This is a genomic window from Candidatus Baltobacteraceae bacterium (assembly GCA_036488875.1).
GTDB lineage: Bacteria > Vulcanimicrobiota > Vulcanimicrobiia > Vulcanimicrobiales > Vulcanimicrobiaceae > JAFAHZ01.
Genome location: DASXGW010000004.1, coordinates 227,109 through 283,891, shown reverse-complemented (window position 1 = coordinate 283,891; position 56,783 = coordinate 227,109). Strand labels below are relative to the sequence as shown.

Here is a 56,783-nt window from a genome sequence, read left to right as displayed (position 1 = left end):
ACGAGTCAGCGCCTTGCCGCCATCGATCTGCGTTTCGATGCCATCGACCGCAGATTTGACGCCGTCGACCGCAAGATCGACGATTTACGTACCGCCGTCTATGACCGGATCGATTCCCTCAGGCTCGATCTCAATGGCAAGATCGATCAACGCTTTATGTGGACGGTAGGCATCATTGCCGGCACTTGGCTTACGACGATCCTCTCGATCTTCTTACACCATTAACGCGTGAAGTTCATGGCGCGGCTCGCGCCGGACGCCGCCGCCGAACGAACGTGCCGGCTTCCTGATCGGGCATCGCTTGGATGCTCGGGACCGCGGGCGGCGGCAAGGATACGACCCGCTGCTCGACGATGCGCAGCGCATCGGCCGTAGGCGGCAGGGAGGGAGTGCTCGCGTCGCCGGGCTCGCCGAAGCCGAAGGCCGCGGTGAGATCGCCGCAGGTGTCGCGCCGCCATTGTGTGAGGTTGGCCACTTCTACGCCGAAGCGGGCTTCGATCAGTCGCAAGGTCGAGGTATGGTCGAACGTCGTGCCGCAAACGTAACCGCCGCGCGAAAACGGCGAGACGACCAGACACGGAACGCGAAAGCCCAAGCCAATCGGTGCGCCGCCCACATATTCGCCCGCAGTGCCCGCCGGCGGCGTGGGCGGCGCGACGTGATCGAAGAGCCCGTCATTTTCATCGTAGACGAGGACGAACGCCGTGCGCGACCACAGCCTCGGATTCGACCAGAACGCTTCGAGAATCTGACGTACGTAGTTTTCGCCGGCCGCCGGAAGCATGTCGGGGTGTTCGCATGCGTCGTAGGGCGGAACGATCCAAGTGACCGACGGAAGATTGCCGGTTGCGATGTCGGAGAGCAGCGTCTGCACCGAGCGCTGCCTGACGGCGTTCTCGTAAAGCCCCGAGGTCTTCGGCGCGTCTTGAAACGCCGCGAAGTTCATGATGACGTCGAGACCGACCGGGAATGCGACGCTGACCTCCGGGCGATAGATCTTCCACGAGACGCCGGCGCGCTCCAAGCGCTGCGCGTAGGTTTCCCACGAGTAACGCGTGCCTCGATTATTCATCGCCGGGCCGCCGTAGGCGCCGTCGGGATCGATCGTGCCGGTCATCCACATGTAGCGATTTGGGTTTGTCGGCCCCAACACCGAGCTGTGGTAGCCGTCGCAGATCGTAAACGCGTCGGCTAGCGCGTAGTGGAACGGCAGATCGGAACGACGATAGTAGCCCATCGTGAGCGGAGCGCTGCTGCCGTCGGTCTTGCGGTGTGCCGGAACCCAGGCATCCATGCGTCCGCCGTTCCACGAGGCGTGCAGCGCGTTCCACGCGTGGCTGAGATCGTGCAGGCGCTGCGCACTGGTGGTGAGCGTGTCGAGATGGAAAGGGAGAACGTAGCCCGCGGTGGAGTGTGGGTCGGGCTGGTAGAAGACGGGGCGCCCGTTTGGAAGCAGCGCAGCTTTCGCATCGGCGAAACCGCGCACGCCCGAGAGCGTACCGAAGTAGTGATCGAACGAACGGTTCTCTTGCATCAAAATCACGATATGATCGATATCGGTGAGTTTCGACGGCAGCGTCTGCGCGAGCGCGGGGCGCGCCCACTCGACGTATGGCGCCAGCGTTGCCGCGGCGACGGTTGAGAGAAAGCGAAGTCGTGAGGGCGCGCTCATGGGGCGCGCTATTATTTATGTTGTCCTAGAGGGACGCGCAAGGTCGTGTTGGCCGGCCAGTGGTGGCCCCAACCCGAGCTCATAACCGAGGCACCGCCGATGAAGAATATGCCGATGATGCCCACGATCGCCACGTAGTATACCATCGTCGGAACGCCGCGGCTTTCGGGAACTTTACTGAAGTCGAGACGCTCATCATCGCGAACGATCATCGTCCTTACGCCTTTCCGAACGTGCCGATGACGCCGGCACCGGCCAACAGTGCGACGATCGCACCGACGCCGAGCAGGAGCAGCATAAGCTTGAAAACGTGATTTTCAACGCCAGGCGTCTTCCAATCTTTCCACAGCGCGTAGAACGCGACGATGCCGACGATGACGCCGCCGGCGATGGCTCCGACCTTTTCCAAGATCACGATGTTCATGCGGCGGTCCTTATAACAAGTAGAAGATCGAGAAGAGTACAACCCAAATAACGTCGACGAAATGCCAGTACAGTGTCCCGGCGGTGATACCGAAATACTTTTGGTACGTGTAGGTGCCGCCGGCAGACTGCAGCAGCAAGACCGTGAGATAGCACACGCCCATGAAGACGTGGAAACCGTGCATGCCGGTCAGCGTAAAGAACGATGCGCCGAAGATGCCGCTGCCCGCCCACGTCACGTGCTCGCTGAAGATCAAGTGATTGTACTCGTATCCCTGACCGCCCAGGAACATCGCGCCGAGAATGATGGTCGCGATCAGGCACCACATGTACTTCATGAAGTTGCCGTGCTTCCAGTTCTCGAGCGCGTAGTGCATCGTCGCGCCGGATCCGAACAGCACCACCGAGTTCCACGCCGCAAAGGCGACGTCGAGACGCTGTATCCCCGGCGGCGGCCACCCTTGCCCGCTGTTACGCAAGTAAAGATACGCAAAGATGAACGACGAGAACAGCACGCAGTCGCTGATCAGGAACAGCAAGAACCCCTGCAGACGCAGCTCGCGCGTTTCGATGTAGAGCTGATCGGCTTCGCCGTGCCCGTCGTGGGGAATCGCCGCTACTGCCATTAGTGGTGCGCTCCCGCGAGTTGCGCCGGCGGCGCGTCGGTAAGCTCGTCTTCAAGTCCCGTGTACGGCAGCGGCTGCGAGAAGTCGTACGGCAGACCGTAGACCGTCGGCACGCGCTTGAAGTTGTAGTAGTTGGGCGGCGACGGGATCTGCCACTCGAGGGTGCGCGCACCCCAGGGATTGGGCCCGGACTTCTTGCCGGCGCGAGCGCTGTAGATCACGTTGATGAAGAAGCACAGGATTCCCAAGGTCATGATGTACGAGCCGACGGATTCGAAGCGGTTCCAGAACTGGAACTGCGGATCGTAGGTCGCCACCCAGCGCGGCATGCCCTCGAAGCCGAGCCAGTGCATCGGCAAGAACGTCATGTTGAAACCGACGAAGAACAGCCAGAAGTGAACCTTGCCCCACGTCTCGTTGAGCAAACGTCCGGCCATCTTCGGGAACCAGTAGTACATACCGGCGAAAACGCCCATCAAGCTCCCGCCGACGAGCACGTAGTGAAAGTGACCCACGACGAAATACGTACCGTGCAGATCGAGATCCGTCGGCACCGCCGCGAGAAAGACGCCGGTGATACCGCCGAACGTGAACAGCGCGAGGAAACCCATCGCAAAGAGCATCGCGGTCGTGTAATGGATCTTGCCGCCCCACAAGGTCGCGATCCAGGAGAAGATCTTCACGCCGGTCGGAATGGCGATCGTGAACGTCATGATCATGAAGAGCACTTGCAAGAACGGCGCCAGGCCCGACGTGAACATGTGGTGCGCCCAGACCATGAAGCCGAGCAGTGCGATCGCCATCGACGAGAAGGCGATGAGCTTGTAGCCGAAGATCGGTTTGCGCGAGAACGTCGGCAGCACTTCGGAGATGATGCCGAAGAGCGGCAGAATCATGATGTAGACGGCCGGGTGCGAGTAGAACCAGAACATGTGCTGCCAGAGCACCGGACTGCCGCCTTTGGTCGGGTCGTAGAAGGGCACGCCGAAGACGCGCTCCATGAAGAGCGCCGCGAGCGCGGCCGCCAGTGCCGTCGTCGCGATCATGAGCAGCGGCGCGGTGGCGAACTGTCCCCAGCAGAATAGCGGCATACGCGTAAACGTCATTCCGGGCGCACGCATCTTGAGGATCGTCACGACGAAGTTGATACCGGTCAAGGTCGAACTGACGCCGACTAAAAAGATCGCCGCACACCACATCGTCGTTCCTGGAGCGCCTTGCAGCGACACCGGCGGATACTCCGTCCAGCCTGCCGAGGGCGCGCCTATGAGGAACGACGAGAACAACATCAAGCCGGCAACCGGGAAGATCCAGAAGCTGAGCATGTTCAGCCACGGGAACGCCACGTCGCGAGCGCCGATCTGGATCGGAAAGACCAGATTGCCGAACCCGCCGGTCGCCAGCGGAATGATGACTAGCCACACCATTGCGCTGCCGTGCACGCTGTAGACTTCGTTATACGTATCCGGCGAAACGAAGCCGCCGTTGGCATTGAGGAGCTGCGTTCGAATCGTCTCGGCCAGCAGACCCGCCAGCATCATGAAGACGAAGCCGGTGATCAGGTACTGAATGCCGATGATCTTGTGATCGATCGAGAAGACGTATCGCTTGATGAATCCCTGCGGCTCGGGATGGATGTGATCGGCGATTCCGCCTGGATGTGCAGCTGCTACTGACATAACCCTTTGTGTGTCCCCCGGTTACTTCAATGAATCCAAGAATGCGACGAGATTGGCGATATCTTTGTCTGAGAGCCCGTTGGTGGTAGCGTTGGGCATCGTTCCCATGCTGCCCGTAAACCCTTGCTGCAAAATCTTCGCAACGTTGTCCGGTGTCGCCGGATCGCCGTTGACGAGATTGGGATGCGACGGATCGTGCAGCACGCCCTTGAGGCCCGGTCCGACGAGCTTCTGATCGAACGGCGCGAGCGCGTGACACGCCGTGCATTTCTGCGAGAACAAGGCCTTGCCCGCGGCGGCGTCGCCGCCCGTCAACGCAATCGTGCCGCTGGTCGACGGCAGCGCGTTGCTCACGTGCGCGTTCTTCTCTTGCCAATCGTGATACCACTTTTGGTACGACGCCATGTCTTCGACGACGACCCACTGTCCTTGACCCGAACCCGGTCCCGGCTGGGAAACGAGCGCGTTCATCCTGGCGTGGAGCGGCCCGCAGAACTGCGCGCAAACGATGGGGAAGCGGCCGAGCGTATTCGGCGTTAATTTGATTTCCGTCACCATTCCGGGAATGGTGTCCTGCTTGAGGCGCATCGCCGGTATCCAGAACGAGTGAATAACGTCGGACGAGGTGAGGTTCAGCGTCACCGGCACGTTGATCGGCAGATGCATCTCGCTGGTGACTTCGCCGTTGATCTCGGGATAGCGGAACGTGAACTCGAATTGATGCCCGATTGCCTCTATGACGAGGGCGCCTCCCGCGTTGTTGCTTGGCAAGATGATCTGCGCCCAAATGATCCAGCTGACGATCGCAATGATGGCCACAAACACAGTGGGGCCAACCGTCCACCAGAACTCGAGCTTATGGTTGTCGTGAATCTGCACGCCGATGGCGTCGGGCGGATCGTCCTTCCGCGCACGGAACTCGATTGCAAAGTAGAGGATGTAGCCGCAGACGAAGATGTACAGCGCGCTTCCCGTGGCAGCCAAGAACCGAAAGAAGACGTCGACTTGGTACGCGGTGACGATGATCGAAGGAACCCAGCTCTCGATCGGCGCGTAAATCCAGTAGATGATCGACGCGATTGCCGCGACGCCCAGGACGGCCGTGACAAGCCAAAAGCTACGCCCGAGACTTATCGGTGGCGATTTGTGCTCAACCAAGGATCGCTCTCTCCTCTTTAAAGGACGCTAACGGTAGCGGTTTCGCGCCGTATCGGTAGACCCTGCAAACTCTCTTACTAGCCAGTCTACGTTAGTAATGGCGGTTCCGACTACGACTGCATCGGCACCGGCGTCGAGCGCAGCCCGTACCTGATCCGGCGAGTGCACGCCGCCTTCGCAGACCACGAACCCGGTGTCGCCCAGAGCTTGTCGAAGGGCGGCGACCAACTCCAGCGCCGGTAACGGGGTTCCGGCCGTCTCGGAAGTGTAGCCGCAGAGGGTTGTGGCTACCACGTCGGCGCCCAGCCGCGCGGCGGTCCTTCCTTCCTCTAGGGTGGCGCAGTCGGCTACTGCGAGTCGCCCGGCCGCGTGAATCGCCGCGACGAGCGTTTCGAGCCGCGCATCGCCCGGTCGCTTCCGGCCGGTCGCGTCGAACGCGATGAGGTCGGCGCCCGCACCGGCGATCGCGGTCACTTCTTCCAGCGTCGGCGTAATGTACGGCTCGTAGCCGGGATACTCGCGTTTGATCAATCCGACGATCGGAACTTGAACCCGCCCTCGCACCGCGCGGAGATTTGCTACGCCTTGCACGCGCACGCCGACGGCGTCACCTTCTTGAGCTGCGCGCGCCATCGCGGCGATGACGTGCGGGTCGTCGAGCGCCGAGCCAGGCCACGCCTGAACCGAGACGATCAATCCGCCCCGCAGCTCGTCGAGCAGACTCAGCTCGCTCACGAAGCGATCTCGATGCCGGAAATGCCGGCTTCTCGGTAGGCCAAGAGCAGCGCCCCGGCAGCCGGATCGTACTTGGGGTCCACGATTTGGGCGGCGGGGAGCCATCGCTTCACGTGGGCTCGAACCTCTTGCGTAAACTCCGCGCTGGAAAACATTCCGCCGACCAGGGCGACGCGGGCAGGCGCGCCGCGAACGACCGATTCGCGGACGAGCATCGCAAGGGCGTTCGCCCCTCCCAGCACGTCGGCTTTATCGGGTTCCGATGCAAACGACGCGATGCGAGCGCGCGAGATTTCGCCGGCATAAAACGCACGCGCCAGCGCGCGCAGCGACGGAACGCCGAAGTACGTGCAGATCTTGTCGCGCGCGTGGTTGGGATCGACGCCATGATCCTCTCCATACATCGCTGCGCGAATCGCGTTAGATGCGAACCAGAACGCGCTGCCCTCATCGCCGAAAAGATATCCCCAACCGCCGAGCGTCCAGCCCTGCTTGCCGTCGGTTGCGTAGACGACCGAACCGGTGCCGGCGATCACGACGATGCCCGGACGTCCGGCGAGCGCGCCGGCGTGCGCGATCGGCGCGTCGTGCATCAGGACGAAACGCGTTCCCCGAAGCTGCGGAACTTTTCCGTACACGCGTCCTTCGTAGCCGCTGACGCCGGCAACGATCGCCTCGAAGTGCGTATCGGCGTCCAGGCCCGCGTCTTTGCACGCCGCGCGCAGGGCATTCGATAACGCGTCGCGCATGCGCGTCGACCCGGCATCTTGACCCACTTCATCGGCGGGACCGGCGATGCCGCGACCGAGAATGCGTCCGCGCTCGTCGCCGACGGCTGCGGCCGTCGTCGTTTGTCCGCCGTCGATGCCCGCAACGTATTTCACGGCTCTAAAAACTTTCGCGCGTAGTCGTTGGCGGCGTGCTCGCGTGCGATGCGGTCCGGGATGACGACGATTTCGCCGATACGCTCGCGGTGATGGTAGAGCTCGTGACCGATCGCCAAGGTCACGAACTCGCCCAGCTCTTGCGGCGTCAGCTGCTCGGCGATGCGAACGTTGAGCCGGATCTCGGGAACACCGGGATCGTACTCCGAGCGCAGCTCGTCGAGACCCCAGTCGCCTAAATCGGCAAAACACATGGAAACGCCGTACGTGCGCGCTAGCGCGATCGCCTTATTCACGGCGCCGTTCCTTCGCGTTGAAGATAGACGCCGTCGGCGATGAGCTGCGCGCGCAACTCTTTAGTGTCGACGTCGCCGACGCGAACGCGCCGTTTACGCGCGAGTGCGGCGGCCGTGCCGGCGGCTTGTCCCAACGTCATGACGGTCGGCGTCAAACGCGTCGACGCCAGCGCTTCGTGCGTGGTGGAGATGCAGCGTCCGGCGACGAGCAGCTGCTCGCGATTGACGGGCACCAGGCAGCGATACGGAATGTCGTAGCTTTGGCCGGGAGCGAGGCGCTGCGTCGTCGTTCCAGTACCTGCCGGGTTGTGAATGTCGATCGGATACGCGCTGCACGCCACCGCGTCGTCGAAGTGCCGGCCTTGCAGCACGTCGTCGCGCGTCAGCGTGTAACGCCCGACGATGCGCCGCGATTCGCGAATGCCGACCTGCGTGCCCGTGGCGGCGATGCGCGCGTTTTCGAAACCCGGAACGCGCGACCGAAAGAACTCGAGCAGCTGCATCGTTTGGAGACGCGCTTCGATCTCCGCGCGCGTCAAGTCGCCGGGATCGAGCGGATCGATGTTGACCACGCGCGTCATGTTTACCGTGACTTCGTCCGGATAGGGCGAGATGAAGAACGAGACGAGCTCGCGCGGAAGGTCCACGACGCCGTCGCGGCGCGCTTCTTCCCACAACTGATACAGCCCGGCGATGGCCGTCAACGCGCCCGGAGTGCGCTCGTGCGTCTTGAGCGAAGTGCGCATTTGATCCGGATGCATGCGAACGTAGGTCGACAGCTTCGAAAGATCGACGTGACTCAGACGGAACATCAAAGTCGCCGGCTGAACGCGGCCGCGCTCGTCGCCCTGCTGCGTCGGCACCCCCGCCGACGCCGCCACGAACGCGTCGGCGGTCGAGTCGATGACAACGCGCCCGAAGTACTCGCGCGTTCCCCCGACCGTCGCGAACGTCGCGCCACGGACGATATCGCCGTCGAGCTTGGCGTCGAGCACGTAGGCGTGTAACATCAGGCTCACGCCCGCCTCGCGCATCATCTCGAAGAGCAGCGCTTTGTGAATCTCGGGATCGAAAGGCGTAATGGTAGCGACGTAATCGGACGAATCGTGCAGATGGCCGGGCGACGCGCCTTTACGCACCAAGCGCTCCACGATCTCCTGTGCGATGCCGCCGACGATGCGTTGGTCGCCCGAGTGGAACGTCATCCATGGCCCGACCATCGCGGCTGTCGCCGTTCCACCTAAGAAACCATAACGCTCGACCAAAAGCGTGCGCGCGCCGTGGCGCGCCGCCGCGAGCGCGGCCGCGCACCCGGCGTTACCGCCGCCGACGACCAGCACGTCGAATTCCACCACGGTCGACCTTCGCCGCAGGCGGTCACCGCCTTTCTCTCCAAGTGGACCGGCGTGCAAACCGAACAGAGCGCCGAAGAGCGCAACTGGGCGATGGCGGCGCACTTGTCGGCCCTTATCGCAGTGGCGGGTTTGCCGTTTGGCCACGTGATCGGACCGCTGGTCGTTTACCTGATCAAAGGACACGAGTCGCCGTTCGTCGCCGAGCACGCGCGAGCGTCGCTGAACTACCAGCTCACGATATCGCTGTTTGGACTCGTGGCAATCCTGGTCGGCGTCTTTGGCTTCTTCGGCTTCATCTTCGCCGCAGCGTCGCAGCCCGCACACTCGACGGGCTCCGCGGCAATGGGAATCGGGTTCGTCGGAGCCTGGGTCTTGGTCGGCGCGATCGTCGTCGCGCTCTTGCTGCTCTCGCTCGTCTTCATCATCATGGGAACGTTGGCGGCGGGCGCCGGACGGCCGTACAGCTACCCCTTTGCCATCCGCTTCGTGAAGTAAGCGCGCCGCTTTACAGGGAGGAAAGGCCTCGGGGCGATATTGACCCCCATGCTGCTATCGAGAGTGAAGCCTCTTTCGCGCATCTTAGCGGAAGGCGCGAACCATGATCAGGGCCTGAAACGGTCGCTGGGACCGTGGCAACTCACCGCGATGGGTATCGGCGCCATTATCGGCACCGGTATCTTTGTGTTGACCGGCGTGGCGTCGGCGACTCGGGCGGGCCCGGCACTCACCATCTCGTTCGTCGTGGCCGGCATCGTCAGCGCGCTCGCTGCGCTGTGTTACGCCGAAGTGGCGAGCAAAGTTCCCATCTCCGGGAGCGCCTACACGTATACCTATGCAACCATGGGTGAGTTTTTCGCGTGGATCGTCGGCTGGGGACTCGTGTTGGAATACGCGCTCGGCGCTGCGACCGTGAGCGTCGGGTGGTCGGGCTACTTCACCAACATTCTGCAGAATTTATTTCACCTCACGATCCCGCAGCAGTGGCAACACAGCCATTGGGACGCAACTCCGGGATTTGCCAATTTACCGGCAGCCGGCATTATTTTTGTGATCACGGCATTGCTCGTCAAAGGCACAAAAGAATCCGGTACGGTCAACGCGATCATCGTGGCCATCAAAGTCGCCGTCGTGCTCTTTTTCATCGCGGTCGGCATCGATCACATCAACGGCGCAAACTATCACTTGCCGCCGGGACCGGCGACGGGTGCCGGCGGGTACTTCCCGTTCGGTTGGGGCGGCATGCTTGGCGGCGCGGCGTTCATCTTCTTCGCCTATATCGGCTTTGACGCGGTCTCGACCGCTGCCGAGGAAGCAAAAAATCCCGGTAAGGATTTACCCTTCGGCATCATCATGAGTTTAGTGATCTGCACGGTTCTCTACATCGTCGTCGTGGCGATCCTCAACGGACTCGTGCCGTTCAACGAGCTCAACGTGTCCAATCCGGTGGCGTTCGCGCTCAATCACGTCGGTTTAACCGCTGCGGGATTGATCATCTCGTTTGGAGCGATTGCCGGCCTCACGACCGTGCTGCTGGTCATGATGTACGGTCAGACGCGCGTCTTTTACGCGATGTCGCGCGACGGACTGATACCGCCGCTCTTCGTAAAACTTCATCCGACCTTCCGGACGCCGTGGATCTCGCAGATCCTGTTCGGCATACTCATTGCAGCCGCGGGTGCGTTCTTCCCAATCAGCATTCTCGGATCGGTCACGAACATGGGAACGCTCGTGGCGTTCATTCTCGTGGCGATAGCCGTACCGATACTGCGAAAGCGTCATCCGGACTTCAAGGGCTCTTTCGAAGTGCCGGGAGGACCGTATATCATCCCGCCGCTAGCGGCGATTACCGCGTTAGGGCTGATCTACTTCCTCAAGGAAGGCAACCCATACGTGTGGGGATTCTTCCCGCTGGTGTGGCTGGCGTTTGTGGTCTGGTTCGCCGCCGGAATGATCTTCTATTTCAGCTACGGCCGCAATAAGAGCACCGTCGCGCTCGAGGAGGTCGAAGGACTGGCGATCACGCAGCCTCGCGTCAACTAGCTCGCCAGCCAACCGGCCTGTCAAGGGCCATCTGGGGAACGTCCCGATTCGCCCTAGGCCTCTGTCGATGACAGGGGCCTAGCAAGCATAATGGGCCTACGCCGACGGGCGGTTGTTTTCGTCGGCATAGGAGTTGCACGTCATGGAACCAGCCATCGTCTCCCTCACGGGCGAGTTCGATATTGACCGCCAGCACGAGCTGCGTGAAGCGCTCGGGCCCTTCTACGAGAAGCCTTACCTGATTGTCGATTTGAGTCAGGTCAGCTATATCGACTCGTCGTGTTTGTGCGAGTTCATGCGCATGCGCCGTTCGCGTTCCGATGCCGGCGCGCGCCCGGCATGCTTCGTAGTAGACGAACAGCGCTTTGGTCGCTTATTCCGCTTCCTGGGGTTAGACGAGGTGTTTCCGGTCGTGCACTCGCTCGAAGAAGCGTTCGAGCGCGTTCCCGATCGCGCGATGGCAATCAACGCGTAAAGAACAAGCAACGCGGGACCTTTAGTACCCCGGTCACCCGGCGTGCGTCGCCGATAACCGGGAATATACTAGGTATCCCGATGCGCGTGCCAACTTACGCGACCCTGGTCGCTCTCTCGGTCCTCCTCACGGGCGCGGTCCCCCGAGCCGATGACTGCAGCGCGATCATTGCCGCGGTCGACGCACGCAACTCGAGTCTGCCGAATTTCACGTTCCATGCCGACGTTGCCGTGAAAATGCACCACTTCCCGTGGATGGGTTTTCATCTGTCCGGCGACGGCACGTACAAGAAGGGTCACCGTTACTGGGTGCACTTCACGCAGATGCCGTTCTTCGCCAAGCAAGTGCACGACATCGACCTTTCGATGCTCGACCCCACGCTGTGGCCGGAAAACTATGCGTATGAGGCGGACGGCATCGACGGCGACGACGCCATCTTCGATCTGCAGGCATTGCACGATCCGAACTTGCAGAAAGCGCAAGTCGCGCTCAACGACCAAGGCGCCGACTGGGTCGACGCAACCTATAACGACGGCATGCACATCCACATGACGGTCAAACCCGGGCAGACCGGAGCGTACTTGCTTCCGCAAAAGATGGACATCTCGGTCGACTATCCGCACATGCCGCTCTCGGCCAACGCCGATTTTACCGGCTATCAGTTCGACAACGTAGCAGCGATGCAGTAACGGGCTACGCCTGACGCGGCAGCGTCAGCAGCGCTACCGGCTCCGATTCCCGGCATCCCTCGAGCTCTTCAAGCGCGAGCGCTACCGCTTGTTGCGCGCTCGCCAATCCGTCGTAGGTCGCGATCCGCTCGCCGCGCAGAAGATAGAGCGCCGGCAGCGCGCGACCGACGTCACCGAATCGCGTGCTCCGCTCGATGGCTCGATACGCGCTCGCTTCCACCGTGCCGGCCGTCGCGACGAGCACGCGTGCGCCCCGCAACACCAGCCGCACGATACCGCGATCGTCGACGATCGCCAGCGCGCCGTCGAGCGTGTAGCCGGTGAGCTCGGCCGTGAGTTCGACGCGCTGTAAGGCCGCCGCATCGCCGTCGAGACTCTGCGACGCCGCGGCGCGACGTGCGTCCTCGTCGCATCGCTGTGTAAGCACGGGCTCGGCGAGCGCGGTCGCCCCCGAAGCCGCCGCGCGCACGCGGTTGCGCTGCGAATCGATTTCGACCGTCACCTCTACGCGATCGGGCGACGCTCCGGCAGCGACGACGCGATCGATCGCTTCCCTGCGCAAGCGCGCGATATCCTCGGGCGTGGGCGCGACGATGGTTCGTTCGACGACGTCGCGCACGAGTGCCAGCGCCACGCCGACTGGAGCGATCACTTCGGCGTCGCGCGCGATCCGATGACGAAGCCCCATCGCCTCGGCGGCGTAGGGGACGATCGCGCCGGCACCACCGCCGCCGCCGACGATCGTCACGTGCGCGCGCTCGAGGCCATAATCGGCAATCAGCTCGTCGATCGTCGCACGCAGTTTGGCCGCCGCGACGTCGAGGACGGTGCGCGCCAGCGCGTCGCCGCGCGCACCGGCATGCGCCGCGAGAATCTCGAACGCGCGTTTCGCACCGGCGGCGTTTCCGTTGGCAAACGCACCTTCGGGGATGCAGCCGAGCGCGTTTGCCGCGCAGCTCGTCGTTAGCGCGATTGCCGTGCCGTCGCGTGCGCGGAGAATGGCATAGTCTTGCGGATCGCCCGGCCACGGCGCGACGGTTTCGACGAGCGCGCCGTCGAGCAGCGCCTCGTCGCAGAAGCACGCATACGCACAGCCGGCGATGTGCGCGCTGCGCGGACCGACGTCGACGACGGTGCCGTCCGCGATCCGAATCATGCTGCCGCCGGCAACGCCGAGCGTGCGCACGTCGACCGTGCGCAGCATCGTTCGGTGGCCACCGATGCGCGCCGGCCGCATTTGCGGACGGCCTTGACGAATCGCGGAAATATCGGAGCTCGTTCCGCCGACCTCGATGAAAATGCCGTCGGTGAGATTCTCGTAGAGCAGCGCGCCCGCAACGCCTGCCGCAGGTCCCGAGAGCAAGGTGAGAATCGGGCGCCGCTCGATTTCGCGCACGTCCATCACGCCGCCGTCGCTGCGCATGATCATCAGCGGCGCGGGAATCGAGGCGTTCTTCACCGCCGCCGCGGTCATTTTTGAAGTGCGGATCATCCGCGGTAGAATCGCGGCGTTGAGTGCGGCGGTACGCGTGCGCGCGCGCAACCCGTACGTCGCGCTGACGTCGTGACCGCTGGTCGCGTCGACGCCGCGCGTCCGCGCGTAGTCGACGACGCTCGCCTCGGCCGCCGGCCGGTCGACGCCGAACGGCTGGCTCGCGACGATCGCCTCGGCGCCATCGCCGATGGCGCGGTCGACCGCGCAGCGTATCGCCGCTTCATCGCGCGATGCGGCAAACACGAACGTGGGAGCGAGCGATCGTCCCGGCGCGAGCTCCACCGGCGCGAAGCGAATCTGGCGACGCGCGAGCCATCCTGAGGGCCCCAATAATCCCACGACGCCGACGCGCGCGACGTCGCCCTCGAGCAGTGCGTTCGTTGCTTGCGTGGTCGAGTGCGCGATGAACGCCACGTCGCCGGGATGCACGCCCGCGCGATCCAGCAGCCGCCCGATACCGTCAACGATACCGGCGGCAACGCCTTCGGTGGCGCGGTGCGTCGTCGGTATCTTTACCGATGCTACGAGTTCGCGCGTCGCTACGTCGATGGCAATGACATCGGTAAACGTTCCCCCAACGTCGATGCCAATCCGGAGTTTGCGCTGCGCGTTCATTGTCCGTTGAGAATCGCGTCGAGAGGGTCGGTAATGTCCGCGCGCTGCTGCTTTTCGTACTCGGCTTGATCGAACAGATAGTCCGGGAGCGCCGACGGAAAGACGATCTTGTTCACCTCCATGTTGATGTCGTCGAAGACCTCATCGGCAGCGTCGGTCCAGGTCCAGTGCTGCCGCGAAACGATCCAGTACTGCCCGATCGGTGCGAAGATCGAGGTAAACGTCGATGGGCTCGAAGGCGCGAGCGGCACAGGGCGGTAGCTGCCGTCGAAGGTGGCCTTCCATAAGTCGAACGTCGTGGTATCGATCCACAGGTCGCGCAGATTATGGCGCTGCGGATCGGACAGCGGGCGCAGACGAAGATGGTAGCAGAGGTGCCCGTCCACGGTTTCCATGCTAACCGCTGCCGCCGAGCCCGTCGAACCGGCGGCTGCAAACGCGTAACTCGGCGGCCCGTACGCGACGACGTGAGCGATCGTTTTGAGAGGCTTGGGAATGTCGGGCAAAGCGGGCTCGCCGGCTCCCTGCGGGGCCATGAGATTTTCGCGCCGTGGAGACCATGCAAACGCGCCTAGCTGATTGAGCGCGATCAGCGCGGGCGGAAGCCGATCGCTCCCAACCGGATACTCCGTAACGTTTTCGACGCCGTCTACGCTCCTATAGGTATAGCGCTCCGCGAATTCGGCTTTTCCGCCGCGTCCGAGCACTGGGCTCGTGAAGTTCTCGTCACGCGTAGCGATCTCGACGGCGTACGGCGCAACCGGGTACGAAGCCAACCGCGTAAACGCTCGATCGAAGATTTCTTGCGGCGCCGGAGAAGCGGATGGCGTTGCGGTTGCGAGCGCCGCAAGCAGCGCGACAATCACCAGTCGGCGATGAGGACGAAGGTCACCATCGCAAGCTCGAGCTTTCCGGCGTTTTCGAATTTTTCGAAGACCGCCTTCAAATCGGCGCGCAGCGCGTCGGCTTCGGGGCCGACGTTAGGCAAGTACGACGCCGACGCTGCGCGGCCGAGCAGACCGTCGAGATCGAGCTGCTGACGCGCGGTGAACGCGCTGCGCGTGACGGCGGCCTTCGGAAAGTGCGCGAAGGTCGCAAGCGCGTGCATGCGCATCGTTTCGGTGTCGTCGCGCGCGTACGTCCGCACGACGTCACCGTACGCCCTCGTAAATTCATCGCGCTCGTCGCGTTCGTACTGCAGCATTGCGGCGCGCCGTCGCGCGATGCGCCGCATTTCGCTCATCGCAAACGGCGTCGCAAACCAATGAAACGCTTGACACGCGACGACGACGTCGACGCTTTGGTCGAGCAAGCCGGTACGATCGGCAGTACCCGCTTGCCAATCGACGCGCGGGTGATCGACCGAGGCTTGCCGCATGTCGGCGTTCGGCTCGACGGCGATGACGTGCGCGCCGCGACTGGCAAACAGCCGCGACGATATTCCCGTGCCGGCTCCGACGTCGGCGATTTCCAACCCGCTGGGGTTACCCAGACCGTCGAGCACGGCATCAATCGCCTCGTCTGGATACGACGGGCGATATGCTGCGTAGGCTTGCGCTCGGTCGCCGAAACGCTCGGTCGATTGCATCTGGTCGCTCACCTGTACGCTGCTTCGATTCGCCTTACGCCGACCCGAGCCCGCTTGCGGCCACTTCGTCGTACAAGGCGGCCATGGTTTTAATGCCTCCAAAAAACTGTTTGAGATTGAACTTCTCGTTGGGCGCGTGAATGCGGTCGTCGGGAAGACCCACGCCGACGAGCACCTGGGGCAGCCGCAGTATGCGGTCGAAGGTCGCGACCGGCCCGATCGATCCGCCGGTGCCGATGAAGACCGGCGCTTTTCCAAAGCCGGCTTCCATAGCGGCCGCAGCCGCAGCAACGATCGGGTGATCGCGCGCGATAACGATGGGCCGAACCTCGCCGCCGTCGCTCACGTTCACGCGAACACCCGACGGCGCGTGCGCGAGAACGTGCTCGGCAACGGCGCGCCGCACCCGTAGCGGATCTTGTTCGCCGACCAATCGCGCGGACAACTTGGCTTTGGCCCAGCTCGGCACGATCGTCTTATAACCCGGGCCCGAGTATCCGCCCCACATGCCGTTGCACTCGAGCGTCGGCCGGTACCACATCCGCTCGAGCGGCATTCGGCCGGATTCTCCCGCAAGCGTGGGGACACCCAACTGTTCGGCCTCGCGCGATTCGTCGAACGGCAGCGCGCGCAACTCGCCGGCCAGCACCGGATCGAGCTCGCCGACGCCATCGTAAAACCCGGCTACCGTAACGCGGCCTTGCGCGTCCTTGAGTCCGGCGAGAATCGACGCCAACGCCTCCAGCGGATTGCGTACGACGCCGCCAAAGTACCCCGAGTGCACGTCCTCGGCCGGACCGCGCACCTCGATTTCCCAATGAACGAGACCGCGCACCGACGTGGTGAGCGACGGCACGTCTTCGGCGAATACCGACGTGTCGGAAATGACCGCCGCATCGGCTGAAAACTGACGCCGATAACGATCGACCGCGGCGTCGAAGTTCGGCGATCCGATCTCTTCTTCACCTTCGACCACGACCTTGACGTTGAGCGGCAAGCGCCCACGCGTTTGCAGGTGCGTTTCGATCGCGGCCAGATGCATCAGCACCTGGCCCTTATCGTCGACGGCACCGCGGCCAAAGATCTTTCCGTCGCGCACCGTGCCTTCGAACGGCGGGCTCGTCCACAACTCGATCGGATCGACGGGCTGCACGTCGTAATGCCCGTAGATTAAAATCGTCGGCTTGCCGGGAGCACCGAGCCACTCGCCGTACGCAATCGGGTTGCCGTCGGTTTCCAACACGCTTGCCTCGAGGCCGATCTCGCGCATGCGGTCGACGATGAGGGTGCAGCAAAGCCGCACGTCGCCGGCGCGTTCGGGATCGGCCGATATCGAGGGCATCGCGATCCAACGCTTGAGTTCGTCGAGACGCGCGCTTTCGCGTTCGTCGCAAAAGCGCGCCAGCACCGGATCGATCTTAGCCATGGAACGGTTCCCCCAAAGCGACGTTCTGTGTAATCCCGTTACGAACGATCTCGAAGTCGTGCGGCTTCCCGTCGTACGCGCGCTGCTGCGCTTGATACGTGCCGTACTCCCACCACCACTTGCCGTCTATCTTGTTCACGACGTCCCCGGAGCGCAGCCCGGCGGCATAGGCCGGGCCGCCGCCGCGTACGTAGAGACGCAAGTTTCCGTCGACGGTCTTGAATAAGGTATAGAAGTACGTGGGAGCGTCGCCCGGTACCCACGCGACGCCGTCGCGCAACAGCGTTTCGCCGCGCTGCGGATTGGCCGTCATCCAGCCGCGCAGGCGATTCACGCCTTCACGCGCCAGCGCGGCAGCGTCGCCGCTTCCTGGCGTTCCCGCGAAAACGCGGTGATCGTGCCACTCGTCGACGATCCACCCGCCGCAGTCCTCCAGGCGTAACCCGACGTCGAGATCCGTGCCTTCGATCAGCGAAAACTGAGACGTCGACACGTCGACGTACGCGGCATACGGCTTGCGCGTACAGTCGCTGGTGTTTGGATCTCCCGATACCGCAAACGCCTCCCATTTCGCATCGCGCAGGGCGTCGACGACCGACGCATCCGCGGCACCCGCCAGCGCCGACCGGTCGTTGCCGACGGCGATACGATCGCGCGCCTGGGCGGAAGCGAACAGACCCGCAGGCAGCGCGTCGGCGCGCGCCGGAGGGATCGCCGATGCAAAGGCGCGCGTTCCAAACAGGGCCGGCGTGGCGACGACGCACAGAATCGTGGCCGCAATGGCCACGGCGGTTTGGAACGGCAGCGTCCGCTTGGTGATCGTTTCGATGTCGACGCCGGTGAAATTGGCAACCCAGACGTTGGCGGTATTGGTGGGATCGCACACGTTCTGCACCTGCACGACCGCCATGATTGCGGCCACGAGAACCGGCGCAGGCAGTGCGTGCGAGGCGAGCAGCACGGTAAAGACCGCGATGCCCACGCCGAACGGATTGAGCGGCCCGCGATAGAGCGCGAGGGGACTCGCAACGCCGAACACCAGCACGAACGCGATCGGATTGCTCGCCCACCCTCCGGCTACCAGCGCGTGCAGCGCGCCGGCAAACTCCGGCTTCTGCGTGGCGACGAACAGCATCCCGATTCCCATAAAGAGCAGGAGCGCGGGGGCGACGTCTTCGACCCCGCGAATGGCCGCGGCCACCAGCGTTTGCACCGCATCGCGCGGCCGCGCGATCAACACGCCCGCAACCGCTGAGATCAGAAACGCCGGTGCCGCATCGACGTGCAGCGGCGAATAGTAGAGCGCGATCGGCAGGATCGGAATGACGAGCGCCACCGCGGGAACGCCGGGTTCGTCGTCTTCTCGTTCCGCTCGGACGGCCCACGTCGCGTACTCGCGCTCGCGGCGAAACGCCACGATTGCGTAGATCAACAGCGCGATCGCATCGATCGCCGCCAGAGCGACGGCGTAGAGCACCATCTGTTCGCGCGCCACGTGAAAGTACGTCGTGTAGAACTTCCAGTTCGCAATGTTAAAAATGAAGCCGAGCGCGAACGACATCAGGAACAGCGTCGCCGCAGCGGTGCGCGGTACGCCCGTCGTCATGAGAATCGGCAGCACGATCGACCCGACCATGATGATCGCGCCCAAGCCCGAAAGCGACGTGAAGAGCACGGCGACCACCGCACATACGACGATCGCAAAGAGAAACGGGCTCTCGCCGCCGTACTCGGCCGCGAGATTGATCATCGCGCGCGCGATCCCGGTGTCGAGCGTCACACGCCCGAGTAATGCGCCGAAAACCACCGCAACGTACACCGGCGCCAACGCGGCCGAACCGCCGACGATGACGTCTCCCAACTGCGACGCCGGAACGCCCGCCGCCACCGACATAACGATGGCCATCGCGGGAACCGCGATCAAGGCCGGAAGCCACCGCAAGTACATCGCGACCGCAAAAAAGAGAAACACGATCAGAACGAGGGCGGCACTCACCTGATGATATCCTCGAGCGGCGGCAGCGCCTTCTTCGGGACGTAGTCGTCGTAGAGTGCGCGGTAGAAGGCGTCGCTCAACGATATCGCGCGCTGCGCGGCGAGATGGTATCGTTCGAGGTTGCTGGCCAGGTGGCTCTCGCGGCTTTCGTACCGCCACGCTCGCGCGTACAGCGGCGCGAGTTCTTCGTAGGAGTCGCGCAGCTCCCACATCCAATATTTGCACCACAACAGGTCGCGCACCGAAGGTCCGCCGGTTTCGCCCGCATGGGCGACCGCGTCGGCGTACAGATCGCGCACTTCGCGCGTGATTTGAAACTTGCGCGCGAGCGCATCGTAGCGGCGCGCTGCCAGGAACATCACGAAGGCAGCGTTGGCGTGCAGCGGCGGCCGCGTATCGTAGAGGTGCCGTTCGACCGATTCGGCATCGAGACGAACCGCGCGCAGATCGGCCGAGCTCATGCGCGCGTTCGCAGCCGCGTCGAAGGGGTCGGTCCAGAAGAGCACGTCGCTCGGATTGTCATACGCGTTGGGTGCAATACGGTGCAACGCGTCGCCCAAGCGCACCGCGTCGCTGCCGAACGTTGCGTCGCCGGCTCCAAAAAATGCCGCCCCGAAGTCGCGCTCGAAGCGTTGGGGATCGACGTCGTCGCGTTCCCACGCCGAGGCGGCGGCGTAAAGCACCGGATACCACGTCGCTTCGTAGAGCGTTTCGCCGTCGTCGTGCCAAGTCGATTCGTAGAGGCCGAGGACGCGCGAACGCTTTCCCTCGCCGATGAAACGGTTTTCAGTCGCGAGCGCACCGTCGACGTCGGGAAAAATTTGATTCCAATTGGCGTCGCCCGGATCGACCATCTGTGCGAAGCCGCTGCGCGCGATCAGGTCGATATAATGCTGGAAGCTTGGCTCGAGCGTATAATGCCAGTTGACGATCGCGGAGCTGCGCGGTAAGCGGGGAGCCATCGACGGGTTGTTCTCGAGCGCGTCGTCCCAGAACATGACGCGCGCGCCCGACGGCGCGATCAACCGGTTCATCGCCGACACGTGATCGACGAAATCGGACGCAGAGACGTCGGCTTCATCGGAGCCGATGTGAAAGAACGGCGGGTGGGGCACCGCGGCCAACTCTTGACCGATAACGCGCGCGAGATACGCTTGCCCGGGCGCGGAGCCGGGAGCGATGAGAAAACCGTGCGACGTGGCGGCTGCGTCTGCGTACTCTTCGACCCGCAGCGTACCGTGCATGTGCGCGAGCGTTTGCTGCTGCGGAATCAGCGCGACGTGAAAGCGCTTGGCGTAGACGGCGAGATCGTGGAGCTGCGCCGGCGTGATGCCGTCGAGCGGCGCCGGCAGCGGATCGGTTGGGCTGAGGAAGACGTGCTCCATGTACGGCGAGTAACCGTTCATCTTAAACGCGGCGATCGTGCGAATCCGTTCTTCGAAGTAGCGCATCGTGGGCAGCGGTCCGCGCGACACGTCGTCGGAGAGCACGCGCCAGCGAAGCGCCGGCCGGTCTTCGACGCGCACGCACGGGACCGTCCACGACGCGCCGTCGCGTTGAGGCAGCTGCGCGAGCGTCATGGCGCCGTAGAAGGCACCGTCGGCGTCGCCGCTATCGATGACGGCCCGTCCATCTCGCACGGTGAGCCGATACGCCTGCGCGCCGAGGCTGCGATCGCGCCGGACGAGAATCGCCGGTGCGTCGCTCGTCCGCAGCCGCCCCAGGCCCAGGGCCGTCCACCGCTCGTCGAGTTCGTCGCGAGCGCCGCCGTCAAACCGCGGCGCGACCGTACGCAACGCGGCGGCGGAAACACGGCACGGGAGGAGCTCGACGCTGGCCGGCCGTGGAAGCAGATGCAAAAGCACGAGCGCTGCGAGCGTCACACTCGCGCGTTAGTCGCATCCGGACGGGAGTCCTCGCCCCGCCTGCTTAACCTGTCGTCATGAAGCGCTTAGGAATCGTCTTGGCGGCCTGCGCTTATGCGCTGGTCCTTGCCTGTGCCTTGCCGTCGCTCGCCGGCGACGACAAGCAGTTACAGAACAAAAAGGGGGCCGTCTCGTATCAGGCGCCCAACAAGACGCCGGTCCCGGTGGGCGTCAACGCCATCGTCGGCGTCAACGACCAGTACACCGCCATTACCGGCGCGGATTCGCTCGGCGCAGTGATTCTGCCGGACAGCTCGCAAGTGATGGTGGGCTCGGATTCCAAAGTGCAGCTTGCCTTCTTCAATCAGACGAACATCGCCAACGCGAAGTTCGTCTTGTACGACGGCAAAGTGCGGTTTGCGGTGCAGCATCCCAAAGGCGCACAAGCCAACTACACGTTCCAAACCGCGACGGGTTCGGTCGCAGTGCGCGGCACGCAAGGCGACATCGCGTACGACGACAAGGGCAACATGCGTGTGAACGTCTACGAGCTCTGCGACAAGAGCATGCCGGTTCGCGTAACGTTCAAGAACGGCCAAGTCTTCAGCGTCATCGCCGGCCAATCGCTGGCCGCGCAACTGGTCAACGGCATCATTCGAGCGCAGGTGCAGCAGCTTACCCAGCAGCTCATCGACCAGTTCTCGCCCGAGTTCGGCGTACCGACGAGCTGGGACGCGGCCCAAGGCAAAGTGGTCGCCTACGCGCAGACGCAAGTGAACGGCGTCGTGAACCAGGTTCCGGGCAGCAATCTGATACCGGGCGGAGTAAACGTCGGCGGCCTGTTCGGCCACAAGAAGGCGACGCCGTCGCCCTCGCCGGCACCGCAACAGACGCCGGCAACCTGCCACTAGGATAGAGGAAGCCGGCGATGGCGGTGCTTCTCGGTCTTGCGATCGTTATCGCCATCGGAGCAGCCGTATACGCGTCGATTTTCTTTCGGCGCTATATGACCGAACGTGAAGAGCGGGGGCGTGTCGTCGCGCTCTTCTCGCGCTACGTTCCGCCGCCGGTCGTCGAAGAGCTGCTCGCGCGCAACGACCCCCGGCTCTTCACGGCGCGCGAATATTACGCGACGATCCTGTCCTGCCGCATTCACAACTTCGCGCTCTTCGCCGAAGACTTGTCGCCCGAAGAGACTCTCACGTATCTCAACGAATTCTACACCATCGCCGGTAAAGCGGCGCAGCGCAACCACGGTATGATCGAGTCGCTGCGCGGCGACACCGTCACCGCCGTCTTCGGCGTTCTGCTCGACGAAACGTTTCAAGAAGAACGCGCGCTGCGCGCCGCGCTGGATATCATGCGCATGGTCAAGGCTATGGAAACGCGTTGGCAAGGACAAGGCCGCCGCGCGTTCACCGTGGGAATCGGCGTGAACTCCGGGAAGATCGTCGCCGGCGATACGGGCTTTCAACATCGCCGGGAGTTCGCGGTCATCGGCAACCCTGCCGACGTCGCGATGCGGCTTGAAGCTGCGTCCGAAGAACTCAACGCGACGATCGTCGCGTCGGAAGCAACGTACGATCCCGTCCGCGAGACGTTCGTCGGCGTTCCGACGTCGTCGCTGCCGCTGCGCGGTTTGCGGCGCCTGCACAACGCGTACGTGATTCGCGGGCTGCGCAAGAGCGCCAAGGACGATCGTCTGACGCTGCCCTCGCAAAGCGCGTTCAAGCGGACGGTCGTGCAGCCCGAAGAACCCCTGGAGCGTCCGCTTCCGGATCCGGAACCCGCGCCCGACCCCTCGCGGGTCGACGCCGCACCCAAGCCGCCGAACGTGATCGACAAGCGCGTGAAAGATCCCGTGATCGTGGAGCGGCCCTCGTTCAAGGGTATCGAGCCGAAGCGCACGCCGGTGCGTTTCTCCAGTCTCGACAACGCCGAGCCGGCGCTGCCCGAGCCGCCCGTCGTCGAGACGTACGAAGACGACGACGGGCCGCCGATTCAACTTCCGCCTTAGCGATTCACCGGGACCCCGCCGCACAACACGTCGTCGCGATGCGGCCCGATGCCGATGCTCGAGAAGAATGCGGCAGCGTTGGTATTGTAACCCGGACACGCGACGAACTGCGGATCGGCCCGTTGTTCGAGCCGGACGCGCGGATTGACCGCAGCGACCGCCCACGCGCCTTCGTCGCGCCGATGCAGCAGCACGCCGGTTTGCGCGTCGCGAACGGCAACCGCGCGCGCGTACGCGTTCCAGTCCACGATGAACGGCCAACGTCCCGGCCGCAACGCCGTATCGTTGAAGACGAACAACATCACGACGAGCGCGCACGGCACCATCCACGGCGCCCATCGCGGAGCGCGACGAATACCGAACGCCGCGGCGAGCGCCGCAGTCGCCAGCAACGGCGCGGTGTAGTGGGTTCCGATGCGGCTGGGTTCGTAGGGGTTGTGCTGCGCGAACACGATCTCGGCCAACAGCGGAATCGACAATGCCAGCCACCGGCCGACGAACAGCGGTGTAAACGCAAACGGCGCAAGCAGCAGCGCGATCAGCGTCAGCTTGCCGCCCGCGTCCTCGACGGCAAGTGCGTAACCCGGCGCGTTCGAGTGCCCTCCGAACATAAGTTCTACTCCCCAAAACGCCGCCGCGTTGAGCGTCGCCAAACCGAAAGCCGCCGCGCCGATTCGACGATCCCAAAAGAGAAAACACGCTGCGGCAAACCATGCGACAAAGAGAATCTCGTCTTCTTTGACGCCCATGAGCAGCTCGGCGCAGAGCAGCGTGGGCCACAGCGCACGCCGCCGCGCGCAGAGCGCCGCGCTAACGGCGAGCACCGGCACGAACACGTTTTCCGAAAAGTTATCGTACGTGAACCCCTGCGCCGACGGGGACAGCAGGTATGCGATGGCCAGCAGATTTGCAAGCTTGGGCGAGACGCCGATCTCGCGCGCGAACAATGCCAGCGGTATTGCGGCCGATGCGACGATCAGGGCCTGCGCGACAATTAGCGTTTCGCCGCGCGGGAACAGCGCAATGAGCGGCACGAGCGCGAACAAGATCCACGAATCGTGAACTTGCAGATGCGGACGCCACTCGCCGAAGTTCCATGACGACCCGTCGCGCATGTTGGAGATCGTTTGCAGAAACGTCCCCATGTCGGCGCCGTAACGCAGCGCGTAGAACTTATTGAGATCCAACGCGATGTAGACGACGGCAAATACTCCCATCGCCCAATATACAGGACGCATATCGCGAACCGGGGCTTTCAACACTAACTGCTCATCATCCGATAATAGATCAGCTACAAACCAACGTTACAATCCTTCCGTTGCGCCCGTAGCTCAACGGCGTCGCAGGGGTTTGGGCAACCTTGAGCATGAGTTGCGAGTATGCTAATATGGGGTTGCCCGTCTGCGAAAATTGCTCTGCGTAAGAGCTACAAGCGAGAGCGGATCAAGCTCCTTGATCCGCTCTCGCCCTATCCGGTGGCCTCTTCGAATATGAGCGAGGTCAGGTCCGTATGGTGGGGCGAACTGCAACGCGTCGATTTGGTCCCTAACGTCGAGCTTCCGCTTGAGCGAATATTCGCCCAAACCTGTTTTCACGTCGTAACATCGATGACCTCAACGATTTTGGGCAGCGTTTCGGCGGCGGTGCCGCGCAGCACGCAGTCGACGCTGTCGCTGATCGCGGTTTCCTCGGGATTGATTTCGGCGATAAACGCAGAGCGGTTGTGGTGCGTAGCGAGCGCCGCTGCGGGATACACGACGGCACTGGTGCCGATGACGAGAATGACGTCCGCTTTTGCCGCAGCCGCTTGGGCGCGTTCCCAGGCCGCACGCGGGAGCGCTTCGCCAAACCACACGATATCGGGGCGCATGCGGCCGCCGCAGGCATGATCGATCTCATCGAGCGGCAGCCCGGCGGCATCGAGCGGCCGACGTTCGCCGCAGCGATCGCAGCGCGCTTCGCGCAGATTACCATGCAGTTCGATGAGGTTGCGCGTTCCGGCGCGCAAGTGGAGCGAGTCGACGTTTTGCGTCGCCAGCGCGAAGCCGCGCGTTATTTGTTCCAGTTGCGCCAGGGCGTAGTGCCCCCGGTTCGGACTGGCGCGACGGTGCGCGGCAAGGCGTTCGTTGTACCAGGTCCACACCAACACCGGGTCGCGCGCGAACCCTTCGGGCGACGCCAGCTCCTCCACGCGATGCGAGCGCCACAGGCCGCCGACGCCGCGAAACGTCGGCAGGCCGCTTTCGGCAGAAATCCCCGAGCCCGTCAGGGCGAAAATGGACCTCGCGCCGCGCAGCCTGTCGACGAGCTCTTTCACACTACCAAAGCGCCGGATCGAGCGAAAAGACGGTCGCCCGAGCGGTCACGTATAGCTTACCGTTTTTGAAGCTAATGCCTTGGGGCGGTCCATTGTGAAACATCCCGTAACTCGACACTTTACCGTCCGGAGTGATTCTGATCACCGCTCCGTGAACGCTATCGACGGTGTACAGGTTCTTGTTGTCATCAAACGTGTACTGCCCCAACCACGCCGGGCACGGTGTATAGCGGTCAACTTTCATCGCGCCCGAATATACGACGCGCCCGTTCGTGTCGAATTTCACGAGCCGGCAACGATCACCCACCCAGGGGACCCAGAAATTTCCATCGGCGCCGAGGAAGAACCGTACTCCTCGCCCGCGGCCGGCGATTAAATGATAGGCCGTCACCTGGCCGCTCGGCGTCACTAAGCCGTAAGCGCTCTTGGTCCCGAACCACATTCCTCGGCCAAGCGGGTCGTCGACCAAACCTAACGGAGGCTCGGTGAAACTTCCGACGTTCGTCACGATCCCAGAAGAAGATATCGTCAGAAAGTATGCCGGAAAGTCATAAGAGTAGTTTACGGCCGCCCACGTAATGCCGCTTTTATCGGTTGCCATCGACGTCACGAAGCCGAGGTTCGGAAGCGTCATTTCCGCAATCGACCCGTCCGCCGCGAGACGATTGATGATTCCCTGATGCGCGTGGGTCGACTGGCCGAGGCACCACACCAATCGGTCGGCACCGATGATGCACTGTGGATCGGCCGGCGCAAATTGCGCCGATTTCACGCGAAAGACGTTTTCGAGTTTTCCGCCGGTTGAGAATCGGCCGTACACCGGCCGGTCCGTCGGCGGAAAATGCTTCGGTTGGATCGGACTCCAGATGTCGCCGTCTCCTAGGGTCATCGAACCGTCGAGTCTGACGTTTGCCAGTTTCCCGGCGGGCAGCGCCGTGCGCCTCGTGTAGTGTATGGGGTTCAAATGCATTGACGCGATCGTCACGGTGATGGTATCGCCGTGCCCGTCAAACCGAATCGTCGGAAGCTTCTGAGACGAAGAGTATAGATAACGACAGTTCAGCACGGCGTGCGGTTTGGACGGAGAGTCGTCCGTTACGCTCACGACGACGGGGTGCGCGTACACGCCTTGGGCTGGTTTGCCTTTTTCGTTGAAGGCGAGCGCCTTCAGCGGCCCGTTAGCCGGCGTTCCAATAGTGAAGAGGAGGTCGTCGGTATCGATACCTAGCTTAGCCACATGCGCGACGCCGGGCGGCGGCGCCGTGGGACAAGCGGCAGCGCCTTTCGCGACGGAGTCTACCGGGGATTGTCCCGGGAGCAGCCGGCTCGCCCCGCAACCCGCTAGGGCAAGGCCGGCAAACGTGGCTGCTATTAAGGAAATTCGCATCGTCGGCAGTTTGCCAGGTGACCGACCGGAGGCCTGCCCTCTAACATCCGGCGGCTCCGGGCCACCGTTAAAGGAAGATGGAAGCATGCCGACGCGAAGCCCCCGGAGGTGATCGATGATGCTGCCGCGCTCGTCGCGCGAGTAAGGCGGCGCGACATGCGAGCCTTCGAGGCGCTGTACGACGCGCATCATCGTATCGTTTACGGCGTGGCGCTGCGCGTCCTTGGTGACGCTCACGGAGCCGAGGACGTTTTGCAAACCGTATTCTTGAAAATCTGGAACTCGCCCGAGCTGTTTCGCGGCGGCAACTTCGGCGCGTGGATCGTGCGCGTGACGCGTAACCGCGCGCTCGACGTGTTGCGCGGCCGGGCGGCTCGCAACGAGGGGGAGCTGCCCGAAGCGCTCCCGGAAGAGGAAGCGATCGAGGACGTCGCGTTCTCGCACATCGACGCCGCACGCGTGCGCGCCGCGCTTGCCGGCCTTCCTCCCGAACAACGCGAGGCGATTGAAATGGGTTTCTTCGACGGCATTACGCACGACGAGATCGCGCGCCGCTGCAACATTCCGCTCGGGACGATCAAAACGCGCATCCGGTCGGGCCTTCGCAAGCTGCGTGCGATGCTCGAGAACGCGGTGGTAGCGTGAACGACCGCCCCGATCACGCGATGCTCGACGAAGTCGCGGTCTATGCGCTTGGCTCGCTGCCGGCGGCCGAGGCTCGGCGCGTGCGCGCACACATCGCCTCGTGCCCGCAGTGCCAAGACGAGTACCATCGCCTGCGCTCCACGGCCTCTCTCGTGGGATTGGCCGCCGAAACGGAAGGCGACGCACGCAACTGTCCCAGCACGCTGCTCAAACCTCGCATCATGCGCGCCATCGCCCAGCAGCCGGCACCCGCTCGTGCGACGTCACCAGGGCCGAAGATGTGGCCCGCGTATCTGGTCGCTGCGGCGTGTCTGGTCATCGCGATCGTCTCGTCGATGGCGAACATTTCGCTGAGCGCTCAAAACCGTCAGATGCAAGCCGAACTATCGCGCAGCGCCGACGGGACCAAGAAGCTCGCGCAGTCGCTCAATCAAACGCGCACGACGCTTGCCGACTTGTTGAGCGGCGACGCAAAGCATTACGACGTCGACGGCGGCCAGATCGTTACGCGCGGCAGTCACGTGTACATCGCCATGCGATCGCTCCCGCAGCCGCCGCACGGGAAAGTCTACCAGGCCTGGACGCTCGCCAAAGGCGCCAAGAAGGTTGCGCCGTCGTACACGTTCGTTCCGGACCCCAACGGCATTGCGGTCGTTACCCTTCCCGTCGACGCGCGCACGATGGCTGCCGTAGCGATTTCCGTCGAGCCCGAGGGCGGCAGCAAGCAGCCGACCAGCAAACCGATCGCCATCGTTCCGCTGACGTGAGCGCACGCTGACCGGCACCGTACGCATCGAGCCCCTCTCTCCGGCCAACGAGCGCGCCGCACTCGCGTACCTTGGACGCGAACCGTACGTGAACGTTTTCGTCACGTATCTCATGCTCTTCGACCTCTCGTCCCCGACGCGACAGCGCTTGCGCGTTGCGTTCGAGGGCAACCGCGTCTGCGGGGCCGTCTACTTCGGCCGCCAGCTGGCGCTGGCGTGCGACGACGTCGCGCTGGATGCCGTCGCCGCGGAAGCTCGGCGCCATCGCGGCGAGCGCATGATCATCGGCGAGCGGTCGACCGTACTCGGCTTTTGGGAGCGCGTACGCGGTTGGCATCAAAAGCCGCGGATCATCCGCGACCGGCAACTGGTGATGGCAGTCGACCGAGCAGAGTTGCGATGCTTCGAAAGCGGGGTCGAAGTGCGCAAAGCGCGCCCGAGCGATTGGAAAGAGATCGCCGAGGGGTCGGCCGCGTTGATCGAACAAGAGCTCGATTACGATCCGCGCGCCGCGTCGGCCGACTTCAACGCCAACGTTCGCGAGATGATCGAGCGCGATTTGTGGTGGGTCGGCGAGAGCGACGGCCGTCTGTGCTTTCTCTGCAACGTCGGTCCGTGGTGCCATAAAACCGCGCAGCTTCAAGGCATTTGGACGGCGCCGGATCTTCGCGGCCGCGGTCTGGCTACCGCGAGTTTTTCGGCAATCTGCGACCGGCTACTCGACCACTCGCCGACGCTCTCGCTCTACGTCAACGATTTCAATCGCAACGCGATCGCGCTCTACGAACGGGTGGGATACCGGCACGTCGCCGATTTTCAAACGATCCTGTTCTAGGACCTAGAGCTTTCGTTCGACGTTTTGGACGCCTTCTTCAACGGCTTCCTCACCGCGGCGGACCATCTGCACGATCCAGTGAATGGTCGCGTACACGCCGACGATCGCAAAGACGAACACGATAACCATGAACCACGCGGCGGTCTCGGCGATTCGAACGAAGGTGTGTTCCATAGTTTTCTCCTCGAAGGCTAGACGATTCGTCTCCCCAGCGGCTTGCCCGTCAGCGACGCAGCCAGCTCGTTGGCGTTGCGCGCGACGATTCCGTAGATCGAGAGCTGCGGATTGACGCCCAAGCTCGTCGGAAATATCGATCCGTCAAAGACGTACAGATTTCCCGCAAAGTGGTGACGTCCCGCTCCGGAGACGACGGCGTCGTGTTCGTCGTTGCCCATCGCGCAACCGCCCATCACGTGCGCGCTCACGACGCGGCATCGCAGAATTTCCATCGGCAGCTCGGCGATGGCCCCTTTGGCTTCGTTCCACGTGCGATACGGACGTGCCGATTCGTGAACCGGCATGACGGTCTTCGCACCCGCCGCGAACTGAATCTCGGCCATCGTGAGCAGCGAGCGGCGCATTCCATCCCATACGTAGGGCGTGATATCGTAATTGAGCACCGGCGAGTGGTCGTGCCGCAGCTGGACGTCACCGCCGGGACTGGCGTCGTTGAAGCCGTCGCGCATCAGGGCAATGATGACTTGCGTGTTCGCAAAATCGGCCATTTGTTTCGATCCGGTGTCGCCGAATCCGGGCATCGTCACCGCCGCGAGCAGCGGGTGAATCGGCGGCACCTCGAGTTTATATCCGATCGGCCCATCGATGGGCTGCGTGTGCAGGAAGTGGTCGGAGTAAATCGATTGCGGAGCGCCCGAGAAACCGTTGACGGTCTCGGGCATAACGGCCGCCGAGAGAACGACCGGATGCAGAAACGTACGCACGCCTAGGCGACGATGCGGATTAGGGATCTGGCTTCGCAGAAGGAGCGCCGGCGTGCCGATCGAGCCGGCGGCCGCCACGTATGCTCGCGCCGTGACCGTGATCTGGTAGGGCCGATTCTTTTCGTCGCCCGGTTCGAGCGCGCTGCAGGTCAACCCCGACACGTCGTCGCCGCTGAGCGTAAAACGTTCGGCGCGCGCGTGGTGTACGAGCACCGCACCGCGATCGAGTGCAGACGGGATCGTCGTGACGAGCATCGATTGTTTGGCGTTGGTCGGGCAACCCATGCCGCAGTACCCGAGATTCCAGCAACCTTTGACGTTGCGCGGAATGACCGCAGTTGGAATGCCGAGCTTTTTGGCCCCGCGCCCCAGGACGGCGTTGTTTTCGTTGGGCGGGACTTCCCATGGGTGGATCGAGAGCCGGCGCTCGACCAGCTCGAACCACGGATCGAGAAACTCCGGCGCGTACGTTGCCAAGCCAAAGCGATCGCGCCAATACGCGAGCGTCTCGGGGGGCGTCCGAAAGCTGCTCGTCCAGTTGACCGTCGTCGATCCGCCGACGTTGCGGCCTTGCAGAATCGTGATGCCTTTATCTTTGGTCTGGCGCGCGGCCGAGGATTGATAGAGCAACGGATACGCTTCACGCTCGAGCATGTGGAAATCGCTCGAGCTGCGCAGCGGCCCTTCTTCGATCATGACGACGCGCAGGCCGGCCTCGCTCAAAATCTCGGCAGTCATTCCGCCGCCGGCTCCGGTTCCAACGATGACGGCGTCGGCTTCCAAGTGCACGTCGCGGTCGATCGTCGACGCGTCGATCACGTGCCAACCGCGCCGCAAACCGGCGGCGATCGGATCGGGAATGGACGTCGTCATACCGCCGGCGGCCCGGGATAGCCGATGCGTTCCCACGACGCGCCGTTACCGTACCACGACGCCATCACGAGCTGATGCAAGGCCAAATATCCGCTGCGAAACAGCGCGACGCCGCTGAAGCGCCACCGGTTGAGGAAATCCGCCACCGTGTTCGACGACGCGTTTTCCCACGAGCTCCAGACGCCGGCCGTCAAAGCCCGCGTCACGGGAAACTTCAGCAGCCCAAACAGTTGTCCGAGTTCATCTTGCACGGCTGGAGGCAAACCGGCGACGGCAACGTCGACACCTCGCACGACCTGCACCATCGCGACGCCGTGCGCGGCCGCATCCGGCGGTAAGGCGCCGGCTAGGATGACGGCACTAACGGCGGCGATGAGTTCGCGATCGCCGCCCGAGAGCGCTCGATACGAGTATCCCGGATCGTCGAACGGTCCCAACGCCGTGCCGGGACGCGCACAGCCGCCGAGCGCGAGCAGCGCCAACCCGCCGAGTCCGGTATGAATCAGCTCGCGGCGAGTGAGGCGCGACACTATCGTGAAGCGCCGCCGGCGGCCAGAGCCCCGGCCGCTCCGGAAAGCACTGCGTCGAGCACGCGATCCATTTCCGGCGCCGAGGCCTTACGGCCTTTTTCGAAATGGCGATCGAAAAGATCGCCGAGATGCGCCCGCACTTCTCGCTCCCGATTGCTCGATGCGGCCAGCGATAAGGCGGTACGCGGCAGTTTGTGCTTCTCCCGCACCGCATCGGTAACTCCCAGCAGCTCGGCGGCCCGGTCGAACGCGCAGCAGTCGCACGCAAACAAAAACAAGATCTCGTTGAGTTCGATGGCGTTACGGATCGTCGGCTCCCGCCGCAAGCGTTCGCGAGCGGCGATCAGCGTCGCGCGGGCGAGCTCGATCTCTCCCCGTTCGAGACGCGCTTGCGCGATGTGGATCAAACCGACCGTGGCTTGCGCGACGTTGCCCAACCGCTCGAAGATGATGAGGCTCTCGTTGGCGTACACCAGCGCTTGCTCGTAATCGCCTTCGATGATGGAAATAGCGGCCAAATTCGAGAGCGCGATGCCGGTCTGCGGCGAGATGCCCAACTCGCGAAAGAGCGTCAGACTCTCGTTGAACAACGCGCGAGCACCGGCGACGTCCGAAAGCGTCTCGGTGGCGAGCGCTCCGAGATTCATGAGAACGACGGCGACTCCGCGGCGATCGCCGGACTTTCGATACTCTTTGAGGGCGCGCTGAAACAAGGACTTCGCTCGCGCGTCATGGCCCAGGTGGAAGCTCGCGGTGGCCAGCCCGTTGAGCGCGCGCGCCAACGCGAGGGTGTCGTGGCCGCGCTCGTGATAGGCGACGAGACGTTCGCTAAGCTCGGACAGCCGCATCATGTCGCCGCCGAAAAGCGCGACGGCCGCGGCGGCGTTGAGCACCTCTGCGACTTGCGGACCCATCGGCAAGCCGACCGCAAGCGCGATGTCCGTCCAATGGCGCCCTTCGGCCAAGCGTCCGGTCTCGACCCAGAACCGGTGCAGCGCGATAACGATATCGGCGCCCGCGGAAACGTCGACGCGTCGGTTGAGCGCGTACTCGAGCGCGCCGTCGAGATTTTCGACCTCGGCGCGCGCCTCGTCGACACCGCCCTCCACGTTACCGCTCTGGATGCGGGCCGAAGTGCGGCGCGCAACGGCTCGAAAGTATCTAATGTAGCGCCACTGAATCGCCGCTCGTTCCAAACGTTCGCGCAAAACTTCACGACCATAGCTTCGCGCGCTGTCGACGACGAGATAGCGCGCCGCCTCACCCGAGTCGAAGCGCTTGACGAGATTCGCCACGACAAGCTCGTCGAGCGCGTCGGTAACGTCCCACGGTTCGAGGTCGCCGCCCGAACAAATATCGCGCGCCGCGCCCGACGTAAAGAGTGCCGGAAAGACCGATAGACGCTCGAACAGACGGCGCGCGTTGTCGCCGAGCTGCTCGTAACTCGAACGCACCAGCCCGTCGATCGACGTATCGGTGTTCTCGCGTTCCAGAATGCCGAGCACGTGATCCACCGGCATCGCTCGCACGCGCGGTCCGGTCAGCTCGATGGCCAACGGAACGTTTCCGAGAATCGTGCAGATCCTCTCGATCGCATGGCGATCTTGCTCGCTCGCGTCGAAAGCTTTGTTTGCGATTTGGGCGCGGTCGACGAACAGCGCGACGGCATCGCCCAAGCTCGGCGCCTGCAATTCGACGGTCTCCTCGCCGTCGGCACCCAACGGCTTGTCGCTCGTCGCGAGCATGACGACGTCGGACGCGCCGCGCGCGATCGCGCCGCACAAACCGGCGACGTGTGACGAAATGTCCCCGCAATCGTCGAAGACGAGCAGGGCGTTGCGGTCCTTGAGCGCGTCGAGAAGCGTCTCCCGAGGGGAGAGATCGGCGGTTTGGGCAACGCGCAGCACGGCCAGCACGGCTTCTTCCAACGCAGCTCCCGAAACGACGCTGCAGTCGATGAGCCAGGTACCGTCGGGATATGCGTAGAGCCGGCGTTGCGCGGCCGCTACGGCAACGCGCGTCTTTCCGATTCCGCGCTTTCCCACGAGCGTGACGATGCGCGAACGCTTGATCGCCTCGTTGAGCGCCGCAATTTCTGCCGCACGCCCTAAGAGCGCGGTGGCTTGCGATCGAATGTTGGTGCGCGCGGCCGGTTGAGCGAGCGTCGCCGTGGCGCCGCCCAGCGAGTCGACGTGGATGCGGTCGCGTCCGGCGGTTTTCGCCGCATAGAGAGCGCGATCGGCGGCTTTGAGCAGCGTTTGCGGATCGGCGATCGCCAGGGCTTTGCAGCCCGCGACGCCGATGCTGGCGGTCACGCGTCCGATCGGCGATTCTGCATGCGGAACGTCGAGCGCCCGCACCGCGTTGAGCACGCGTTCGGCGACGACGGCCGCACCGGTAGCGTCGGTCTGCCAGAGGATGGCCGTGAACTCTTCGCCGCCGTAGCGCGCCAGCAAGTCGCTCTCGCGAACGATGCACGACTGCGCCGCCTGCGCCACTTGATTGAGACACGCGTCGCCGGCAACGTGCCCGTAGGTATCGTTGAAGCGCTTGAACCAGTCGACGTCCATCACGAGCACTGAGAGCACGCCGTCCTCGCGCTGGGCGCGCGTCCAATCTTCGTGGAGACGTTGATCGAAGGCGCGCCGGCTCGCGACGCCGGTCAAAGAATCGCGCGAGGCAACCGATTGCAGTGCCTCCTTTTCGCCGCGCATCGTCTCAGCTTGCACGGCGACGGCGACGTACAGCGCGCACGTTTCGATCAGATGCAAATCGTCGGGCGAGTACGCGCACTGTTCGGTCGTTTGAATCGAAAGCACGCCGATCGTCTCGTTGCCGAAACGCAGCGGAACGAAGATTGCGCTCTGCGACTCGTCGTCTTTGACCTCTTTGAGCGGAATGATGGGACCGCGAATCTCTAGGCGCGTGCGAAGAAAGATCGGCTGTCCGGTATCGATCACCCGCTGCGTCTGCGAATCGGCGCTGATCTTGCGCCCGCTTTGCGGATTGTGGACGGCGTTTCCGTGGTCGTAGGCAAAGTCGATGAAGACGCCGTCGCGACGCTTGATGGCAATGAACACCACCGACGCCTCGATGAACTTGGCGAGCATGAGACAAAAGCGCTCGAACGTCTCGGATATACCCGAGCCGGTCGAGAGGATCTCGGCGGTTTGCCGCACGATCTCCAGATTCCGTTCGTTACGGTTCATCACAAGGCTCCAGACCTTATCCGTATTTTCGGCACGGCGGAGGGCCTGCCCTCACCCCGAATGTGTACGCCCCATGCCCGATCGCGGACGCGCGTCCCAGCCATGGATCCTCGCGGCGACGATCCTGGGCTCCAGCCTCGTCTTCATCGACGGCACCGTCGTGGCGATCGCCTTGCCGGTGCTCCAAGAAACGTTTCACGCCTCCGCCACGTCCGCGCAGTGGGTGGTGGAAGCCTACACGTTAGTGCTCGGGGCGTTAATGTTGCTGGCCGGCGGCCTTGGCGACCGTTATGGACGGCGACTCCTTTTCATATCCGGCGTCGTCGTGTTTGCCGCCGGCTCGCTTCTTTGCGGCTTGTCAACCTCGATGACGATGCTGATCGCCGCGCGCATTTTACAAGGTCTTGGCGGAACGATGCTCGCGCCGGCCAGTTTAGCCCTCATCGGCGCCTGTTTCGAAGGTGCGGATCGCGGTAAGGCCATCGGAAGCTGGTCGGGTCTAACGGCGGTCGCGACTGCGATTGGTCCCGTTGCCGGCGGCGCTATCGTCGATCACTTTGGATGGCGGTGGGTCTTTTTCATCAATCTTCCGATCGCACTTGCCGTCGTGCTGCTGACGTTGCGGCACGTTCCGGAGAGCCGTGACGAAGGCGAGCGCGGCACGCCCGACATCGTCGGGTCGCTGCTCGTCACGGCCGGACTCGCCGGCATCGTCTACGCGTTCGTCGCTTCGGGCCAAGACGGCTGGGATGCCATGACGTTTGCGAGTCTTGGCGCCGGAGCGGTGGCGTTGGCGGCGTTCGTGATGTTCGAAAGCAAAACGCTCAATCCGATCCTTCCGCTCTCGCTCTTTGCGCGCCGCGATTTCACCGGCGTCAACGTGCTGACGCTTCTGCTGTACGCCGCGCTGAGCGGTCTCTTTTATTTCGTGCCGTTCGTGATGATTCAGATCGACGGCTATCCGGCCACGCTCGCCGGCGCGGCGATGCTGCCGTTCATCGTGTTGATGGTGCTGCTCTCACGCTTCTCCGGAGCGTTGTCGTATAGCTTGGGGCCGCGTACGCTGCTCGTCGCGGGTCCACTCATTACCGCCGCGGGTTTTGCCCTGTTTGCCGTGCTGCCGAAGCTGCAGTTCTGGAGCGGCATCGTTCCGGCGATCGCCGTCGTCGGGTTGGGAATGGGGCTGACGGTCGCACCGCTGACCGCGACGCTCTTGGAATCGGTTCCCGAGGGCCGCGTCGGCCTCGCGTCGGGTATCAACAACGCGACGTCGCGCGTCGCGGGGTTACTGGCAATCGCCGTGCTCGGCGCGCTGTTGAGCGCCGTCTTCAACGCGCGATTGGATCCGCGTCTGGATTCCCTGTCGCCGCAGCAGCGTCACGACGTGCAGGCACAACGCAGCGCGTTAGCCGCGGCGCAGTTGCACGACCCGGCCGAAATTGAGGCGGTACACGATTCTTACGCCGAGGGATTTCGCATGGTTGCGTTTGCGTGCTCGGGCCTGACGGTGCTCTCGGCCGCGGTTGCGGCGCTGACGCTGCCAAAGACGCATCGCAAGTGATCGAAGAGGTTACGCTGCGGACCGCCGACTCACGCGATGCCGACGGTATCGTCACGCTGATGAAAGGCGTCGCGATGGAAGGTCGCTGGATACGAACGCAGTGGCCGTTCGACGAAGCCCTGCGCGTGGAACGCGTTCGCGGAAGGCTGCACGATGGCAGCGTTGCCTGCACCGTCGCCGAGCGCGGCGGTAGAATCGTTGGGCAGATCACGTTGTTTCCGTCCGACGAAGTGGCGGAGTTCGGCATGTTCGTCGACGCGAGCGAACGCGGCCGCGGTCTGGGGCGCCGGCTGCTGGAGGCCGGCGAAGCGCTGGCTCGTGAGCGCGGCTATTCGATTTTGGAGCTCGAGGTGTACGCGCACAACGACGCCGCAATCGCGCTGTATCGAAGCAGCGGATTCGAAGAGTTCGGCGATCGATATCCCGAGCTGCGTTCGTCGGGTGAGCCGTACGACGTCATCCGAATGCGGAAGGTGAGGTAGCTACTGCCAGATGCCCGCGATCGGAGCGGCGTGGCAATCTTGGTCGATGCAGGGTAGATTGAAGAACGACTCGATCGTACGCAGCACGCCGTAGTGATCGACGTTTTCTTTGTCGACGCTGCCGGGTTTCACCATCGGGCCGACGAGCACGGTTGGAATATGGTTGTTTCCCGTATCGGGGTCGGCCTCGTCCCAGGTAATGATGAGAAGCCCCGCATTCTTCGCGTTCCAGGCGACGATCGGCGGTAGGTTCTTGGCGAGCCAGTCATCGCCCTGACGTGCGCTGCAGTCGTGCATATCGTTGCACAAATTGGGAACGAGAAAGTCCACCGTGGGCATGTTCGCAACGGGTAACCCGTGGTACACCAGGTTGTCGGAAGCCGGTACGTTGTCGAAGTTCACCCATGGATCGTGTTTGCGGGCGTACAAGCCGTTTGCGCGGCAACCCATAAATCCGTCCTGCGGCATCGACTCGGCGTATCCAACGAACGTTTTGCCCACGGCAATGAGCTCCGAGCCGAGATTCTGCGTTGAAAACGTCAACGGACACGCATCCGACGTAATGCCGTGGGTCGAACCCGAAAAAAGCGCCAAGTAGTTGGGCTCGCTGGGATGCGACACGGCGTGGCTATTGGTCAATAGTGCGCCATGCGCGATCAGCACGTTATTGAGGTACGGCATGTCGGGGCTTCCAACGATATTGTCGTAGTTGCGATTCTCCATGAGCACGACCGTGACGTGGGCAACGTGCGGCGCGGGCACCTTGGGCCCTAGCGCCGCAAGCAGCAGCGGCAACGCGAGAAGCGAAAGCATGGCGATCCTTCCTTTATTTCATCGTCAGTGGGCGGTAGCGCAGGCGGTGCGGCTTAGCCGCTTCTTCGCCCAGCCGTTTACGTTTGTCGGCCTCGTACTCCTGATAGTTTCCTTCGAAGAACTCAACACGCGAGTCCCCTTCGAACGCGAGAATATGCGTCGCGATGCGGTCGAGGAACCAGCGGTCGTGACTCGTCACCAGCACGGTACCGGCGAACTCCGCCAGCGCATCCTCGAGCGCGCGCATCGTCTCCACGTCGAGATCGTTGTTCGGCTCGTCGAGCAGCAGCACGTTCGCGCCGCTCAAGAGCGCCTTCGCAAGATGCAAGCGGCCGCGCTCGCCGCCCGACAGCGCGTCGACCGGCTTCTGCTGATCGCCGCCTTTAAAGTTGAAGCGTCCCAGATACGCGCGCGCCGGCATCTCGAATTTGCCGACCTTGAGCAGATCGAGACCACCGCCGACTTCCTCGAACACCGTTTTGTGCCCGAGCGCTTCGCGGCTCTGCTCGACGACCGCGAGCTTCACCGAGGGACCGATGAGGATCTCTCCGGAATCGGGCTTCTCCCCGCCGGCAATCATTCGAAACAGCGTCGTCTTTCCCGCACCGTTTGGCCCGATGATACCCACGATCGCGCCCGCCGGGATGGTGAACGACACGTTCTCCATCAACAGCCGGTCGCCGAACGCCTTGCTGACGTCTTTGAACTCGATCACGCGATCGCCGAGCCGTTCCGCAACGGGAATGAAAATCTCTTGCGTCTCGTTGCGACGCTGATACTCGTAGCTCGAGAGCTCTTCGAATCGCGAGATGCGGCTCTTGCTCTTGGCGTGACGCGCCTTGGCGCCGGCGCGCACCCACTCGAGCTCGCGTTTGAGCGCTTTTTGGCGCGCCGATTCGGCCGCTTCTTCTTGCGCTAGACGCTCCTGCTTCTGCTCGAGCCAGGAGCTATAGTTACCCTTCCACGGGATGCCGCGACCACGATCGAGCTCGAGAATCCACTCGGCCGCGTTGTCCAGGAAGTAGCGATCGTGCGTGACCGCAACGACCGTTCCGGGAAAGCGCGACAGAAACTGCTCGAGCCATTCGACGCTCTCGGCATCGAGATGGTTCGTCGGTTCGTCTAACAGCAGCATATCGGGTTTCGATAAGAGCAAGCGGCACAGTGCGACGCGGCGCTTCTCGCCGCCCGACAACGGGCCGACCTTTGCGTCCCACGCCGGCAACCGTAGCGCATCCGCGGCAATTTCCAGCTGCGCTTCCAAGTCGTCGGCACCTTCGGCGAAGAGAACCGCCTCCAGTTTGGCCTGCTCTTCGGCGAGTTTTTCGAAATCCGCATCCGGCTCGCCGTACGCCGCAAAAACGGCGTCGAGCCGCTTGCGCGCCTCGAACAGCGACGACAGACCTTCCTCGACCGTCTCGCGGACCGTTGTATCGGGGTCGAGCTTGGGCTCTTGCTCGAGGTACCCGATCGTGATTCCCGGCATCGGCTTGGCCTCGCCGTCGATCTCGGTATCGATTCCAGCCATGATGCGCAGCAAGGTCGACTTGCCGGCACCGTTGAGGCCGAGAATCCCGATCTTGGCGCCCGGGAAGAAACTCAGCGAGATGTCTTTGAGGATTTGACGCTTGGGCGGCACCATTTTGCCGACCCGGTACATGCTGTAAACGAATGACACGACCCGCTCTTTCTAGCGACGCCGTGCCGGCCCTGGTATAATACCCTGGTCGTATGGATGCTGCCGCTCAATACGCGTTTGCCTACGCGCTGACCACGACGGCCGGCGTTCGAGCCTTGCTTGCATTGGCCGCCGTTTCGGTCGCGGCCCATATCGGCTGGATGCACCCGCCGGGCGGATTCGAATGGCTCGGCCACACGATGGTGATGTGGATCCTGATCGGCGTCGCCGGCGTCGAAATACTCGCCGACAAGGTTCCCTTTCTCGATCACGTCGTGCACTTCGTCCAGATCGCCGGCAAACCGGCGGCCGGCGCGATCTTAGTCGGCGGTTCGGTTCACGCGCAATCGCACGAGATGCTTATCGCTTTGATGGTGGTCGGCGCGCTCAACGCGCTCGGCATTCACGTCGCGGTCGCTTCGATGCGCGGCGCGTCGACGGTCACGACCGGCGGTATTGCAAATCCGGCGATGAGCTTGATCGAGGACATCGGTGCTGCCGTCGCGCTGCTCGTCGCGTTTTTAGCGCCGTTCGTCGCGGCGGTGCTCGCGATCGTCTTTACGATTGCGCTCGTTTTCGCCGTACGGTGGCTACACGCGCGCGCTTTCCGCACCCAAACGCCATAGACACAACAACAGCGCGGCCAAACCGCTGAAGCCGATCAGCGGCGACCACAACATTCCCACGAGCATCGCCAGCGACGAGATCGCTACGAGGATCGGCCACGCGCTGTGCGTCGTAAAGATCCCGAGGGCTTCGCCCGCCGCGCGTTCCGGCGTTTCTTGCGGATCGTCGCCGGGCAAATCGGCATTCTTTTCGGCGATGACGGCGTAAGCAGCCGTGAAGGCGAGCGCCGCCGCCATGCAGCCCAGCAATACCGTTCCGGTCGCTTCCTCGTGCGCGATGAGCCAGTACGCAACTCCCGTGACCACTCCGAAGATCGCGGAGCCGGCAAAGAACGCGACGAACGTCTTCATACCCGAGAGATCCCCCGTTCCTCCATCAGGTCCCACGCCGGCAGCTTGCTGCGGATCGGCGGCAGCTCGTGGAAGTTGAACTCCGGCGGCGGCGACGACGTCAACCACTCCAACGAGTAGCCTCCCCACGGATTATCGCCGACGGGCTCGCGCTTCAGACACGAAATCACCACGTTAATGAAAAACAGAATCACGCTGATTGCGATGATCGCGGTTCCGATGCTCGATAAGCCGTTGAGCAGCGCCAAGTGCGCGACGTCGGGATAGGTCGAAACGCGACGCGCCATGCCTTCGAGTCCGGCAAAACCCATCGGGATGAACGTCACGTTGAAGCCCAGGAAGAACAGTGCCGCGAACCACTTGCCGAGCCGCTCGTCGAGCTTCACGCCGAAGATCTTCGGAAAGTAAAAGAACAGCGCCGCAAACAGCGCGAACAGGCTGCCGCCGCCGAGCGTGTAGTGAAAGTGCTGCACGATGAAATAGGAGTCGTGCGCCATGTAATCGAGCGGCGGCGAGGCGATCATCACACCCGTAATGCCGCCTAACAGGAAGTTCAGCAAAAAGCCTATGCATAGCAGCATCGCAGTGCTGAACTCGATCGATCCTTTCCACATCGTTCCGATCCAGTTTACGAATTTCACGCCGGTAGGAATGGCGATGAGGAACGAAATGCCTGAGAAGAACGGATTGCTGACCGCGCCGGTGGTGAACATGTGGTGGGCCCACACACCCAACGAGAGGCCGGCTATGGCAAACGCCGATAACACCATGCCGACGTACCCGAAAACGGGTTTACGTGAAAAGGTCGCGATGATTTCCGCCACGACGCCGAAGTACGGCAGGATCATGATGTACACTTCGGGATGACCGAAGAACCAGAACAGATGCTGATAGAGAATCGGATTTCCGCCCGAAGCCGGATCGAAGAAATGGCCGCCCATGTGGCGGTCGATCAGCACCATGGCCATCACCGCCGTCAGCGCCGGGAACGCCATCAGGATGAGAATCGACGTCGCCACCATCTCCCACGTAAAGATCGGCATGCGCCAGAACGTCATCCCCGGCGCGCGATAGCAAACGATCGTCACGATGAAGTTCACCGCGGTGAGAATGTTCGAGATGCCGGTAAGGGTCAAACCGATGAGATACAAGTCCTCGCCGGCGCCGGTGCCGATCGTGATCTCGGAGAGCGGCGCGTAGTTGCTCCAGCCGGCGGCGGCTGCGCCGCCGTAGGTCGCAAAGCCGGCAAAGACGGTTAAGCCGCCGACGACGAAGAGCCACAGTCCCGTCGCGTTGAGCCGCGGAAACGCCATGTCGGGCGCGCCGATCTGCAGCGGAATCAAGAAGTTCGCGAGGCCGATGGCAAACGGAGCGATGACCAAGAAAATCATCGCCGTTCCGTGCATCGTAAAAATCTGGTTGTACTCGTGCGTGCCGACGATCGTGTTGTTGGGATGCGATAGCTGAAGCCGGATCATCCCGGCCAACGCTCCGGCAACGATGAAAAACGCCAACGTCGCCACGATGTACATCGTGCCGATCTTCTTATGATTGGTCGTCGTCAGCCACTCGATCATGGGGCCTGCGTTCCGTTTGAGGCGACGTACCGGTCGAACGCCGCTGCGGGCACCACCTTGACGGCGAAGGTCATGAACGCATGGTCGAGGCCGCAATACTGCGCGCAACGGCCTTCAAAGGTGCCCAGGCGGTTGGGCGTGATGTCGAAGACGTTGGTCATTCCGGGAATCGCGTCGCGCTTGAAAAGAAACGCCGGCACCCAGAACGAGTGATTGACGTCGACGGTCGTGAGATCGAACTCGGTGAGCCGCCCGAGCGGAAGGTAGAGCGTCGGCGGCCGGCGCGGCGTTCCGGTTGCCGTCAGGCTCGTGCCGAGATACTTGAACTGCCACGACCAGCGGAAGCCGACCACGCCGATCTTCTCCTGCGGACTGCTCGCTACGCGGTCGATCGGCCGTTCCACGACGAACGTTTTTGCGAACAGTCCCAACACGATCAAGAACGGAATGATGGCGTAGGTTAACTCCAGCGGCGTATTTTTTTCGAACTGTTGGGCTTGCCCGGGACGACGGCGATACCGAAACACGCACCAGAAGATCGCAACGTAGACGTAAATGCCGACCAAGATGCCGGCGCCGATGAACACGTACCAGTCGCCCGCCATCGCGACGCCTTGAACCGACGCCGGATCGAACAGCCACTTCATGGTGTTGGTGTGATTACCCAGGCGTAAGCAAGAAGTACCGCGGGTACGACACACGCATGTCGAGCAATGCGAATGGTAGCGCGCGCTCGCTTGCGCCATTGCCGGTTCGCGCCCATCCACTCGTGCTGGGCGTCGTGGTCTTCCTCGCTTCGGAGTTCATGTTTTTTTCCGGGCTGTTTGCCGCGTATTTCAACCTGCGAGCGAATCGCACGAGCTGGCCGCCGCCGATGGTGCATCTCGATCTCGTCGAGTCGGCGTCGGGAACGTTCTTACTGTTCTTGGCCAGCGTCGTGATGTATTTTGCGACCAAAGCGATGGATCGGCAGCGTATGCGGGCGGCGCGCTGGTGGACGCTCAGTGCGATCGTCGCCGCCGTCGGCTTCGTCATCCTCTCCGTCCACGGCTACACGAGCAACGCGTTTTGGCCTTGGACGAATGCGTACGGCTCGGTCTATTACTCGATGACCGGCTTTCACTTGCTGCACGTCACGGTCGGAATCGGGATCCTCACAGCGCTTCTGATCGGCATGAAGAGCCCGGCGCTCACGGTCAATCAGCGCGCCGGAGCCGAGTCCATGGTGTACTACTGGCATTTCGTCTTCATCGTCTGGCTCGGCATCTGGTCGACGATCTACTTCGTCCGATGAACCGGCGCGAACTCGCAATCGCCTTCGCGCTTTTCTTGACCGTCATCGGCAGCGGCGGCTTCATCGCGGCGTACGCGACGGGCGGAAACACGCTGTACGAGGGGCTCGGTCTCGGCGGTGCGGCGCTGGGACTGTGTTTGGCCGCGTTGGGCTGGGCGTTTTGGATTCTGCCCGCGGAACAAGTCGTCGACGAGATCGTCACGTACCCGTCGCCTCACGATCAGCGGGTCGCTGCGGATCTGGCGATCGAACGCGGTATCGAGAAAATCTCGCGGCCGCGTCTGTTGCTCGCGATGCTCGGCGGAGCGCTTGCGTGTTTCGGCGCGGCGCTGCTCGTCCCACTCCGATCGCTTGGCCCCAAACTCGGCGACACGCTATTCCACACGGCGTGGCGTAACGGCAGCGTGGTCGTTCGCGACGACGGAACGCCGGTCAAGGTGAGCGATCTCGAAGTCGATTCCGCGCTGCTCGTGTTTCCGCACGACGCGGTCGAGGATGCAGCATCGCAAGTCACCCTCGTTCGCGTTACCGAGTCCGAGGCTCCGCAGACGCACGGGTACATCGCGTATTCGCGCGTGTGCACGCACGCCGGCTGCCCGGTCGCGCTCTACCGTGCGCCGGATCGCCAGTTGCTGTGCCCCTGTCACCAGTCGCTCTTCAACGTTCTCGCGGACGGTGCGGTCGTATCGGGTCCCGCAGATCGAGCGCTGCCGCGTCTTCCGCTCGTCGTCGGCGACGACGGCGTGCTGCGCGCGACGGGCGATTTTTCGAGCCCCGTCGGACCCGGCTTCTGGGAAGAAACGGGCGGATGATCGTCGAGAGGTTCGCAGACTGGATCGACGAGCGTTTGGGCACCGCTCACTTCGTCCATCACGCGCTGCGCAAGGCGTTTCCCGACCACTGGTCGTTCATGCTGGGCGAGATCAACATGTACGCGTTCGTCATCTTGGTGGCGACCGGAACCTTTCTCGCGCTCTTCTTCGATCCGAACACGTCGAAGACGATCTACCACGGACCGTACTGGCTGCTCGACGGCCAGCAGATGTCGCACGCCTACGAATCCACGCTCTATCTGAGCTTCGTCGTCAACGGCGGTCTGCTCTTACGCCAAATCCATCACTGGACGGCATTGATCTTTTTAGCCGGCATCGTCGTGCACATGGCGCGCATCTTTCTGACGGGAGCGTTTCGCAAGCCGCGCGAGATCAACTGGGTTCTCGGAATCGCGCTCTTCGGCGTTTCGATGTTCGAGGGTTTTTGCGGCTACTCGCTGCCCGACGACTTGCTCAGCGGCACGGGATTGCGCATCGCCGACTCGGTAGCGCTCTCGGTTCCCGTCATCGGAGCCTGGCTGTCGTTTCTCTTGCTGGGCGGCAACTTTCCGTCGCAGCAAATGATTCCGCGCCTGTTCGTGGCGCACATCTTCATTTTACCGGCGGTTATTGCCGGACTCATAACCGTCCATCTCGCGATCGTCTGGCGCCAGAAGCATTCGCAGTTTCCCGGACCGCTTCGCACCGAAGACAACGTCGTCGGTTCGCCGATGTTTCCGGTGTATGCCGTAAAGTCGTTGGCGCTGCTTGCCGTCATCGTCTTCGTGGTGTGCGCGCTCGGCGCGACCACGCAGATCAATCCGATCTGGCTGTGGGGACCGTACGACCCGTGGAAAGCGTCGAGCCCGGCGCAGCCCGACTGGTACGTCGGGTGGCTCGAGGGTGCGCTGCGCATCGCGCCGCCGTGGGCGTGGCACCCGTTCGGACGCACGATTCCGTCGGTGTTCTGGCCGACGGTTCTGCTGCCCGCGATCGTCTTCGGCTTTCTCTTGCTGTGGCCGTGGATCGAACGCGCGATCACGCGAGACCATCGCTCGCACCAGCTGCTCGACCGGCCGCGCGAAGTGCCGTGGCGCACGGCGCTGGGTGCGGCGCTGCTCACGTTTGGCTTTGCGTTAACGGCGGCCGGAAGCGACGACGTCCAAGCGCGTTACTTACACGTCTCGATCGTCGACATCGTGCACTTCTATCAAGCGTTCACCTTGGGCGGACCGTTGCTCGCGTTCGTCGTCGCGTATGCGGCAGCGTCCGAGCTGCGCGAAAAAGGCGGCGTTCGTAAAGCGCACCGCGTCAGCCTCAAGCGTAATACGCGCGGCGGCTTCGAAGAAGATTCGGTTCCGTGAAACGCACGGCGCTTTTGCTTGCGGCGGCGGCCTGCTTCGCCGGCGCGGTGCTCGGGCCAATGGAAGCGCTCGCCGATCGTTCCTTCGCGTGGCACATGGCGCAGCATTTAGTCCTACTCATCGTGGTGCCGCTGCTCGTTCTCTCGTCGCAGCCGTTCCCGATCGTTCGCCGGTTGATCGGCGACGCGCGCACGGTCGCGCTGTTGCGCGCAACGCGGCCGCTTCATGCGATCGCGTTTCCGCCGATCGCGCTGGCGATTTTCGTCGCGACGCTCTGGGGCACGCATTTTTCGCATCTGTACGAGGCGGCGCTCGGCGCAACGCCGGTGCACGCCGCGGAACACGCCCTGTATCTCTTCGCGGGGTTCGTTTTCTGGCTGCCCGTTCTCACCGTGGCGCCGCTGCGGCCGATCGCATATCCGGCACGCTTACTCTATCTCATGGTCGCGCTGCCGCAAGGCGCGCTGCTGGCGATCGCGCTGGGTGCGGCGCGCAGGCCGCTCTACGAGCATTACGCGCGCATCATGCCGGCCGCGCAGGCGGTCGCCGATCAGCAAAATGCCGCTGCCGTGATGTGGATCGCCGGCGGTCTGGCGATCTTTATCGCGCTGCTTGCGACGGTGGGAACGTGGGCTGCCCGGGAGCTGCGCGCGGCGGACGGAGCCTCATATTGACTGCACGTATGCCGCGATATCGTCAACGTCGTTCTCGCTCAACGAGGCCGGATAGAGCTTGGGCATCGGCGGCATTGGATCTTTTATCCACGAGACTGTCGTCGCAAAGTCCATGCGCGCCGATTCGTAGTGCAGCGACGGTCCCGGCATGTCTTCTTCCTTACCGGTGGCTCCGTGACAGGAGCTGCAGTGCTGCCGGAACAGCAGAGCGCCGGCTTCTTTTTCGCCGCCGCGCACGGTCCGCGCAACGATCGTCGATCCCTTCTGTCCGGTTGCGGGCGTACACGCCGCCGTCGCGAGCAGCGCGACGGCGAACAGGGTAGCACAGAGTCGTGGCATCTCTCCGGCGTTGTACCCAAAGCGCGATTGCGGGTCTCGTGCTGGCGTTAGCCACGCTGGGCGCGGGCAACGACGACGGCGCGCAGCTCTACGCGCTTCACTGCGCGACGTGCCACGGCGCTCGCGGCGAAGGCTCGACCATCGCGCCGTCGCTCGCGGGCAAGTCCGCAGCCGACGTGCACCTGATGCTCGATACCGGCCGAATGCCGGCCGGTGCGCCGTTCGTCAACGAAATGCACGTCGCACCGGTGTTTACGTTCGAGCAAATGGATCGCATCGTCGATTACGTCGAAAGCCTCTCGCCGCACGCCGATCATTCCTTGCCGCAGGTCGCGCTCGGCACCGGCGACGTCCGGCGTGGTGCCAAGCTCTTCATCGCCGATTGCGCGCCGTGCCACGGCACCGTCGGACAAGGCGATTCGGTGGGGCAAGACAACGTCGCGCCGCCGCTGGGAAGCGCCACCGTGTTCCAAGTTGCCGAAGCGATCCGCGCGGGACCATCGGTCATGCCGCGCTTCGGGCGCGACTTGCTCAGCGAGCAAGACGTAACGGACATCGCGCGCTACGTAAACTACGTGCAGACCGCAGGCGGGGGCCAAGACGGTACCGATCCCGGCGGATTCACGCTCGCCCACGTGGGGGCGGTCGCCGAGGGTTTCGTCGCGTGGTTCTTTGGAATCGGCTTTTTGGTGTTGTTCCTTCGCGAGATCGGATCGACCGAGTAACCCTATAAGCTTCCCGATTGTTTGGTCATTCCGCCGTCGATGATATAAGACGCGCCGGTAACGTACGATCCTGCCTCGCTCGCCAAGAACACGCACAAGCCCGCCACCTCTTCGGGCGACCCCATGCGGCGCAGCGGAATCTCCGAAAGCAGCTCTTCGACCTTATGCGGATCCTTCTCGAGGTTCTTTTGAATCGGTGTGTCGATTGCGCCGGGACACACGTTATTGACGGTGATATCGAGCGGAGCGAGCTCGACGGCGATGGTGCGCATCAACATCTTCATGCCGCCCTTCGAGGCGCAATAGGGAGCGTTCGACGGCATCGTGACGTCTTCGTGCACCGAGGAGATGTTGATGATGCGTCCGCCGCGTTTTCCCTTGGCCATCTCGCGAGCCGCCAGCTGCGAGCAGATCCAAGCGCCGGTAAGATTCGTCTCTATCACACTCCGCCACACGTCGAGCGGCGTTTCGAGAAACGGCATTTGACGTTCGATGCCGGCGTTATTGACGAGAATATCGAGCGAACCGAAATCCGCGACCGCGGCTTCGACGAGTTTCTTGACGTCTTCTTCCTTCGAGACGTCGGCGCCGACGGCGACCGCACGGCCACCGTGCGCCTCGATCGACTCGACGACGCTGCGCGCGTGCTCGGCGTTGCCGTGGTAGTCGATGACTACCGAGGCGCCTTCGCGCGCGAAGGCTACCGCGACGGCTTCGCCGATGCCGCTCGACCCGCCGGTGACGATCGCGACTTTATCGCGAAGCCGCAATCAGATGCTGCCCTTGGTCGCGCGGGTCTTCTCGCGCTCGCGCGCGATGCGCTCGGTCGGCGTGAAATCCGAATCGTCGTCGGCCGCCCGTCGTGCGACGCCGACGTCGCGTTCGGTCGAACCAACGAGATGCTGGTGCGCGAGATTTCCGCCGAGAATGCCCGAGACCAACAACAGACAGAAGCCGACGAACGTCGCGACGTGTCCCCAGACGAACGGCGGCCAGAAATAGCGCGCCGCAAAGGCCACGCCGAAGACGATGATCACCGCTACGTTGAGCATCATGTGCAAGTTGGCGACCTGGCGAGCTTGCGCCGACATCGGTGCGGTCAGGTAATCGATGAAGCCGAAAAACCCGGCAATTAGCGAGCCCGCGAGGCCAAAGGCAATCAGCCACATGCTCATCGTCGCCCAGAACGAGGAGCCGCCCGTTAGGAAAATGATGTCCGCAATTATCGCCGCGACGTAGCTGCCGATGGGGAACGTCACGAGAAGCGGATGGAGCGGGTGACCGGCGACCGTCGCCTTGCCTTGCATGTGCCTGACCTCCGTCACATCTAGGCATACCCACAGGTTATGTGGGTACAGCACGGTGACCAAAAACAGTAACGGAGGCAAGCATGCGTATCGCAGCTTTTGAAAACGAACCGGAGGCCGCCGCGACGGCGACGATGCTACGCGAACGAGGCTTCGATTCTGAAATCGTGACTCGGGACGACGAAGCGTACGAGGAGAACCTTCGGGGCTTTTTCCACGGCAAGCCGCGCACGTACGAACCTCACGCGTTCGTCATCAGCGGCGACGCGGAGTACGAGCCGTTCAAGAATGCGGCTCAGCGTCACTACGGCTTCGTCATTCGCGGCGAGACCGACTGATTCGACGAACCCATAACGTACACGGCAACGCCGAACAACACCATCATCGCGGTCAAGAAGAGCACCTTCAAGACCGCGAATGGTTTGTTGGGTTCGTCGTCGGCGGGAAAGAGGGCTAGCACCATCGCGACGAGCGTGGTGATCAACCCGATCGCCGCGCAGGCAACGACCGTTGCACGGCCGCCGGGAATGCGTATCGCGCCTTGGGTGGCCGGATCGGCGTCGAGCTTGAACGCCGAAAGATAGAGAAACACGAACGGCACCATCGTGATGACGACCGTCGAGCTCACGAGCACGTCGTACGCGCCGTGCACGCTGGTTCCGGCTTGACCTAGGAAGACGAAGATTGCGGCAATTCCCGATTGCGTCACTAGTGCGGCGACCGGCGACCCCCACCGCGGGTGCATGCGGCCGAATATCGGCGGCAGATAACGATCGATGCCCGCGACGAACGGTACGCGAGCGACGGCGCCGAGCCATGCGCCGCAACTGCCCAGACAACTCACGGCAACCAAGATTGCCGCAACCGGAATCAGCGCCGCCCAGCCGGCGCGCGACGACGCGCTCGCGATTGCCTGCATGACGCCCGACGACGGGTTGACGGCACTGGGCACCAGCGTCCACAACACGCTGAGCGTGCCGACGACGTAAATGATTAAAATCGCCGGTGCGGCAATCGCCAATCCCACGGGGATCGCGCGGCGCGGATTCTTCACTTCACCGGCCATGAACGGAAGCGACTCGGGACCGGTCCACGCAAACGCGATCACCGACCAGAAGATCAGATCCTTGAGCGCAAGACCCGGTTTGACCGTCGCAGCGGTGATCGGCGTCGCGGAACCAAACTTCCACAACGCGAAAAAGCCGAGGGCGACGAGCAGCAAGGTCACCGTCCAACGGCAGTACGCGCCGATGTTATTCAGCCACTTTCCAACGTCGAGTCCGAGAACGTTCACGACGGTCGCGAGGGTCAAGCCGAAAATCGCGACGCCGATGAAATACCACGGTGACGCCGAGAGCGTCCCGCCGCTGGACCCGGTTACGAACAGCGCGTTTCCCGCAGCGAAGTACAACAACGCGGGAAAGTAAGGCAGATTGCTCGCCCAGTACGTCCAGCCCGTCATAAACCCGGCAAACGGTCCGTACGCGCGCTTGCTCCACACGTACATACCGCCTTCTTGCGGGTAGTGCGATGACAGAAAGACGACCACGATCGACAGCGGCACGAACATTCCCGCGCAGCCGATCAGCCAGACGATCAACGAGCTGGGACCGGCGGCGGCGGCGGTCGCAACCCATTGCAAGTTCGACCCTGCAACAACGAAAAACAGCGCAACGTCGAGCAGCCCGAGGCTGCGCTTGAGGTGCGGCTCTTCCATCTCCAGTCGCGTGGGTTCAGCGCCTGGGTAAGAACCGCCTATGCAGACGACGGAACGGGCGCCCAGTCGCGCCGAGCGCTCGCGGCACATCGTCGCGGTTCTCGCCAAGCACGGATTGGCGACCGCAAGTCATCGGACGATGGGTCCGGTTGAGGCGCGCGAGGCATGCGAAGAACTCGGTACCACCTTCATCAAGCTCGCTCAAATGCTGGGGGCGCGCGCCGATCTTCTGCCGCGCGACTATCGCGACGAGCTTGCAAAACTGCAAGACGACGTCGCGCCCGTCGACACCGCCGTCATCGAGGCCCGCATCGAAGACGAGCTTGGGGCGGCGCCCGAAGAGCTCTACGCCTCCTTCGATCGCGTGCCGCTCGCGTCGGCTTCGATCGGCCAAGTTCACGCCGTTACGCTGTTCGACGGCCGCGCCGGCGTCGTCAAGGTTCGCAAGCCGGGCGTTAAGGAACTCGCCGAGTGCGATCTCGACATCCTTTCGGGCCTGGCCAAGTCGGCAGAGCGCTTCCTGCCGCGTTTGGAAGAATACGACGTCGAGTCGATGCTCGAGGAGTTTGGCGACACGCTGCACGAGGAGCTCGATTTTACGCGCGAAGCGCGCAACGTCGCGACGTTCCGTGAGTATTTCGACTCCGAGCAAGGTTTCTGGCTGCCCGAAGTAATCGACGAGCTATCGACGGCGAAAATCCTCACGATGACGCGCGTCGAGGGCGATCGAGTCGAAGACGCGACCGGACTCACCGCTCGGCGGCGAACCGCCGCCGCACAGCGCGTCGCGCGATTCGTTCTGGAGCCCGCGCTTACGCGCGGCGTTTTCCACGCCGACCCGCACGGCGGCAACGTGCTGGTTCGCAAAGACGGCGGCATCGCCGTGCTCGACTTCGGCATGGTGGGCCGTCTCAGCGACGAGCTGCGGCGCGGCGTTGCCGACATGTTCATGGCGATGCACCGGCGCGATGCCTCACGCTTGACGGATCGCTTGATTCAGCTCGCGCCGCCCGTAAAGCCGATCGATCGAAGCGCGCTTACGCACAAGTTCGAACGCCTGCTGGAGCGCTATATGGGCGACACGCTCGAGCGCATCGAGATCGGCGTGGCGCTGGGTGAAATGCTGGAGATCGTTCGCAGCTACGGGCTGCGCTCGCCCGCCTCGCTCGCACTGCTCTTTAAGGCGGTGGCGCTCGGGGACGGCATCGTGACCGCCATCACACCGGACCGCCCGCTGACGCACTATCTCGAGCCGATCGCACGTAAGGTGGCGACGTCGCGGTTGTCGCTCGACGATTGGGCCGAGCGCGCACGCGTCTCGGCGATGGACGCCGCGGAGCTGAGTATCGATCTTCCGCGTCACGCCGACCGCGTGTTGTCGGACTTGGAACGCGGAAACTTGCGCGTATGGACGCGCGTCGAAGACTTGGAGCCGATGCTGGTGCGCTTCGAACGATTGGTCGAACGCGCGAACGCCACCATGATTGCCGCGGCCTGCGTCGTCGGCATGACCGTGTTGTTTTCCGTCTACCGCCCCGCGGGCTGGCAAGTCGCTGCCGGTTGGCTCTTTTGGATTGCGCTCGCGATCGCCGTCATCGTCGGGATACGAACCGCGCTCGGTACGCTGGCTAGCCGGCGACGTTAGTCCCGTCGGCTAGCATTCGGCCCATAAACTCGCGCGCGAACTTCGCGGCCACTGCCGCGGTCAGCCCGTCGACGTCGCAATCCGGATTGAGTTCGACGACGTCCGCGCCGACGACATTGCCCGGAATCGCCGCGACGAGCTTGAGCACGTCGCGCACGTTTAGTCCGCCGGGCTCGCGATGCGACACGCCGGGCGCGAAGGCGGGATCGATGCCGTCGAGGTCGAGCGTGACGTAAACGTTGCCGCCGGGCAGCGCTCGTCGCGCTTCGTCCAGTTCGTCGGGCCCGAAGACACGAACGTTATAACGATCGGCATTTTCCCGCTGCGGCGGCGTCATCGTGCGAATGCCGATTTGGACCAGACTGCCGACGTCGGCGCTCTCCAAAATGCGCGCGAAGGGACACGCGTGCGAGAAACGATTTCCGCCAAAGCTCGAATACAAGTCGGGATGCGCGTCGAAATGCACGACGTTGAGTTTTGGATAGCGGCGCGCGTACGAGCGAACGATGGGAAACGTGATCGAATGATCGCCGCCGAGCGAGAGCATGCGGCGTCCCGACTCCAGTTGCGCGGCAACGAGCGCCTCGATCGTCGTTCGATCTTCTTCGTCTTCGCGCAACGGAGCGTCGCCCGCATCGACGACGTTTTCGGTGAGCCGCAGCCGGACGCCCGATTCGGTGTACGGGTTGCCGGCCTCGCTCCACATAGCCGTGCGAATCGCAGCCGGCGCTTTCGCCGGGCCTCGCCGATACGACGAGTTGCTATCGGTCGGAAATCCGGCGAGGGCAACGGCTGCCTGCAGCGAAGTGCCGGTTGCCGCATCGAGTTTTAAGGAGCCGTCGTGTTGCATCGTTTTCGCACCATCGTCACCGTTACGTTTGCGTTCGCCGTCGCAGCGTGCTCGTCTCCCACTATCACGCCGGGAGTCCCGGCCCCTTCGCTCGTGCGGTCTACGAGCGCGGCGCGCGGCTCGGTCATCTCGGTCGAGAAAGTCACCGTGTTCCGAAAGGCCGCACTGAGCGGCGCGCACACCTCGGGCACGCTCGGCTTTGCCGAACAGGTGGTCGCGCAACTCGGCGGCCCTCCCAAGTACGACGTCGCCCTCTATAAAATTCTCTATCGCACGATCGGCATCAACGGCGAGCCCGCGACCGCCAGCGCGGCGTTTTGGGTGCCCATCACCGGCGGGACCGGAACCTTCGTTTTGATCGGATACGGTCAAGGCACCAACGTCGTCAAGGCGCAGAAAATCACTCACCCCACGAAGGTCAACATCGAGCCGCAGCTCCAGGCGGCGATCTTCGCGTCGCACGGCTACGCCATGGTCGCGACGGATTATTTGGGTTTAGGATACTCGAACTATCCGTTCGAACCGTACCTCGTCGTCAGCGCCGAAGCGAGCGCGGTCATCGACTCCATGCGAGCCGCTCGCAAGGCGGCGACACGCTTGCACGTGCCGCTATCCGGCGACGTGTTCCTCACGGGCTACTCGCAAGGCGGCCAGACGTCGCTGGGGACCGAGAAGGTCATCGAGGCCCAGAACGCCGGCGAGTTCCACCTCATTGCAAACTCGCCGTCGAGCGGGCCGTACGCACTCACGCAGACGCTGCTCGACGGGATGGCGCACCCCGGACAGAACGCCGCGGTGCTTTCGACGTTCGTGCTGACGGCGTATAACAAAACGTACGCAAACGTCTACACCGATCCGTCAACGGTCTTTCAGGATCCCTATGCGACGTACGTGAATACTCTGCTGCCGGTCAAGACGTACGCGCGTGCCGCGAAGCTGCAAGGAACGCTGCTGCCGCTCGAGGTGAAGCAGTTGCTGCAGCCGTCGTTCCTCACGTCGTTTGCCCATGCGTCTTCGCCGGCACGGCAAGACGTCGCGGCCAACGACCTACTCAACGGTTGGACGCCGAAAGTGCCCGTGTATTTCTGCGGTGGAAAGCGCGACCCGCAAGTCGAGTTCAAGAACGCCGTTCTCGCCACCGCGTATTTCAAGAAGCGTGGCGCAACGGTGAACCTGCTCGACGTCAACAAGGACGTCCCGTCTTCGGTGCCGCTGTCGGAGTATCACGACGCCGTCCTCGTGCTCTGCCACACGCTCGAGCGGGTCGCGATCCTCGACGCGCGCAAGGGACCGGCCCGAGCGGGCCGGTGGCCGGCGTGGCTGCGCGGACCGATCGGGCCGTTTACCTATCCGCCGGGATTTTAGGACGCTTCGTGGACGCTCCCGCGGTTAGACTGGCGCCATGTCCGAACCATGCCAGCTTTTCGCGCGCGTCCGCCTGACCCGCGCTGAGCTCGATCGCTTCTTTAACAGCCCCTTCCCGGATGCGGCCGCCGACCCCGCGATCCTCGATTGGCTCGCGAACGCCAGTTACTACGGAGAACGCTACACGCCCGATTCGATTCGCGAGCGGCTTCGCGGCCTTTCAACCGTTGGCGAATGGATCGAGGATTTGGTAGAACCGGCGGTCGGCTTCTTTATGCCGTGCGCCAGCGACTACGACGACGCGACACAGACTTGGACGCTCGCCGTACTCGATTTTTCGGAAAACTACGACGACTTCATCGCGGCAATCGGTGCGTTTCGCGCGATCGCGACGTTCAAGGATCTGCCTGGCGACGGCGACGGCATGCTGATCTACGGCTATATGTACGAGGCCGGCTACGTCGTCACGGCACTCGGCATTGAATGCGGTGCGTCGCGGTTTCTCGACGACGGCGCTCCTCGCGGACTCGCGATACAAGCCGATGCGGCGATGGAATCGCTTATGGCTAGAGGCACGGCAGCAGCGAGCTAACCCGATCCGTTGATTAGTTCTCTAGATTGATGAGCGGCTCGAAGCGCCGATCCGGAACGAGCCAAGTGATCGCGACCACGACGAGGAGCACGTCGGTTACGACCGGGTAGACGAACGCCACGACGACGGCGAGGACGTAAAGAACGATCGACACGTTTCCTTTGAGATCGCTCGCCACGGCTTTGCCAAACGGTGCCTCTTTACCGTTGACCGCCAGCAGCGCGCGCACGAGCAGCGCGTAGGCGAGGGCGTCGAGCAAGAACACGATCGCGTAGAACGCGGTTGGGCCGACGGCTAACGGATTGCGACCCAGCCACGCCGTCGAGAACGGCACCAGCGAAAGCCAGAACAGCAGGTTCAGGTTCGCCCACATCGCGCGTCCGTCCACGCCGCGGCTCGCCCGCAGCATGTGGTGGTGGTTGTTCCAATAGATGCCGATGAAGGCGAAGCTCACGGCGTACGTCGCGATAGCCGGCAGCGTCTCCAAGAGCGCGCGAAACTCGGTCCCCGATGGCGGGCGCAGTTCGAGCACCATGATCGTGATGATGACGGCGAAGACGCCGTCGCTAAACGCCTCGACCCGGCTCGTCTCGGTTGCAAAGCTCTTCATACGATCCGTAGTTTTACGGACGCCTTAGACGGCCTCCGGCGGCTACCGTTTGCCCATGCTATACATTGTTTCGAGCGCCGCAATCGCCACACTCTGGATCGCCGCCTGCCTCGCGATCGCGGACTTCATCTCGGGACTCCTGCACTGGGCGGAAGACACGTGGCTTGCGCCGGGCAAGTCGGAGCTATTGGATCGCTGGATCGTTCGCGATAACATCGACCACCATCGCATGCCCGGAACGATTCGCGCCGGTCACTATTGGCAGACCAACCGCGTATGCATCTTGGCTGCGGCGGTCGTTACCGCGGCGCTGCTGCTGTTCCACGTTCACGCGTGGCAAACGTACTTCGTCGTGCTTCTGCTCTCGCAGTCGAACCAGGTCCATCTCTGGGCGCACAGCTCGCGAGTGCCGCGATGGGTGGCGCAACTCCAACGCGCCGGGATTCTTCAATCGCGCAACCAGCATGCCAAGCACCATAAGTCACCGTACGCGATCAACTTCTGCACGATGACGGATTACTTGAATCCGTTGTTGGAGAGACTGGCCTTTTGGCGCCGCCTGGAATCGCTATTGGTCGGCTGCGGCGCAACGGTCGTTCGCGCTACGCCCGCTCGTAACGGGTATTAAGGCCGGTGTTCGGACTAGGCGACGCCGCCCTCGGCATCGATCGCTGCGCGAAACTTGGCCACCATGTCGCGAAGCTCGCTTGCATAAAATGCAACGGCGCCGGGCGGTAGGACGCTAGGCCTGCCGGTAAGTTCGCCGCAAATGCGGCGAACGTAGGCTTCGCTCTCTTCCAGTGAGGGCTGTGCCGTGGAGGCGGCTTGCGTTTTTGCCCACGTTTTTAACCGCGCCCAAATCTCGTCGGGGAGATGAGGAAAAGTCGACAAATCCGGGCTATCGTATCACGCCGCGCCCGATCGGCAAAAGGCTCATCGCGTTTCCAGAATCGGCATGACTGAATTCTTATTAGTGAAATATCCTTCACCCGTTCCCAGCAGACGACCGCACGGCTCTAGCCATAAGGCCGCCGCTCGGCGATACTACCGATTACATGGGTCAAGTTGAACGCCGCGCTTTTGCCTGGCGCGAGCGCGATTTTTATTACTTCGAGCTGCTGCTTCGCGCGGGCGAAATTTTGGATCGATCGCTCGATTATTCGGAAACGCTGCAAAACGTGTGCGCGGCGGCAGTTGAGACGGTTGCCAACGTTTGCATCATCGACCTTGGCCCGGAGGATTCGCCGCGGTTGGTCGCAGCCGCTCATCGCGATCCCGCGCGCAGCTCGGAGCTCGAAAATGCCGGCCGCTACTTACGGCATAAAGAGGGAAAAGCACCGCATCCGGTTCGCGAGGTCATACGCAGCCGGAACTCGATGCTGGTTACCCGCATCGACGACGAGTATTTAGAGAAACATTCGACGAGCGACGATCACCGAGCGTTCATGCAGCGCTTGGGTTACCAGTCCATGATGATTCTTCCGCTGGTATCGCAGACCTCGGGCGTGCTCGGCGCAATGACGTTGGCAAAAACGTCGGATGAAGCGCCGTTCGACCAAATCGATTTGCGCTTTGCCGCCGACCTTGCGCGCCGCTGCGCCTCCGCGATCGCCAAGGCAATACTGCATTCGAAGACCGTCGACATCGCGTCACGATTTCAGGAAGCGGCGCTGCCCGGGAAGCTTCCCTACGTCGCGGGTTTGGTTCTCGACGGCTTTTACGAGCCGTCGTCGGAAGAGCTGCTTGTAGGCGGCGACTGGTACGACGCTTTTGAGATGCCCGACGGCCGCATTGCCATTACCGTGGGCGACGTGCTTGGGCACGGCCTAGAGGCAGCGGTGTGGATGGGACGATTGAGAAACG

General features: G+C 63.1%; 59 protein-coding genes (2 of these 59 cut by a window edge). 24 read left to right on the top strand and 35 right to left on the bottom strand.

What is annotated here, in order from left to right:
* Nucleotides 1-225 carry the 3' portion of a hypothetical protein gene (locus VGG89_06890; protein ID HEY1976249.1) on the top strand. Its footprint begins 30 nt before the window's first position, so only the last 225 of its 255 coding nucleotides appear in the window; its start codon lies off the left edge, out of view; its stop codon occupies nt 223-225.
* A gap of 10 nt (nt 226-235) precedes the next feature.
* Here the strand turns inward: VGG89_06890 and VGG89_06885 are convergent, their stop codons facing one another.
* The 10 genes from VGG89_06885 to VGG89_06840 are packed head-to-tail and all read right to left on the bottom strand — an operon-like array spanning nt 236 to nt 8,828.
* The gene (locus VGG89_06885) at nt 236-1,672 is read right to left on the bottom strand and encodes an alkaline phosphatase family protein (GenBank protein ID HEY1976248.1); all 1,437 of its coding nucleotides are present in this window, start codon (nt 1,670-1,672) and stop codon (nt 236-238) included.
* 11 nt (nt 1,673-1,683) lie between these two features.
* Entirely contained in the window at nt 1,684-1,884 is a 201-nt protein-coding gene (locus VGG89_06880; protein HEY1976247.1) for a hypothetical protein, read from the bottom strand.
* Nucleotides 1,885-1,889: 5 nt separating this feature from the next.
* Nucleotides 1,890-2,096, bottom strand: a complete 207-nt coding sequence (locus VGG89_06875) for a hypothetical protein (protein ID HEY1976246.1) — start codon at nt 2,094-2,096, stop codon at nt 1,890-1,892.
* A 10-nt stretch (nt 2,097-2,106) separates the two neighbouring features.
* Complete coding sequence (locus tag VGG89_06870) at nt 2,107-2,721, bottom strand: heme-copper oxidase subunit III (protein ID HEY1976245.1); 615 nt, start codon at nt 2,719-2,721, stop codon at nt 2,107-2,109.
* The gene (gene ctaD / locus VGG89_06865; GenBank protein HEY1976244.1) at nt 2,721-4,400 is read right to left on the bottom strand and encodes a cytochrome c oxidase subunit I; all 1,680 of its coding nucleotides are present in this window, start codon (nt 4,398-4,400) and stop codon (nt 2,721-2,723) included. The genes VGG89_06870 and ctaD overlap by 1 nt, the downstream gene beginning before the upstream one ends.
* Nucleotides 4,401-4,421: 21 nt before the next feature.
* Nucleotides 4,422-5,558 carry a cytochrome c oxidase subunit II gene (locus VGG89_06860; GenBank protein HEY1976243.1) on the bottom strand — a complete coding sequence of 379 codons (1,137 nt, stop codon included), beginning with the start codon at nt 5,556-5,558 and terminating at the stop codon, nt 4,422-4,424.
* A 27-nt stretch (nt 5,559-5,585) separates the two neighbouring features.
* The gene (locus tag VGG89_06855; protein ID HEY1976242.1) at nt 5,586-6,293 is read right to left on the bottom strand and encodes an N-acetylmannosamine-6-phosphate 2-epimerase; all 708 of its coding nucleotides are present in this window, start codon (nt 6,291-6,293) and stop codon (nt 5,586-5,588) included.
* Nucleotides 6,290-7,177 carry a BadF/BadG/BcrA/BcrD ATPase family protein gene (locus tag VGG89_06850; GenBank protein ID HEY1976241.1) on the bottom strand — a complete coding sequence of 296 codons (888 nt, stop codon included), beginning with the start codon at nt 7,175-7,177 and terminating at the stop codon, nt 6,290-6,292. The genes VGG89_06855 and VGG89_06850 overlap by 4 nt, the downstream gene beginning before the upstream one ends.
* Nucleotides 7,174-7,473: a hypothetical protein gene (locus VGG89_06845; protein HEY1976240.1), complete on the bottom strand. Its 300-nt coding sequence runs from the start codon at nt 7,471-7,473 to the stop codon at nt 7,174-7,176. The genes VGG89_06850 and VGG89_06845 overlap by 4 nt, the downstream gene beginning before the upstream one ends.
* Nucleotides 7,470-8,828, bottom strand: coding sequence for an FAD-dependent oxidoreductase (locus tag VGG89_06840; GenBank protein ID HEY1976239.1), 1,359 nt, complete (start codon nt 8,826-8,828; stop codon nt 7,470-7,472). Before VGG89_06840 ends, VGG89_06845 begins: the two co-directional genes overlap by 4 nt.
* Before the next feature lie 51 nt (nt 8,829-8,879).
* On the opposite strand from VGG89_06840, the gene VGG89_06835 reads away from it, so the two are divergent.
* The 4 genes from VGG89_06835 to VGG89_06820 all read left to right on the top strand — a co-directional run bounded on the left by VGG89_06835 (nt 8,880) and on the right by VGG89_06820 (nt 12,032).
* A complete protein-coding gene (locus VGG89_06835) occupies nt 8,880-9,323 on the top strand; it encodes a DUF4870 domain-containing protein (GenBank protein ID HEY1976238.1) in 444 nt (147 codons plus the stop codon).
* A 48-nt stretch (nt 9,324-9,371) separates the two neighbouring features.
* The gene (locus tag VGG89_06830; protein HEY1976237.1) at nt 9,372-10,868 is read left to right on the top strand and encodes an amino acid permease; all 1,497 of its coding nucleotides are present in this window, start codon (nt 9,372-9,374) and stop codon (nt 10,866-10,868) included.
* Between the two features lie 142 nt (nt 10,869-11,010).
* Nucleotides 11,011-11,343 (top strand): STAS domain-containing protein, encoded by a 333-nt coding sequence (locus VGG89_06825; protein ID HEY1976236.1) that lies wholly within the window; start codon nt 11,011-11,013, stop codon nt 11,341-11,343.
* An 80-nt stretch (nt 11,344-11,423) separates the two neighbouring features.
* Complete coding sequence (locus VGG89_06820; protein ID HEY1976235.1) at nt 11,424-12,032, top strand: hypothetical protein; 609 nt, start codon at nt 11,424-11,426, stop codon at nt 12,030-12,032.
* Between the two features lie 4 nt (nt 12,033-12,036).
* On the opposite strand, the gene VGG89_06815 is transcribed toward VGG89_06820, so the two are convergent.
* The 6 genes from VGG89_06815 to VGG89_06790 are packed head-to-tail and all read right to left on the bottom strand — an operon-like array spanning nt 12,037 to nt 21,035.
* Nucleotides 12,037-14,142: a hydantoinase/oxoprolinase family protein gene (locus VGG89_06815; GenBank protein HEY1976234.1), complete on the bottom strand. Its 2,106-nt coding sequence runs from the start codon at nt 14,140-14,142 to the stop codon at nt 12,037-12,039.
* A complete protein-coding gene (locus tag VGG89_06810) occupies nt 14,139-15,008 on the bottom strand; it encodes a hypothetical protein (protein HEY1976233.1) in 870 nt (289 codons plus the stop codon). Before VGG89_06810 ends, VGG89_06815 begins: the two co-directional genes overlap by 4 nt.
* Nucleotides 15,005-15,742, bottom strand: coding sequence for a methyltransferase domain-containing protein (locus tag VGG89_06805; protein ID HEY1976232.1), 738 nt, complete (start codon nt 15,740-15,742; stop codon nt 15,005-15,007). The genes VGG89_06810 and VGG89_06805 overlap by 4 nt, the downstream gene beginning before the upstream one ends.
* 22 nt (nt 15,743-15,764) lie before the next feature.
* Nucleotides 15,765-17,156 carry a dipeptidase gene (locus VGG89_06800; protein ID HEY1976231.1) on the bottom strand — a complete coding sequence of 464 codons (1,392 nt, stop codon included), beginning with the start codon at nt 17,154-17,156 and terminating at the stop codon, nt 15,765-15,767.
* Nucleotides 17,149-19,152, bottom strand: a complete 2,004-nt coding sequence (locus VGG89_06795; GenBank protein ID HEY1976230.1) for a hypothetical protein — start codon at nt 19,150-19,152, stop codon at nt 17,149-17,151. Before VGG89_06795 ends, VGG89_06800 begins: the two co-directional genes overlap by 8 nt.
* The gene (locus tag VGG89_06790; protein ID HEY1976229.1) at nt 19,149-21,035 is read right to left on the bottom strand and encodes a glycoside hydrolase family 20 zincin-like fold domain-containing protein; all 1,887 of its coding nucleotides are present in this window, start codon (nt 21,033-21,035) and stop codon (nt 19,149-19,151) included. The genes VGG89_06795 and VGG89_06790 overlap by 4 nt, the downstream gene beginning before the upstream one ends.
* A 59-nt stretch (nt 21,036-21,094) precedes the next feature.
* Here VGG89_06790 and VGG89_06785 point away from each other — a divergent pair, with 59 nt between their 5' ends.
* Together VGG89_06785 and VGG89_06780 are read left to right on the top strand one after the other, a co-directional pair.
* The gene (locus tag VGG89_06785) at nt 21,095-21,928 is read left to right on the top strand and encodes a FecR family protein (protein HEY1976228.1); all 834 of its coding nucleotides are present in this window, start codon (nt 21,095-21,097) and stop codon (nt 21,926-21,928) included.
* 17 nt (nt 21,929-21,945) lie between these two features.
* Nucleotides 21,946-23,034 carry an adenylate/guanylate cyclase domain-containing protein gene (locus VGG89_06780; GenBank protein ID HEY1976227.1) on the top strand — a complete coding sequence of 363 codons (1,089 nt, stop codon included), beginning with the start codon at nt 21,946-21,948 and terminating at the stop codon, nt 23,032-23,034.
* On the opposite strand, the gene VGG89_06775 is transcribed toward VGG89_06780, so the two are convergent.
* From VGG89_06775 to VGG89_06765, 3 genes are all read right to left on the bottom strand, one after another.
* Nucleotides 23,031-24,251 (bottom strand): DUF2079 domain-containing protein, encoded by a 1,221-nt coding sequence (locus VGG89_06775; GenBank protein ID HEY1976226.1) that lies wholly within the window; start codon nt 24,249-24,251, stop codon nt 23,031-23,033. The genes VGG89_06780 and VGG89_06775 overlap by 4 nt on opposite strands.
* A gap of 374 nt (nt 24,252-24,625) precedes the next feature.
* Nucleotides 24,626-25,351 (bottom strand): NAD-dependent deacylase, encoded by a 726-nt coding sequence (locus VGG89_06770; GenBank protein ID HEY1976225.1) that lies wholly within the window; start codon nt 25,349-25,351, stop codon nt 24,626-24,628.
* A gap of 1 nt (nt 25,352) precedes the next feature.
* The gene (locus tag VGG89_06765) at nt 25,353-26,588 is read right to left on the bottom strand and encodes a hypothetical protein (GenBank protein ID HEY1976224.1); all 1,236 of its coding nucleotides are present in this window, start codon (nt 26,586-26,588) and stop codon (nt 25,353-25,355) included.
* 258 nt (nt 26,589-26,846) lie between these two features.
* Here VGG89_06765 and VGG89_06760 point away from each other — a divergent pair, with 258 nt between their 5' ends.
* From VGG89_06760 to VGG89_06750, 3 genes are all read left to right on the top strand, one after another.
* Nucleotides 26,847-27,383, top strand: coding sequence for a sigma-70 family RNA polymerase sigma factor (locus VGG89_06760; GenBank protein HEY1976223.1), 537 nt, complete (start codon nt 26,847-26,849; stop codon nt 27,381-27,383).
* The gene (locus tag VGG89_06755; GenBank protein HEY1976222.1) at nt 27,380-28,150 is read left to right on the top strand and encodes an anti-sigma factor; all 771 of its coding nucleotides are present in this window, start codon (nt 27,380-27,382) and stop codon (nt 28,148-28,150) included. The genes VGG89_06760 and VGG89_06755 overlap by 4 nt, the downstream gene beginning before the upstream one ends.
* A gap of 88 nt (nt 28,151-28,238) precedes the next feature.
* A complete protein-coding gene (locus tag VGG89_06750) occupies nt 28,239-28,985 on the top strand; it encodes a GNAT family N-acetyltransferase (protein HEY1976221.1) in 747 nt (248 codons plus the stop codon).
* A gap of 3 nt (nt 28,986-28,988) precedes the next feature.
* Here the strand turns inward: VGG89_06750 and VGG89_06745 are convergent, their stop codons facing one another.
* Genes VGG89_06745 through VGG89_06730 form a run of 4 tightly spaced genes read right to left on the bottom strand, consistent with a single transcriptional unit; the run spans nt 28,989 to nt 34,538 of the window.
* Nucleotides 28,989-29,159: a hypothetical protein gene (locus tag VGG89_06745; GenBank protein HEY1976220.1), complete on the bottom strand. Its 171-nt coding sequence runs from the start codon at nt 29,157-29,159 to the stop codon at nt 28,989-28,991.
* Nucleotides 29,160-29,176: 17 nt separating this feature from the next.
* A complete protein-coding gene (locus tag VGG89_06740; protein HEY1976219.1) occupies nt 29,177-30,799 on the bottom strand; it encodes a GMC family oxidoreductase in 1,623 nt (540 codons plus the stop codon).
* Nucleotides 30,796-31,329 carry a hypothetical protein gene (locus tag VGG89_06735; GenBank protein HEY1976218.1) on the bottom strand — a complete coding sequence of 178 codons (534 nt, stop codon included), beginning with the start codon at nt 31,327-31,329 and terminating at the stop codon, nt 30,796-30,798. The genes VGG89_06740 and VGG89_06735 overlap by 4 nt, the downstream gene beginning before the upstream one ends.
* Nucleotides 31,329-34,538: a diguanylate cyclase gene (locus VGG89_06730; GenBank protein ID HEY1976217.1), complete on the bottom strand. Its 3,210-nt coding sequence runs from the start codon at nt 34,536-34,538 to the stop codon at nt 31,329-31,331. Before VGG89_06730 ends, VGG89_06735 begins: the two co-directional genes overlap by 1 nt.
* Before the next feature lie 73 nt (nt 34,539-34,611).
* Here VGG89_06730 and VGG89_06725 point away from each other — a divergent pair, with 73 nt between their 5' ends.
* Both VGG89_06725 and VGG89_06720 read left to right on the top strand, forming a co-directional pair.
* The gene (locus tag VGG89_06725; protein HEY1976216.1) at nt 34,612-36,099 is read left to right on the top strand and encodes an MFS transporter; all 1,488 of its coding nucleotides are present in this window, start codon (nt 34,612-34,614) and stop codon (nt 36,097-36,099) included.
* Nucleotides 36,096-36,581 (top strand): GNAT family N-acetyltransferase, encoded by a 486-nt coding sequence (locus VGG89_06720; protein ID HEY1976215.1) that lies wholly within the window; start codon nt 36,096-36,098, stop codon nt 36,579-36,581. Before VGG89_06725 ends, VGG89_06720 begins: the two co-directional genes overlap by 4 nt.
* On the opposite strand, the gene VGG89_06715 is transcribed toward VGG89_06720, so the two are convergent.
* Entirely contained in the window at nt 36,582-37,394 is an 813-nt protein-coding gene (locus VGG89_06715) for an alkaline phosphatase family protein (protein ID HEY1976214.1), read from the bottom strand.
* Between the two features lie 13 nt (nt 37,395-37,407).
* Nucleotides 37,408-39,072 carry an energy-dependent translational throttle protein EttA gene (ettA, locus tag VGG89_06710; GenBank protein ID HEY1976213.1) on the bottom strand — a complete coding sequence of 555 codons (1,665 nt, stop codon included), beginning with the start codon at nt 39,070-39,072 and terminating at the stop codon, nt 37,408-37,410.
* A 53-nt stretch (nt 39,073-39,125) separates the two neighbouring features.
* Here ettA and VGG89_06705 point away from each other — a divergent pair, with 53 nt between their 5' ends.
* Nucleotides 39,126-39,698: a DUF4126 domain-containing protein gene (locus VGG89_06705; protein HEY1976212.1), complete on the top strand. Its 573-nt coding sequence runs from the start codon at nt 39,126-39,128 to the stop codon at nt 39,696-39,698.
* On the opposite strand, the gene VGG89_06700 is transcribed toward VGG89_06705, so the two are convergent.
* The 3 genes from VGG89_06700 to coxB are packed head-to-tail and all read right to left on the bottom strand — an operon-like array spanning nt 39,663 to nt 42,273.
* Nucleotides 39,663-40,049 (bottom strand): cytochrome c oxidase subunit 4, encoded by a 387-nt coding sequence (locus VGG89_06700; protein ID HEY1976211.1) that lies wholly within the window; start codon nt 40,047-40,049, stop codon nt 39,663-39,665. The two genes, VGG89_06705 and VGG89_06700, sit on opposite strands and share 36 nt — an antisense overlap.
* Nucleotides 40,046-41,626, bottom strand: a complete 1,581-nt coding sequence (locus VGG89_06695) for a cbb3-type cytochrome c oxidase subunit I (GenBank protein ID HEY1976210.1) — start codon at nt 41,624-41,626, stop codon at nt 40,046-40,048. The genes VGG89_06700 and VGG89_06695 overlap by 4 nt, the downstream gene beginning before the upstream one ends.
* On the bottom strand, nt 41,623-42,273 hold the full coding sequence (coxB, locus tag VGG89_06690) for a cytochrome c oxidase subunit II (protein ID HEY1976209.1): 651 nt from the start codon (nt 42,271-42,273) through the stop codon (nt 41,623-41,625). The genes VGG89_06695 and coxB overlap by 4 nt, the downstream gene beginning before the upstream one ends.
* Nucleotides 42,274-42,371: 98 nt before the next feature.
* On the opposite strand from coxB, the gene VGG89_06685 reads away from it, so the two are divergent.
* From VGG89_06685 to VGG89_06670, 4 genes are read left to right on the top strand one after another with little or no spacing between them, the layout of a single operon-like run.
* Nucleotides 42,372-42,920, top strand: a complete 549-nt coding sequence (locus tag VGG89_06685) for a heme-copper oxidase subunit III (protein ID HEY1976208.1) — start codon at nt 42,372-42,374, stop codon at nt 42,918-42,920.
* A complete protein-coding gene (locus VGG89_06680; GenBank protein HEY1976207.1) occupies nt 42,917-43,732 on the top strand; it encodes a Rieske 2Fe-2S domain-containing protein in 816 nt (271 codons plus the stop codon). The genes VGG89_06685 and VGG89_06680 overlap by 4 nt, the downstream gene beginning before the upstream one ends.
* Nucleotides 43,729-45,096, top strand: coding sequence for a cytochrome bc complex cytochrome b subunit (locus tag VGG89_06675; GenBank protein ID HEY1976206.1), 1,368 nt, complete (start codon nt 43,729-43,731; stop codon nt 45,094-45,096). The genes VGG89_06680 and VGG89_06675 overlap by 4 nt, the downstream gene beginning before the upstream one ends.
* On the top strand, nt 45,093-45,770 hold the full coding sequence (locus tag VGG89_06670; protein HEY1976205.1) for a cytochrome c oxidase assembly protein: 678 nt from the start codon (nt 45,093-45,095) through the stop codon (nt 45,768-45,770). The genes VGG89_06675 and VGG89_06670 overlap by 4 nt, the downstream gene beginning before the upstream one ends.
* Here VGG89_06670 and VGG89_06665 read toward each other — a convergent pair.
* A complete protein-coding gene (locus tag VGG89_06665) occupies nt 45,762-46,109 on the bottom strand; it encodes a cytochrome c (GenBank protein ID HEY1976204.1) in 348 nt (115 codons plus the stop codon). The genes VGG89_06670 and VGG89_06665 overlap by 9 nt on opposite strands.
* A 38-nt stretch (nt 46,110-46,147) precedes the next feature.
* Between VGG89_06665 and VGG89_06660 the strand changes: the two genes are divergently transcribed.
* A complete protein-coding gene (locus tag VGG89_06660) occupies nt 46,148-46,834 on the top strand; it encodes a c-type cytochrome (protein ID HEY1976203.1) in 687 nt (228 codons plus the stop codon).
* A gap of 2 nt (nt 46,835-46,836) precedes the next feature.
* Here the strand turns inward: VGG89_06660 and VGG89_06655 are convergent, their stop codons facing one another.
* Together VGG89_06655 and VGG89_06650 are read right to left on the bottom strand one after the other, a co-directional pair.
* Complete coding sequence (locus VGG89_06655; protein HEY1976202.1) at nt 46,837-47,604, bottom strand: SDR family oxidoreductase; 768 nt, start codon at nt 47,602-47,604, stop codon at nt 46,837-46,839.
* Complete coding sequence (locus tag VGG89_06650) at nt 47,605-48,141, bottom strand: DUF2231 domain-containing protein (GenBank protein ID HEY1976201.1); 537 nt, start codon at nt 48,139-48,141, stop codon at nt 47,605-47,607.
* 83 nt (nt 48,142-48,224) lie between these two features.
* Between VGG89_06650 and VGG89_06645 the strand changes: the two genes are divergently transcribed.
* The gene (locus VGG89_06645) at nt 48,225-48,479 is read left to right on the top strand and encodes a hypothetical protein (protein ID HEY1976200.1); all 255 of its coding nucleotides are present in this window, start codon (nt 48,225-48,227) and stop codon (nt 48,477-48,479) included.
* Here VGG89_06645 and VGG89_06640 read toward each other — a convergent pair.
* Entirely contained in the window at nt 48,446-49,858 is a 1,413-nt protein-coding gene (locus VGG89_06640) for an APC family permease (GenBank protein HEY1976199.1), read from the bottom strand. The genes VGG89_06645 and VGG89_06640 overlap by 34 nt on opposite strands.
* A 40-nt stretch (nt 49,859-49,898) precedes the next feature.
* Between VGG89_06640 and VGG89_06635 the strand changes: the two genes are divergently transcribed.
* Entirely contained in the window at nt 49,899-51,503 is a 1,605-nt protein-coding gene (locus VGG89_06635; protein ID HEY1976198.1) for an AarF/UbiB family protein, read from the top strand.
* On the opposite strand, the gene speB is transcribed toward VGG89_06635, so the two are convergent.
* Nucleotides 51,487-52,353, bottom strand: coding sequence for an agmatinase (speB, locus tag VGG89_06630; protein ID HEY1976197.1), 867 nt, complete (start codon nt 52,351-52,353; stop codon nt 51,487-51,489). The genes VGG89_06635 and speB overlap by 17 nt on opposite strands.
* Here speB and VGG89_06625 point away from each other — a divergent pair.
* Together VGG89_06625 and VGG89_06620 are read left to right on the top strand one after the other, a co-directional pair.
* On the top strand, nt 52,345-53,718 hold the full coding sequence (locus VGG89_06625; protein ID HEY1976196.1) for a lipase family protein: 1,374 nt from the start codon (nt 52,345-52,347) through the stop codon (nt 53,716-53,718). The genes speB and VGG89_06625 overlap by 9 nt on opposite strands.
* A gap of 37 nt (nt 53,719-53,755) precedes the next feature.
* Nucleotides 53,756-54,310 carry a hypothetical protein gene (locus VGG89_06620; protein HEY1976195.1) on the top strand — a complete coding sequence of 185 codons (555 nt, stop codon included), beginning with the start codon at nt 53,756-53,758 and terminating at the stop codon, nt 54,308-54,310.
* Nucleotides 54,311-54,323: 13 nt separating this feature from the next.
* On the opposite strand, the gene VGG89_06615 is transcribed toward VGG89_06620, so the two are convergent.
* Nucleotides 54,324-54,920: a TMEM175 family protein gene (locus VGG89_06615; GenBank protein HEY1976194.1), complete on the bottom strand. Its 597-nt coding sequence runs from the start codon at nt 54,918-54,920 to the stop codon at nt 54,324-54,326.
* 55 nt (nt 54,921-54,975) lie between these two features.
* Here VGG89_06615 and VGG89_06610 point away from each other — a divergent pair, with 55 nt between their 5' ends.
* Nucleotides 54,976-55,548, top strand: a complete 573-nt coding sequence (locus tag VGG89_06610; GenBank protein HEY1976193.1) for a fatty acid desaturase CarF family protein — start codon at nt 54,976-54,978, stop codon at nt 55,546-55,548.
* 14 nt (nt 55,549-55,562) lie between these two features.
* Here VGG89_06610 and VGG89_06605 read toward each other — a convergent pair whose 3' ends face one another.
* Nucleotides 55,563-55,811, bottom strand: coding sequence for a hypothetical protein (locus tag VGG89_06605; protein HEY1976192.1), 249 nt, complete (start codon nt 55,809-55,811; stop codon nt 55,563-55,565).
* A gap of 164 nt (nt 55,812-55,975) precedes the next feature.
* On the opposite strand from VGG89_06605, the gene VGG89_06600 reads away from it, so the two are divergent.
* Nucleotides 55,976-56,783: the 5' portion of a GAF domain-containing SpoIIE family protein phosphatase gene (locus VGG89_06600; GenBank protein ID HEY1976191.1), read on the top strand. The gene runs 491 nt beyond the window's last position; 808 of the gene's 1,299 nt are visible here — the first part of the coding sequence; the start codon lies at nt 55,976-55,978; its stop codon lies off the right edge, out of view.

Coding starts and splice junctions, on each gene's coding strand:
- VGG89_06885 (HEY1976248.1), bottom strand. CDS start 1,672: ATGAGCGCGCCCTCACGACTTCGCTTTCTCTCAACCGTCGCCGCGGCA.
- VGG89_06880 (HEY1976247.1), bottom strand. CDS start 1,884: ATGATCGTTCGCGATGATGAGCGTCTCGACTTCAGTAAAGTTCCCGAA.
- VGG89_06875 (HEY1976246.1), bottom strand. CDS start 2,096: ATGAACATCGTGATCTTGGAAAAGGTCGGAGCCATCGCCGGCGGCGTC.
- VGG89_06870 (HEY1976245.1), bottom strand. CDS start 2,721: ATGGCAGTAGCGGCGATTCCCCACGACGGGCACGGCGAAGCCGATCAG.
- ctaD (HEY1976244.1), bottom strand. CDS start 4,400: ATGTCAGTAGCAGCTGCACATCCAGGCGGAATCGCCGATCACATCCAT.
- VGG89_06830 (HEY1976237.1), top strand. CDS start 9,372: ATGCTGCTATCGAGAGTGAAGCCTCTTTCGCGCATCTTAGCGGAAGGC.
- VGG89_06825 (HEY1976236.1), top strand. CDS start 11,011: ATGGAACCAGCCATCGTCTCCCTCACGGGCGAGTTCGATATTGACCGC.
- VGG89_06820 (HEY1976235.1), top strand. CDS start 11,424: ATGCGCGTGCCAACTTACGCGACCCTGGTCGCTCTCTCGGTCCTCCTC.
- VGG89_06815 (HEY1976234.1), bottom strand. CDS start 14,142: ATGAACGCGCAGCGCAAACTCCGGATTGGCATCGACGTTGGGGGAACG.
- VGG89_06800 (HEY1976231.1), bottom strand. CDS start 17,156: ATGGCTAAGATCGATCCGGTGCTGGCGCGCTTTTGCGACGAACGCGAA.
- VGG89_06785 (HEY1976228.1), top strand. CDS start 21,095: ATGAAGCGCTTAGGAATCGTCTTGGCGGCCTGCGCTTATGCGCTGGTC.
- VGG89_06780 (HEY1976227.1), top strand. CDS start 21,946: ATGGCGGTGCTTCTCGGTCTTGCGATCGTTATCGCCATCGGAGCAGCC.
- VGG89_06775 (HEY1976226.1), bottom strand. CDS start 24,251: ATGGGAGTATTTGCCGTCGTCTACATCGCGTTGGATCTCAATAAGTTC.
- VGG89_06745 (HEY1976220.1), bottom strand. CDS start 29,159: ATGGAACACACCTTCGTTCGAATCGCCGAGACCGCCGCGTGGTTCATG.
- VGG89_06740 (HEY1976219.1), bottom strand. CDS start 30,799: ATGACGACGTCCATTCCCGATCCGATCGCCGCCGGTTTGCGGCGCGGT.
- VGG89_06730 (HEY1976217.1), bottom strand. CDS start 34,538: ATGAACCGTAACGAACGGAATCTGGAGATCGTGCGGCAAACCGCCGAG.
- VGG89_06725 (HEY1976216.1), top strand. CDS start 34,612: ATGCCCGATCGCGGACGCGCGTCCCAGCCATGGATCCTCGCGGCGACG.
- VGG89_06715 (HEY1976214.1), bottom strand. CDS start 37,394: ATGCTTTCGCTTCTCGCGTTGCCGCTGCTGCTTGCGGCGCTAGGGCCC.
- VGG89_06705 (HEY1976212.1), top strand. CDS start 39,126: ATGGATGCTGCCGCTCAATACGCGTTTGCCTACGCGCTGACCACGACG.
- VGG89_06700 (HEY1976211.1), bottom strand. CDS start 40,049: ATGAAGACGTTCGTCGCGTTCTTTGCCGGCTCCGCGATCTTCGGAGTG.
- VGG89_06695 (HEY1976210.1), bottom strand. CDS start 41,626: ATGATCGAGTGGCTGACGACGACCAATCATAAGAAGATCGGCACGATG.
- coxB (HEY1976209.1), bottom strand. CDS start 42,273: ATGAAGTGGCTGTTCGATCCGGCGTCGGTTCAAGGCGTCGCGATGGCG.
- VGG89_06680 (HEY1976207.1), top strand. CDS start 42,917: ATGAACCGGCGCGAACTCGCAATCGCCTTCGCGCTTTTCTTGACCGTC.
- VGG89_06675 (HEY1976206.1), top strand. CDS start 43,729: ATGATCGTCGAGAGGTTCGCAGACTGGATCGACGAGCGTTTGGGCACC.
- VGG89_06665 (HEY1976204.1), bottom strand. CDS start 46,109: ATGCCACGACTCTGTGCTACCCTGTTCGCCGTCGCGCTGCTCGCGACG.
- VGG89_06650 (HEY1976201.1), bottom strand. CDS start 48,141: ATGCAAGGCAAGGCGACGGTCGCCGGTCACCCGCTCCATCCGCTTCTC.
- VGG89_06645 (HEY1976200.1), top strand. CDS start 48,225: ATGCGTATCGCAGCTTTTGAAAACGAACCGGAGGCCGCCGCGACGGCG.
- VGG89_06640 (HEY1976199.1), bottom strand. CDS start 49,858: ATGGAAGAGCCGCACCTCAAGCGCAGCCTCGGGCTGCTCGACGTTGCG.
- VGG89_06635 (HEY1976198.1), top strand. CDS start 49,899: ATGCAGACGACGGAACGGGCGCCCAGTCGCGCCGAGCGCTCGCGGCAC.
- speB (HEY1976197.1), bottom strand. CDS start 52,353: ATGCAACACGACGGCTCCTTAAAACTCGATGCGGCAACCGGCACTTCG.
- VGG89_06620 (HEY1976195.1), top strand. CDS start 53,756: ATGTCCGAACCATGCCAGCTTTTCGCGCGCGTCCGCCTGACCCGCGCT.
- VGG89_06615 (HEY1976194.1), bottom strand. CDS start 54,920: ATGAAGAGCTTTGCAACCGAGACGAGCCGGGTCGAGGCGTTTAGCGAC.
- VGG89_06610 (HEY1976193.1), top strand. CDS start 54,976: ATGCTATACATTGTTTCGAGCGCCGCAATCGCCACACTCTGGATCGCC.